Source organism: Thioalkalivibrio sp. AKL19 (genome assembly GCF_000420165.1).
Classification (GTDB): Bacteria; Pseudomonadota; Gammaproteobacteria; order Ectothiorhodospirales; family Ectothiorhodospiraceae; genus Thioalkalivibrio.
The window spans coordinates 281,155-337,159 of record NZ_ATUK01000011.1; the positions used below are offsets into that span (position 1 = coordinate 281,155).

The 56,005-nt window shown below is 67.8% G+C and carries 53 protein-coding genes (2 of these 53 running past the window's edge); 28 read left to right on the forward strand and 25 right to left on the reverse strand.

Going from position 1 to position 56,005, the window contains the following annotated elements; all coding sequences use genetic code 11:
• From F817_RS0106305 to F817_RS13745, 7 genes are all read right to left on the reverse strand, one after another.
• A protein-coding gene (locus tag F817_RS0106305; protein WP_024326852.1) for a metal ABC transporter substrate-binding protein crosses the window boundary here: on the reverse strand, positions 1–319 show its 5' end (the start). The gene continues 608 nt to the left of window position 1, outside the view; 319 of the gene's 927 nt are visible here — the first part of the coding sequence; the start codon lies at positions 317–319; its stop codon lies beyond the left edge, outside the window.
• 86 nt (positions 320–405) lie between these two features.
• Entirely contained in the window at positions 406–1,701 is a 1,296-nt protein-coding gene (locus tag F817_RS0106310; protein WP_024326853.1) for a hypothetical protein, read from the reverse strand.
• Between the two features lie 148 nt (positions 1,702–1,849).
• Entirely contained in the window at positions 1,850–2,362 is a 513-nt protein-coding gene (locus tag F817_RS0106315) for a DNA-deoxyinosine glycosylase (RefSeq protein ID WP_042799102.1), read from the reverse strand.
• 26 nt (positions 2,363–2,388) lie between these two features.
• Positions 2,389–2,871, reverse strand: coding sequence for a Fur family transcriptional regulator (locus F817_RS0106320; RefSeq protein WP_024326855.1), 483 nt, complete (start codon positions 2,869–2,871; stop codon positions 2,389–2,391).
• Between the two features lie 48 nt (positions 2,872–2,919).
• Positions 2,920–3,948 (reverse strand): alpha-L-glutamate ligase-like protein, encoded by a 1,029-nt coding sequence (locus F817_RS0106325; RefSeq protein ID WP_024326856.1) that lies wholly within the window; start codon positions 3,946–3,948, stop codon positions 2,920–2,922.
• The gene (locus tag F817_RS0106330; RefSeq protein WP_024326857.1) at positions 3,948–5,483 is read right to left on the reverse strand and encodes an inactive transglutaminase family protein; all 1,536 of its coding nucleotides are present in this window, start codon (positions 5,481–5,483) and stop codon (positions 3,948–3,950) included. Before F817_RS0106330 ends, F817_RS0106325 begins: the two co-directional genes overlap by 1 nt.
• On the reverse strand, positions 5,480–6,028 hold the full coding sequence (locus tag F817_RS13745) for an ATP-dependent zinc protease (protein ID WP_042799103.1): 549 nt from the start codon (positions 6,026–6,028) through the stop codon (positions 5,480–5,482). The genes F817_RS0106330 and F817_RS13745 overlap by 4 nt, the downstream gene beginning before the upstream one ends.
• A gap of 117 nt (positions 6,029–6,145) precedes the next feature.
• On the opposite strand from F817_RS13745, the gene ppsA reads away from it, so the two are divergent.
• The 4 genes from ppsA to F817_RS0106355 all read left to right on the forward strand — a co-directional run bounded on the left by ppsA (position 6,146) and on the right by F817_RS0106355 (position 10,590).
• On the forward strand, positions 6,146–8,518 hold the full coding sequence (gene ppsA / locus F817_RS0106340; RefSeq protein ID WP_024326859.1) for a phosphoenolpyruvate synthase: 2,373 nt from the start codon (positions 6,146–6,148) through the stop codon (positions 8,516–8,518).
• Complete coding sequence (locus tag F817_RS0106345; RefSeq protein ID WP_024326860.1) at positions 8,511–9,341, forward strand: pyruvate, water dikinase regulatory protein; 831 nt, start codon at positions 8,511–8,513, stop codon at positions 9,339–9,341. Before ppsA ends, F817_RS0106345 begins: the two co-directional genes overlap by 8 nt.
• 94 nt (positions 9,342–9,435) lie before the next feature.
• Positions 9,436–9,999 carry a YggT family protein gene (locus F817_RS0106350; protein ID WP_024326861.1) on the forward strand — a complete coding sequence of 188 codons (564 nt, stop codon included), beginning with the start codon at positions 9,436–9,438 and terminating at the stop codon, positions 9,997–9,999.
• A gap of 138 nt (positions 10,000–10,137) precedes the next feature.
• Positions 10,138–10,590 carry a DUF4426 domain-containing protein gene (locus tag F817_RS0106355; RefSeq protein ID WP_024326862.1) on the forward strand — a complete coding sequence of 151 codons (453 nt, stop codon included), beginning with the start codon at positions 10,138–10,140 and terminating at the stop codon, positions 10,588–10,590.
• 49 nt (positions 10,591–10,639) lie between these two features.
• On the opposite strand, the gene F817_RS0106360 is transcribed toward F817_RS0106355, so the two are convergent.
• Positions 10,640–11,302 (reverse strand): sulfite exporter TauE/SafE family protein, encoded by a 663-nt coding sequence (locus tag F817_RS0106360; RefSeq protein ID WP_024326863.1) that lies wholly within the window; start codon positions 11,300–11,302, stop codon positions 10,640–10,642.
• Between the two features lie 26 nt (positions 11,303–11,328).
• Complete coding sequence (locus F817_RS0106365) at positions 11,329–11,802, reverse strand: TerB family tellurite resistance protein (protein ID WP_024326864.1); 474 nt, start codon at positions 11,800–11,802, stop codon at positions 11,329–11,331.
• Between the two features lie 52 nt (positions 11,803–11,854).
• On the opposite strand from F817_RS0106365, the gene F817_RS0106370 reads away from it, so the two are divergent.
• Together F817_RS0106370 and F817_RS0106375 are read left to right on the forward strand one after the other, a co-directional pair.
• The gene (locus F817_RS0106370) at positions 11,855–12,496 is read left to right on the forward strand and encodes a 7-cyano-7-deazaguanine synthase (protein WP_024326865.1); all 642 of its coding nucleotides are present in this window, start codon (positions 11,855–11,857) and stop codon (positions 12,494–12,496) included.
• Complete coding sequence (locus tag F817_RS0106375; protein WP_024326866.1) at positions 12,493–12,732, forward strand: hypothetical protein; 240 nt, start codon at positions 12,493–12,495, stop codon at positions 12,730–12,732. Before F817_RS0106370 ends, F817_RS0106375 begins: the two co-directional genes overlap by 4 nt.
• Here the strand turns inward: F817_RS0106375 and F817_RS0106380 are convergent.
• On the reverse strand, positions 12,725–13,468 hold the full coding sequence (locus F817_RS0106380) for an HAD family hydrolase (protein WP_051132328.1): 744 nt from the start codon (positions 13,466–13,468) through the stop codon (positions 12,725–12,727). The two genes, F817_RS0106375 and F817_RS0106380, sit on opposite strands and share 8 nt — an antisense overlap.
• A 41-nt stretch (positions 13,469–13,509) precedes the next feature.
• Here F817_RS0106380 and F817_RS0106385 point away from each other — a divergent pair, with 41 nt between their 5' ends.
• The 3 genes from F817_RS0106385 to cysQ are packed head-to-tail and all read left to right on the forward strand — an operon-like array spanning position 13,510 to position 15,661.
• On the forward strand, positions 13,510–14,214 hold the full coding sequence (locus F817_RS0106385) for a hypothetical protein (RefSeq protein ID WP_024326868.1): 705 nt from the start codon (positions 13,510–13,512) through the stop codon (positions 14,212–14,214).
• A gap of 16 nt (positions 14,215–14,230) precedes the next feature.
• Positions 14,231–14,776, forward strand: coding sequence for an ADP compounds hydrolase NudE (nudE, locus tag F817_RS0106390; protein WP_024326869.1), 546 nt, complete (start codon positions 14,231–14,233; stop codon positions 14,774–14,776).
• Positions 14,777–14,827: 51 nt separating this feature from the next.
• A complete protein-coding gene (gene cysQ, locus F817_RS0106395) occupies positions 14,828–15,661 on the forward strand; it encodes a 3'(2'),5'-bisphosphate nucleotidase CysQ (protein ID WP_024326870.1) in 834 nt (277 codons plus the stop codon).
• A 17-nt stretch (positions 15,662–15,678) separates the two neighbouring features.
• On the opposite strand, the gene F817_RS0106400 is transcribed toward cysQ, so the two are convergent.
• From F817_RS0106400 to purH, 3 genes are read right to left on the reverse strand one after another with little or no spacing between them, the layout of a single operon-like run.
• Complete coding sequence (locus F817_RS0106400; RefSeq protein WP_024326871.1) at positions 15,679–18,165, reverse strand: glycogen/starch/alpha-glucan phosphorylase; 2,487 nt, start codon at positions 18,163–18,165, stop codon at positions 15,679–15,681.
• A 43-nt stretch (positions 18,166–18,208) separates the two neighbouring features.
• The gene (gene purD, locus F817_RS0106405; RefSeq protein ID WP_024326872.1) at positions 18,209–19,498 is read right to left on the reverse strand and encodes a phosphoribosylamine--glycine ligase; all 1,290 of its coding nucleotides are present in this window, start codon (positions 19,496–19,498) and stop codon (positions 18,209–18,211) included.
• Between the two features lie 7 nt (positions 19,499–19,505).
• Positions 19,506–21,071, reverse strand: coding sequence for a bifunctional phosphoribosylaminoimidazolecarboxamide formyltransferase/IMP cyclohydrolase (gene purH / locus F817_RS0106410; RefSeq protein ID WP_024326873.1), 1,566 nt, complete (start codon positions 21,069–21,071; stop codon positions 19,506–19,508).
• 493 nt (positions 21,072–21,564) lie between these two features.
• Here purH and F817_RS0106415 point away from each other — a divergent pair, with 493 nt between their 5' ends.
• Complete coding sequence (locus tag F817_RS0106415) at positions 21,565–22,383, forward strand: class I SAM-dependent methyltransferase (protein WP_017940941.1); 819 nt, start codon at positions 21,565–21,567, stop codon at positions 22,381–22,383.
• Positions 22,380–23,228 carry a methyltransferase domain-containing protein gene (locus tag F817_RS0106420; RefSeq protein ID WP_017940942.1) on the forward strand — a complete coding sequence of 283 codons (849 nt, stop codon included), beginning with the start codon at positions 22,380–22,382 and terminating at the stop codon, positions 23,226–23,228. The genes F817_RS0106415 and F817_RS0106420 overlap by 4 nt, the downstream gene beginning before the upstream one ends.
• Positions 23,229–23,258: 30 nt before the next feature.
• Here F817_RS0106420 and F817_RS0106425 read toward each other — a convergent pair whose 3' ends face one another.
• Positions 23,259–23,993, reverse strand: a complete 735-nt coding sequence (locus tag F817_RS0106425; protein WP_024326874.1) for an arginyltransferase — start codon at positions 23,991–23,993, stop codon at positions 23,259–23,261.
• 155 nt (positions 23,994–24,148) lie between these two features.
• On the opposite strand from F817_RS0106425, the gene metH reads away from it, so the two are divergent.
• From metH to F817_RS0106450, 5 genes are all read left to right on the forward strand, one after another.
• Positions 24,149–27,940 carry a methionine synthase gene (gene metH, locus F817_RS0106430; protein WP_024326875.1) on the forward strand — a complete coding sequence of 1,264 codons (3,792 nt, stop codon included), beginning with the start codon at positions 24,149–24,151 and terminating at the stop codon, positions 27,938–27,940.
• Positions 27,941–28,097: 157 nt separating this feature from the next.
• A complete protein-coding gene (locus tag F817_RS0106435; RefSeq protein WP_024326876.1) occupies positions 28,098–28,490 on the forward strand; it encodes a PH domain-containing protein in 393 nt (130 codons plus the stop codon).
• Positions 28,487–28,810: a hypothetical protein gene (locus F817_RS0106440; RefSeq protein ID WP_024326877.1), complete on the forward strand. Its 324-nt coding sequence runs from the start codon at positions 28,487–28,489 to the stop codon at positions 28,808–28,810. The genes F817_RS0106435 and F817_RS0106440 overlap by 4 nt, the downstream gene beginning before the upstream one ends.
• Positions 28,811–28,867: 57 nt before the next feature.
• A complete protein-coding gene (locus tag F817_RS0106445) occupies positions 28,868–30,421 on the forward strand; it encodes a bifunctional GNAT family N-acetyltransferase/carbon-nitrogen hydrolase family protein (RefSeq protein ID WP_024326878.1) in 1,554 nt (517 codons plus the stop codon).
• A gap of 200 nt (positions 30,422–30,621) precedes the next feature.
• Positions 30,622–32,001 (forward strand): response regulator, encoded by a 1,380-nt coding sequence (locus tag F817_RS0106450; RefSeq protein ID WP_024326879.1) that lies wholly within the window; start codon positions 30,622–30,624, stop codon positions 31,999–32,001.
• A 100-nt stretch (positions 32,002–32,101) separates the two neighbouring features.
• Here F817_RS0106450 and F817_RS0106455 read toward each other — a convergent pair whose 3' ends face one another.
• The gene (locus F817_RS0106455; protein WP_024326880.1) at positions 32,102–32,899 is read right to left on the reverse strand and encodes a dienelactone hydrolase family protein; all 798 of its coding nucleotides are present in this window, start codon (positions 32,897–32,899) and stop codon (positions 32,102–32,104) included.
• Positions 32,900–33,063: 164 nt separating this feature from the next.
• Between F817_RS0106455 and F817_RS0106460 the strand changes: the two genes are divergently transcribed.
• The 4 genes from F817_RS0106460 (at position 33,064) to F817_RS0106475 (ending at position 36,145) form a co-directional block, all read left to right on the forward strand.
• Entirely contained in the window at positions 33,064–33,960 is an 897-nt protein-coding gene (locus F817_RS0106460) for an HDOD domain-containing protein (protein WP_024326881.1), read from the forward strand.
• Between the two features lie 44 nt (positions 33,961–34,004).
• Positions 34,005–34,589 (forward strand): Slp family lipoprotein, encoded by a 585-nt coding sequence (locus F817_RS0106465; protein WP_024326882.1) that lies wholly within the window; start codon positions 34,005–34,007, stop codon positions 34,587–34,589.
• 2 nt (positions 34,590–34,591) lie between these two features.
• Positions 34,592–35,083, forward strand: coding sequence for a Slp family lipoprotein (locus tag F817_RS0106470; RefSeq protein WP_024326883.1), 492 nt, complete (start codon positions 34,592–34,594; stop codon positions 35,081–35,083).
• Positions 35,084–35,146: 63 nt separating this feature from the next.
• Entirely contained in the window at positions 35,147–36,145 is a 999-nt protein-coding gene (locus F817_RS0106475; RefSeq protein ID WP_024326884.1) for a zinc-binding dehydrogenase, read from the forward strand.
• Between the two features lie 253 nt (positions 36,146–36,398).
• Here F817_RS0106475 and F817_RS0106480 read toward each other — a convergent pair whose 3' ends face one another.
• The 4 genes from F817_RS0106480 to F817_RS0106495 all read right to left on the reverse strand — a co-directional run bounded on the left by F817_RS0106480 (position 36,399) and on the right by F817_RS0106495 (position 41,055).
• Complete coding sequence (locus tag F817_RS0106480) at positions 36,399–37,613, reverse strand: TraB/GumN family protein (RefSeq protein WP_024326885.1); 1,215 nt, start codon at positions 37,611–37,613, stop codon at positions 36,399–36,401.
• A 93-nt stretch (positions 37,614–37,706) separates the two neighbouring features.
• Complete coding sequence (locus F817_RS0106485) at positions 37,707–38,828, reverse strand: hypothetical protein (protein ID WP_024326886.1); 1,122 nt, start codon at positions 38,826–38,828, stop codon at positions 37,707–37,709.
• Positions 38,825–40,228 (reverse strand): adenylate/guanylate cyclase domain-containing protein, encoded by a 1,404-nt coding sequence (locus F817_RS0106490; protein ID WP_024326887.1) that lies wholly within the window; start codon positions 40,226–40,228, stop codon positions 38,825–38,827. The genes F817_RS0106485 and F817_RS0106490 overlap by 4 nt, the downstream gene beginning before the upstream one ends.
• Complete coding sequence (locus F817_RS0106495; RefSeq protein ID WP_024326888.1) at positions 40,225–41,055, reverse strand: inositol monophosphatase family protein; 831 nt, start codon at positions 41,053–41,055, stop codon at positions 40,225–40,227. The genes F817_RS0106490 and F817_RS0106495 overlap by 4 nt, the downstream gene beginning before the upstream one ends.
• A 96-nt stretch (positions 41,056–41,151) precedes the next feature.
• Between F817_RS0106495 and F817_RS0106500 the strand changes: the two genes are divergently transcribed.
• Together F817_RS0106500 and F817_RS0106505 are read left to right on the forward strand one after the other, a co-directional pair.
• The gene (locus F817_RS0106500) at positions 41,152–41,508 is read left to right on the forward strand and encodes a DUF3301 domain-containing protein (protein WP_024326889.1); all 357 of its coding nucleotides are present in this window, start codon (positions 41,152–41,154) and stop codon (positions 41,506–41,508) included.
• Positions 41,505–42,443, forward strand: a complete 939-nt coding sequence (locus tag F817_RS0106505) for a hydrogen peroxide-inducible genes activator (RefSeq protein ID WP_024326890.1) — start codon at positions 41,505–41,507, stop codon at positions 42,441–42,443. The genes F817_RS0106500 and F817_RS0106505 overlap by 4 nt, the downstream gene beginning before the upstream one ends.
• Positions 42,444–42,464: 21 nt before the next feature.
• Here F817_RS0106505 and F817_RS0106510 read toward each other — a convergent pair whose 3' ends face one another.
• Entirely contained in the window at positions 42,465–43,388 is a 924-nt protein-coding gene (locus F817_RS0106510; protein ID WP_024326891.1) for a GGDEF domain-containing protein, read from the reverse strand.
• A 263-nt stretch (positions 43,389–43,651) separates the two neighbouring features.
• Between F817_RS0106510 and F817_RS0106515 the strand changes: the two genes are divergently transcribed.
• Positions 43,652–45,547: an ABC-F family ATP-binding cassette domain-containing protein gene (locus tag F817_RS0106515; RefSeq protein ID WP_024326892.1), complete on the forward strand. Its 1,896-nt coding sequence runs from the start codon at positions 43,652–43,654 to the stop codon at positions 45,545–45,547.
• A 125-nt stretch (positions 45,548–45,672) separates the two neighbouring features.
• Positions 45,673–45,969 carry a hypothetical protein gene (locus tag F817_RS0106520; RefSeq protein ID WP_018144712.1) on the forward strand — a complete coding sequence of 99 codons (297 nt, stop codon included), beginning with the start codon at positions 45,673–45,675 and terminating at the stop codon, positions 45,967–45,969.
• A gap of 148 nt (positions 45,970–46,117) precedes the next feature.
• Here the strand turns inward: F817_RS0106520 and fliL are convergent, their stop codons facing one another.
• Together fliL and F817_RS0106530 are read right to left on the reverse strand one after the other, a co-directional pair.
• Complete coding sequence (gene fliL, locus F817_RS0106525; protein ID WP_024326893.1) at positions 46,118–46,525, reverse strand: flagellar basal body-associated protein FliL; 408 nt, start codon at positions 46,523–46,525, stop codon at positions 46,118–46,120.
• A complete protein-coding gene (locus F817_RS0106530; protein WP_024326894.1) occupies positions 46,522–47,358 on the reverse strand; it encodes a zinc-dependent peptidase in 837 nt (278 codons plus the stop codon). Before F817_RS0106530 ends, fliL begins: the two co-directional genes overlap by 4 nt.
• 124 nt (positions 47,359–47,482) lie before the next feature.
• Here F817_RS0106530 and F817_RS0106535 point away from each other — a divergent pair, with 124 nt between their 5' ends.
• From F817_RS0106535 to F817_RS0106545, 3 genes are all read left to right on the forward strand, one after another.
• Positions 47,483–48,538 carry a hypothetical protein gene (locus tag F817_RS0106535; RefSeq protein ID WP_024326895.1) on the forward strand — a complete coding sequence of 352 codons (1,056 nt, stop codon included), beginning with the start codon at positions 47,483–47,485 and terminating at the stop codon, positions 48,536–48,538.
• Between the two features lie 160 nt (positions 48,539–48,698).
• The gene (locus tag F817_RS0106540; protein ID WP_024326896.1) at positions 48,699–49,754 is read left to right on the forward strand and encodes an efflux RND transporter periplasmic adaptor subunit; all 1,056 of its coding nucleotides are present in this window, start codon (positions 48,699–48,701) and stop codon (positions 49,752–49,754) included.
• Positions 49,755–49,757: 3 nt separating this feature from the next.
• Entirely contained in the window at positions 49,758–52,937 is a 3,180-nt protein-coding gene (locus F817_RS0106545; protein ID WP_024326897.1) for an efflux RND transporter permease subunit, read from the forward strand.
• Positions 52,938–52,980: 43 nt separating this feature from the next.
• On the opposite strand, the gene F817_RS0106550 is transcribed toward F817_RS0106545, so the two are convergent.
• Positions 52,981–53,628, reverse strand: a complete 648-nt coding sequence (locus tag F817_RS0106550; RefSeq protein ID WP_024326898.1) for an outer membrane protein — start codon at positions 53,626–53,628, stop codon at positions 52,981–52,983.
• Positions 53,629–53,871: 243 nt separating this feature from the next.
• Between F817_RS0106550 and F817_RS0106555 the strand changes: the two genes are divergently transcribed.
• Positions 53,872–54,234, forward strand: coding sequence for a hypothetical protein (locus F817_RS0106555; protein WP_024326899.1), 363 nt, complete (start codon positions 53,872–53,874; stop codon positions 54,232–54,234).
• On the opposite strand, the gene F817_RS0106560 is transcribed toward F817_RS0106555, so the two are convergent.
• Both F817_RS0106560 and F817_RS0106565 read right to left on the reverse strand, forming a co-directional pair.
• Positions 54,235–54,681: a DUF302 domain-containing protein gene (locus tag F817_RS0106560; RefSeq protein ID WP_024326900.1), complete on the reverse strand. Its 447-nt coding sequence runs from the start codon at positions 54,679–54,681 to the stop codon at positions 54,235–54,237.
• Positions 54,682–54,823: 142 nt separating this feature from the next.
• Positions 54,824–56,005, reverse strand: partial view of an alpha/beta-hydrolase family protein gene (locus F817_RS0106565; protein ID WP_024326901.1) — the 3' portion only. It continues 504 nt past the right edge of the window; 1,182 of the gene's 1,686 nt are visible here — the last part of the coding sequence; its start codon lies beyond the right edge, outside the window; its stop codon occupies positions 54,824–54,826.

Sequence of the window (56,005 nt, forward strand, 5' to 3'; positions counted from 1 at the left end):
CGCCGCGCTGGGCGGCCGGCAGCCAGCCTTCCTCGAGCCCGGCGCCGATCTCGAGCAGCATGTCGGCGCGACGCAGGGCCGCCATGAAGCTCGGGCGGGCGTCCAGGTCGTGCGCGTCCCGGTCCGGCGGGGCGAGGACCCGGACCTCGGCCTCGTCACCGCCGATCTCGCGGGCCAGGGCGCCGAGGGTAGAGGTGGTGGCAACGATGTTCAGTCCGGCGGCGGCCTGCGACGGCAGCAGGAGCAAGCCCAGGAGTACCACCGAGGCGAGGGTGGCGAGCGTTCGGGTCATACGGATGCGAGTCTTGCGATAGGACATGCGGGACTCCTTTCAGATCGGGATACGGGCGGAGGCAGGCAGGGACGGGAGCAGCCCCTGCCTGCCTCGCGAGGACAAGAGGCGGCCTAGAAGCGGTGGGCGCCGTGGGCGCCGAGGGCCACGTTCAGTTGCAGCATGAACTCCAGGCCGCGGTCGCGATCGCCGTGGTCATCGACAAAGTCGTTCTGCGACAGTTGGGCACGCAGGAAGACCGGCTCCACCGGGCGGAAGGTCACCTGGGCGGTGTGGCGATAGGAGGTGCCGAAGGTCTCGCCATCGCCGCGGCCGACGTCGTTGCTCAGGCCCAGGGCCTCGGCGCGCAGGCCGGCCTCCCAGCGCGGGGCAAAGCCGTAGACACCCTGGACGTAGATCCCGTCCTGCTGGTTCTTGAACGACTGTTCGTTACGCACGAAGCCCACCGGTCCGTTGCCGTCGGCTTCGAAGTTCACGTCACGCCGGTCGACGTCGATCTCGCGGTAGAAGTATTCGCCCTGCAGGCGCCAGTCACCATGGCCGTAGGCGCGGCCCGAGCTGTACTTGTACACCGCGTCCACTCCGGCGAACCAGGCGCTGCCGTCCCAGTCCTCGAAGCGGGTGGAGTGTTCGTCCGTCACCTGGTAGCTACGCGCATAGCCGCCGGAGACGCCGAACTGCGCCGCGTGGTCCGGCCCGAGATCCGGCCCGAACTTGGCAAAGGCGGTGACCAGGCGCGGCCCGGAGCGGTCGCGCAGGATGCGCTCCTGACCGTTGAGAGCCGACTGGCCGCCCTCGTAATTGGCGATCCCGCTGGTCTCGCCCTGCAGCAGTTCGACACCCAACTGGGTGTAGGTCGCGGTAGGGGCGAGCCAGGTGGCCTGTACGCCGGTTTCCTGCAGGCCGTGGTCGCCGAACAGGTACTCGTTGACCAGCGGGCGGTTCACGAAGTCCCACTCGTGGCCGTGGCGGCTGTTGATATAGCCGATGTCGGACAGAAACTTGCCGGCCTTGATCTGGAAACCGCCGGGCAGGGCGCGGGTGGTCAGGTAGGCCTCTTCAACCTCGATATCGCTGTCGTCGAAGCCAAGGGTCAGGACGCCGTCGAACAGATCGCCCAGTTGCGCGTCCAGCTTGATTTCGGAGTGCCCAAGATTGAAGCCATCGTCGAAGCCGTGGTCATCGCCGTGGCCGTGGCCATGATCGTGGCCGTCATCGAAGCCGGCAGGCGAATCGTTGCCGTGCGAAAGTTCGTTGTAGTAGACGCCTTCGAGAATCAGGGATGCATCCAGGCCCCAGGACGAGTTGTCGCCACCGGCAGTCCATTGCGCCGCGGCGGCTCCGGGCGCGGCGAGAGTCAGGGCGGTCAGGCCGGCGAGGACCGGGCGGGCGTACGGAGTGCGAGGCATTTTGGGCTCCTGGTTGCGCGGCAGTCTGCTGTTCTGGACAGTGCCAATCAACGGAAATGGGCTGTTATAGCGTAACGATCGGCCGATAAACGTTATACAATAACAGTTCGCGATTCAACCCTGATCTTGCGCGCCGGTGCGGTGCCGGTCAGTCGCCTGGAAGGCCGGCGAGGGCGAAGGCGTCGCGCCAGGGTTCCAGCTTCTCGGTCAGGCTGAGGCGGGCGTTGGCGGGACTTGTGGAGGGCAGGCGCAGGGCCTCGACGCCCAGGGCGCGGGTCTCGCGGATGCGCCGCGCGCTCTCGGCGCCGTTATGGACGATCACGCGCAGGCCCGGGGCCTCGCGGGTCAGGCGGGCGAGATCGTTGGGGACCGGGGCGCGGATGGCGCTGTCCAGGCTCCCCTCGCGTGAGCAGGCACCGTACACGTCCCAGAGGCCCACGCCGTGGTCGAGCAGGCGCTGGATACGCTCGGGGTAATCCATTTCCGGGAAGGGCTCGCCCAGAATCTGCCCGACAATCGGCCAGAACTGGTTGCGCGGGTGGGCGTAGTAGGCCTGGGCTTCCAGGGAGGCGACGCCGGGAAAGCTGCCCAGCACGATCAGGCGAGTGTCCGCACGCAGAATGGGCGGGAATGCCTCAAGAGTCGGCGCGGCGGCGGTCATCCGGACGTCGGTGTAGGCCGGAGGCGTCAGGCGCGGTCCTGCTGACCCCGGCGGCAGTCGCCGCACTGACCGTGCAGCTCCACCATGCGCGACTCGATGGCGAAGTCCTGGGCCTCGGCCTCGTCCTCCAGCGCCTGGCTGGCCGGCTCGGGGGTGTGGAATTCGGTGATCTGGCCGCAGCCGTCGCAGATCATCAGCGCCGACTCGTGGCGCTCGCCGGGATGCGAGCAGGCGACGAAGCCGTTCAGGCTCTCGATGCGGTGGATCAGGCCCTGCTCCAGCAGGAAGCCCAGGGTACGGTAGACCGTCGGCGGCTTGATGCTGTGATCATCGGAGGACAGCGCGTGGATCAGGTCGTAGGCCTTGATCACGCCGTCGGTGCGCAGGATCTGTTCGAGGATACGCCGGCGTTGCTCGGTCAGGCGCGCGCCATGGCGGGCACACACCCGCTCGGCATCGGCGAGGGCCTGTTTGATGTCCGGCGTCTGGGTCTCGGCGGCGGCAGTCATGCGCCAAGCATAGCCCAAACGTGCCGGGCGCCCGAAACGCCCTGCTGTTCAGGCGGGGCTAGTGACGGTGGTCGCTTTGACCTCGGCCTCGGTCAGCCGGGTCGCCTCCGGTCGGGCGAAGATCTCGGCGGACCAGCGGGCGCGTTCGGCCGCCGGTTCGGTCTCGCGTGCCACCATGTGGGCGTCCACAGCGGTGATCCGGTGGTCGAGACCCTCGCCGTTGGCGATCTGGATGGCAAGGCCTGGACGGGCATTGAGCTCCAGGATCAGTGGTCCGCGGTCGGCGTCGATGACCACGTCCACCCCCAGGTAGCCGAGCTGACTCAGTTCAAAGCAGCCGGCGGCCAGTTCCATCAGCTCATCCCAGCCGGGAATCTGCAACCCGACGATGCTCTGCTCGCTGTCGGGGTGTTCGCGGCAGGGGTTGTTGTAGCGCACCCCGCCGATGGTGCGGCCGGAACCGAGGTCGATGCCCGTGCCGACCGCGCCCTGGTGCAGGTTGGCCTTGCCATCGGAGTCCTGCGTTGGCAGGCGCATCATCGCCATCACCGGGTAGCCGCGATAGACCACCGTGCGAATGTCCGGCACGCCGCGATGCGCGACGGCATCGAAGACCGAGGAAAAACGGACTCGCTGTTCGATCATCGCGACATCCGGGCGCCCGCCCAGGCTGTACATGCCGGAGAGGACGTTCGAGATGTGGTCGTCCAGCTCGCTCAGCTCCATGGCGCGGCCGCCGGCGCGCCGCGGGCGGTCGCCGCGCCAGCCTTCGATCACCAGGATGCCGTCGCCGGCGGCGCCATGCGCCGGCTTGATCACGAAGCCGTCTTCATACTCCCGCAGCTGGCGCCGCACGTCGCGGATCTGGCGGTGGGTGCGCACGACCCCGTAGAGGTCGGGTACGGACAGGCCGGCGTCCAGCGCCAGTTGCTTGGTCTGCAGCTTGTCGTCCACCCGCGGGTAGAAGCGCCGGGCGTTCCAGGCGGCGATATAACGGGCATTGCGGGCGTTCATACCCACGATGCCCTGCTCCTTCAGCAGCTTGGGGCGTACGAAGCGCGGCAGCCAGGCGGGCATCAGTCGGTCCTCCGCATCGCGTCCTGGATACGTCCGAAGCGGAACAGTTCGGTCAGGCGGTAGCCGGTGTAGCGCCCCAGCAGCAGGGTCACGGCCAGCAGCACCAGCAGCAGTTCCGGGAACACAAACAGGAGATGCTCCAGCTGGCGGTTGGCCATCAGGCCGTAAGCGGCGGCCGCGACCACCAGGCTGCCAATGCCCTGGGTGATGGCATCGGCGGGGCCGTGTTCCTCCCAGACCACCGACATGCGCTCGATGGTCATGGCGAGGATGACCATCGGGAACAGTGACAGCGCCAGGGCGCGCTCGAAGCCGAGCTGGTGCGACAGGATGCTGATCCCGAGCATGAGCATGATCACCACGCTGACCACTGCCGCCAGGCGCGGGACCAGTAGCAGTCTGAGGTGCTCGAGGTAGAAGCGCACCACGAGACCCAGCGACACGATCAGCGTGAACAGGATGATCCCGGCCAGCAGCTGGGTCTCGCGGAAGGACAGTGCGATCAGCACTGGCATGAAGGTGCCGAAGGTCTGTATCCCGATCACGTTGCGCAGGAACACGATGATCATCGCGCCCAACGGCACCATTAGCAGTACCCGGTAGGTGTTCTGTGTGCCCAGCGGCAGGTTCAGGGTGGAGAAGTCGAGGATGCGGGTGTCGAGGGTGTCGCCGAAGCGCTGGATGGTCGCGAGGGCGTCTTGGACTCCGCGCGATACCGCAAACCGCACCTCGGCATTCTCGCCGTTGGTGATCTCCAGCAGCGGGGCGTCGCCATGGGCCCAGACGACCACGTCGGACGGATATTCGATTTCGCCCGTCTCCGGGTCGATGGGCACCCAGCGCCGGGTATTGTGGACCTCCAGCCAGGTCTGCGGCTCGATATCCCGGCGCCCGTCAATCAGTCTCAGGGCGGTCACCTGCCGGGCCGGGATGCGGGCGGTGGCGAGGAGTTCGATCAGGGTCTCGGTGCGGCTTGCGCGGTCGTCGTCGCTCTCGATGAACACCGCGGCGTTCGACGACGGCGCGGCGTTGGCGAGGTCGTTGACCAGCACCGATGCGAAGCTCTGGATATTGGACGAACGGCTCCGAACGTCGTCAATCAGGGCGTCGGCGGCCGAGCGATAGGGCTCGGTCCAGTCGGGTACGGCCACCGGCCCGGGGTAGTCCGACTCCGAGCGGTCATTGCCGTCGCGGTAGAGCGTGGCGCGGTAGTACAGCACCTGTTCGCCCCGCGGTTGGCGCGTGGTCCAGTGTGCCAGGCGGTCTTCCGCCTGGGCGAGGGTGTTCAGCCCGTAGCCGCGCGAGACGAAGCCCTCGTCCAGGATCGAAAAGTTGGGCAGGCGGTGCGGGATGCGCAGTTCCACCGAGGCCGCGCCGCCGGTGGGCTGGTAGCGCACGCGCGCCTCCACCAGCCAGGTTTCGGCGGTGGCGTCCGGCTGCAGGGGCATCCCCAGCGCGCTGACCTTGTAGGCGAAGACCCCGAGCCCGATCGCGCTCAGCAGCACGATGAGGATCGGCAGGTGGAAGCGCCTCACTGGTCATCCGCCGGACAGTCCGGGGCGCGCAGATGTTCCTCCCCGGAGTCCACCAGGATGTGTCCGGCCATGTGGCTGCGCCCGATCAGGGTCTGGTAGGTGAGGGCCGTGCGGTCGATCAGGCTGGTGTCAGCGGTCAGCAGCCGGTCGCCGATGCAGAATTCCATGCGCACCACCGGGCGTTCCTGCGACTCGCCGCTGTGGCGGCGGATGCGCACGATGCGTTCGATCGGGCGTTCCAGGGTGATGCGCGCGTCCTCGTCGTCCGGATCGATGATCTCGAAGCGGATCCAGTCCTCGCCGTCCTTCTCGAAGCGTTCCTTGTTCAGCGCATTCAGGGACGAGGAGGTGGCGCCGGTATCCATGCGTGCCTCCAGCACAACGTCCTCCTCGACGATCTTCACGTTCTCCACCGCGCCCAGAATGGCCATGGAGGGACTCGACTCGTGCGCCATGGCGGATTGCGCGAGGAACACGAATCCAAGCAGCATGGTCGGCAGAAGGGATTGGGTTAAGCTGGGGCGACGGGCGGCTGGGGCAGTCACGCAGTCTCCTGAAGTTTACAAAACACGGAATGTTAGCTGATCACACTTGCCAGCCCCTGTTAAGGGGTTCACAAACTTCGGGAATGTTCAGGATTCCCGTGGAGTCCGGGAGTTGCCATGCGCTGGGTAGTCGATCTCGCCGATCTGACCATGAACGATGTCGCGAAGGTGGGCGGCAAGAATGCCTCCCTGGGCGAGCTGCTGGGGCAGCTGGGCGCGGCGGGGGTGCGTGTGCCGGGCGGGTTCGCCACCACCGCGGATGCCTATCGCGCGTTGCTGGCGAAGGATGGTCTGGACGAACAGATCAAGGCGCGCCTGACGGATCTCGATATCGACGACATCGAGGCCCTGCGGGCGGCCGGTCGCGAGGTGCGCGGCTGGATCGAGCAGGCCGAACTGCCGGGCGAGCTGGAACAGGCGGTACGCGAGCATTACGCGCAGCTGGGCGATGACGTGCCGGTCGCCGTGCGTTCGTCGGCCACCGCCGAGGACCTGCCCGAGGCCTCGTTCGCCGGGCAGCAGGAGACCTTCCTCAACGTGCGCGGCATCGACCCCCTGTTGCAGCGCTTGCGCGAGTGTTTCGCCAGCCTCTACAACGACCGCGCCATTGCCTACCGCGTGCACAACGGCTTTGCGCACGACGAGGTCGCGCTGTCGGCCGGTATCCAGCGCATGGTGCGCTCGGATGTCGGCGCCAGCGGCGTAATCTTTACCCTGGATACCGAGAGCGGCTTCCGCGACGCGGTGTTCATTACCGGGGCCTGGGGCCTCGGCGAGACGGTGGTGCAGGGCGCGGTGAATCCCGATGAATACCAGGTCTACAAGCCCGCGCTGGCAGCCGGCAAGCGCGCCATTATCGGTCGTACGCTGGGCACCAAGGCCGTGCGCATGGTGCTCACCGAGGATGGCACCCACACCGAGGACACCCCCGAGGACCTGCGCCAGCGCTTCTGCCTGTCGGATGCCGATGCCGAGCAGCTCGGGCGCTACGCGGTGGCCATCGAGCAGCACTACGACCGGCCGATGGACATCGAGTGGGCGCAGGATGGCGAGACCGGCGAGTTGTTCATTGTCCAGGCCCGCCCGGAGACCGTAGAGAGCCGGGTCGAGCTGGGCGCGGGCGCGCGCTACGAACTGGCGCCGCACGAAGCCGAGCCGCTGGTCACCGGCCGGGCGATCGGCTCGAAGGTGGGGGCCGGTATCGTGCGCGTGCTGGATTCGCCGGATGCGATGCACACCATGAAGGAAGGCGACATTCTGGTCGCGGACATGACCGACCCCGACTGGGAGCCGGTGATGAAGCGCTCGGCCGCGATCGTGACCAATCGTGGAGGACGCACCTGCCACGCGGCGATCATCGCCCGCGAGATGGGCATCCCGGCGGTGGTGGGTTGCGGCGATGCCACCGAGGTGCTCTCCGATGGCATGGAGGCGACTGTCTCCTGCGCCGAGGGGGATGACGGCCACGTGTACCCCGGCACGCTGGAGTACACGGTCAAAAAGACCGATATCGGCGAATTGCCGGAGCTGCCGGTCAAGCTGATGCTGAATGTGGCCAACCCCGGGCGGGCCTACGCCTTTTCGCAACTGCCACACGCGGGGATCGGTCTGGCCCGGCTGGAGTTCATCATTAACGGCACCATCGGCGTGCACCCGCTGGCGCTGCTGGACTATGCCGAGGACCCGAACCGCCTCGAGCCCGAGGTGCAGGAGCAGATTGCCGAACGCCTGCGCGGCTTTGACGACGGCCCGCGCGAATTCTTCGTGCGCAAGCTGTCCGAGGGCATCGCGACGCTGGCGGCGGCCTTCGCGCCGGAGCCCGTGATCGTGCGCCTGTCGGACTTCAAGTCCAACGAGTACGCCCACCTGCTCGGCGGCGTCGGGTACGAACCGCAGGAAGAGAACCCGATGCTGGGCTTTCGCGGGGCCTCGCGCTATCGCTCGGAGACCTTCCGCCCGGCGTTCGCGATGGAGTGCGAGGCATTGCGCCGGGTGCGCGACGACATGGGGCTGGACAACGTGCAGGTCATGGTCCCGTTCGTGCGCACCCTCGCCGAGGCCGAGGACGTGATCCGGGTGCTGGGCGAGGAAGGCCTGCGGCGCGGCGAGAACGGTCTGAAGGTCGTAATGATGTGCGAGATCCCGTCCAATGCGCTGCTGGCCGCGCGCTTTCTCGAGCACTTCGACGGGTTCTCCATCGGCTCCAACGACCTGACCCAGCTGACCCTGGGGGTCGACCGCGATTCGGGCCTGGTGGCGGATTCCTTCGACGAGCGCAACGATGCCGTCAAGGCGCTGCTGAGCATGGCGATCCGGGCGGCCCGGCGGGCCGGCAAGTACGTCGGGATCTGTGGTCAGGCCCCCTCCGACTATCCGGAGCTGGCGGTCTGGCTGATGAACGAGGGCATCGAGTCGCTTTCACTGAACCCCGATTCGCTGCTGTCCACCTGGGAGCAGCTCGCTCGGGTGCGGGATTCCGGCGATGACTGAGGCCGTCGTCACGTGCCCGCAGGTCTACCTGGTCTCGGACGGGACCGGGATCACCGCGGAGACGCTGGCGCGTTCGCTGTTTACCCAGTTTCCGGGGGTCGACCCCGCGTGGCACCGCCTGCCCTTCGTGCAGACCCCCGGCCGCCTGGCCGGCGTGTTCGCCCGGGCCGCAGCCGGTCCCCAGCCCGCTCTGGTCGTGGCGACCCTGGCCAACGCCGATCTGCGGGCCGATCTGCGGCACAGCCCGGTGCCGGTGATCGATGTGTTCGGCGAGCAGGTGGAACGGCTGGAGAACCTCCTGGGGGTGACGGCGCAGTCGGTGTCCGGGCGCGCCCACGGCATGGGCGACGTCACCCGCTACGACCGGCGCATCGAGGCCCTGAACTACACCCTCGCCCATGACGATGGCCTGGCGATCCAGGATCTGTCGGTGGCCGACGTGGTGTTGCTGGGGGCCTCGCGTTCCGGCAAGACGCCCACCAGCCTCTACCTGGCCATGAACTACGGGTTGTTCGCGGCGAACTACCCGCTGGTACCGGAGGACCTGCGCCAGGGCGACATCCCGCACATGCCCGAGGGGCTGCGCGGCCTGGGCGGGCGCCTGGTGGGACTCACGATCACGCCCCAGCGCCTGGCGCAGATCCGCGAGGGCCGGCGGCCGGACAGCCGCTACGCCAGTCTGGCCCAGTGCCGGGCCGAGTGCGTGGCGATCCAGGAGTTCTTCGACATCTGGCGTATCCCGCATCTGGATGTGACCGAGCTGTCGATCGAGGAGATCGCTACCCGGGTGCGCGACTGCATGGACGCCCGCCCCGGCGCCTGAGGGCACGGGACGCGGCCGGCCGCGTCGCGGCTTGGCATCCCGCCGGGCTTGCCGGAGAATGGGCGGCTGACCCGCCGCACTCCAAGGAGCCCGCATGCCCGCCGCCGGAACCGGACAAGAGATCGCCATCTTTCTCGTCAGCGTTGTCTTCGGGATCTACATCATCCTGCTGATCCTGCGCACGATCTTCGGCCTGGTGCGGGCCGACTACTACAACCCGATCTCGCAGACCATCGTGATGCTCACCGACCCGCCGTTGAGGGTGCTGCGGCCCGTGATCCCGTCGGTCGGGCGCGTCGACCTGGCCGCGATTGTGCTGATGATCGTGCTCAAGTTCATCGAGATCTGGCTGCGCGTGCTCATCGTGGGCGTGGATGTCGGGGTCGGGCTTATCCTCGCCGTGACGATCCGCGAACTACTGACCACGGTGATCTGGGTGTTCATCATCGCGTTGATCGTGGAGGTGGTGATGAGCTGGATCCAGGCTGGGGGTGGCGGCGCCGCCAACAACCCCATCATGCGTCTGGCCGGGGCGGTGAACCGCCCCATCCTTGGCCCGCTGCGCCGGGCCCTGCCCAACACCGGTGCGATCGATTTTTCGCCAATGATCGCCCTGGTCGGGCTTTATATCCTGCTGATTATCGTGCGCTCTTTCTGAGCCCCGTCCGCGCCGCCGGCGCGGCCGGTCGTTTCCCCCGTTTCATCGGACGCAAAAGCGGCTAGACTCGAAGACAGGGGTGCCTGGGTGTGTGCCGCCGCAGGGCCCCGCTTTCCCAACCAGGCAAAGGAGTCATCCATGGCAAGAGTGCATCGGGTCATTTCCGGCTTTCTCGTCGCGTTGGCGGCGGTCGCTCTCGGCAGCTCGATTGCATCCGCCAACGAGGCGGAGTTCGACAATTACGTCGTCCACTACAACGTGATCAATACCACCTTCCTGTCCCCGGAGGTCGCGCGGGCCTACGACGTGCGGCGCAGTTCCAACCGGGCGATGGTCAACGTCAGCGTCATGGAGCGTGGTGACAACGGCCTGCAGGCGGTGTCCGCCGAGGTGACGGGGTCGGCCACCAACCTGAACGACCAGATGCGCAACCTGCGTTTCCGCGAGATCCAGGACGGTGATGCGATCTACTTCCTCTCCGAGGTGACGGTGCGCAGCGGAGAGACCCTCGAATTTGCGATCGATGTCGCCCCGGCGGGCAGTGAACGCGTGCTGCCGGTACGCTTCTCGCGCGACTTTTTCGTGGACTGAGCGCGCTTCGAATCCCTGTAACGGAAGCCCCGTCCGAGCGGGCGGGGCATCACATGAACACGCTCAGCAGCATCCACGCGCCATACATGGCGACCCCGCCGCCGGCGACCCGGCGGACCCAGGGGCGGCGCACGAAGGCCGCCAGCCGCGCGGCGAAGACCCCCATCAGCAGCAGGTTCGGCAGTGTGCCCAGGGCGAAGGCGCCCATCAGGGCGGCGCCTTCCAGCGCTCCGCCGGCGCCGAGGGACCAGGCCAGCACGCTGTAGACCAGTCCGCAGGGCAGCCAGCCCCACAGGCCGCCGACCATCAGCGCCTGGCCCGCGTGACGCACCGGCAGAAAGCGACGCCCCAGTGGCTCGATGCGGCGCCAAAGCACCCCGCCGGCCTGTTCCAGGCGGGCCAGGACCGGCCACCAGCCGGCAAGATAGAACCCCAGCAGGATCAGGAATATCGCGGCAAAGCCCTGAAGGATCGCCTGGCCGGCCGGCAATCCGCCGAGGAGACTCGCCCCCAGCCAGCCGGCCAGCGCCCCGGCGATGACGTAGCTCGCCATGCGCCCGAGGTTGTAGGCCAGCAGCAGATCCAGGCCCGGCCCGCGCCGGTCGTGGCCCATGGAAATCGCACCGACGATGCCGCCACACATCCCCAGGCAGTGAACCCCGCCGAGGATACCCACGGCGAGGGCGGCCAGCAGGGTGCCCGGGTCACCCATCCGTGGTGCCCTTCAGGCCGCCGTGCCTAGCTGGGGTCGGCCGCATCGCCCAGGACCTCGTGCTTGGTTCGGATGAAGGTGGAATGGGGCACGTAGAGCAGATCCGCCAGATGCCGGATCACGGCCTCCTGGCGCTTGTGCAGGTCACGATTGGCCCACGCGGCGCGCCACAGGGCGCGCATGATGTCGGCCTTCTGCGCGGCGTCGAAGGCGGCGTTCACTTCGCGCACCATCGGGTGGATGGAGATCAGTTCGTCGCTTTCCTCCCGGGCGATCTCCAGCATCGCATTGGCGGTGTCGGCATCCAGCCGGAACAGGTCGACCAGGCTGGCGCGTACCGACTCGAGTTCCTCCGCGTGCAGCTGGAAGTCGGCCCGGCAGACCTCCATGATCAGCGCCGCGGCGGCGCGCTGCAGGCGCTCCCCGGGGTCGCCCTCGGCGCGGTCGCTGCGTTCGGCGCCGAGCAGGCGCTGCCAGTGGCTGCGTAGTTGTTCGATCACGTCTTGGTCTCCGTGGTGTTGCGCTGCGCGGGGCATTGCGTATGGTGCCCGAATGGAACCTGTCCGGCCCGAATCCCCCGATCTGCTCCTGCTCTCCGGCGGCATCGAAAGCAGCGCCTTGCTGGCGCAGCGGCATGCCGCCGGCCAGTCCATGCGCGCCGTCTGGGTCGACTACGGGCAGCGCAATGCCGCGCGCGAATGGACCGCGGTGGAGCACCTGTCGGCGGTCTACGGTTGTGCCCCCATCGCGCTGGATCTCCAGTCCCTGCGCACGGCCTTCACCCGCCGCAACGACTGGGTCGGGCACGTGCCGCTGCCCCAGCGCAATCTGCTGGTGCTGGCGCTGGCGGTCAACCTGGCCGCGCATCACCGGGCCGGACGCATCCTGCTGGCCTTGAATCGCGAGGACCAGGGGCACGGTCCGGGCTCGCAGCCCGGGTTCGTGCAGCAGGTCTCGACGCTGGCGACGACCCTGGTGCCGGGGCTGCGGGTCGAGGCGCCGCTGATCGGGCAGTCCAAGGCGGAGATCATCGCGGCGACGGATCCGCTGGGGATCGACTGGGGCCGCACCTGGAGCTGCCTTCTGGCACAATCCCGCCAGTGCGGGCGCTGTCCGCAGTGCAAGGCCCGGCGGGCCGCGTTCGCCGCGGCCGGCATCCCCGACCCGACCGACTACCGCGAAGCGCCCCGATGACCGATTCCGCCATTCCCCGTCATGTGTCCGAACGCCTGGAGATCGCCATCCTCACTGGCGAGACCCTGCAACTCAATTGGGCCGAGCCGGCTTCCAGCCAGGCATGGTGGGGCAAGGTGACCCCGCGCGAGCTGCGCGAGGCGGACGGGTATCACTGGCTAGACGGCGAGTGCGAGGGGCGGCCGGTGCAGATCCGTCTGGATCTGATCCGCAACCTGCCGACCCCGGTCAAGTAGCCGCCGGACCCCCTCCCGCCGTGCCGCTCGTCGCGGGCAGGCCGGGCAGCAGGTTCGCGAGCGACTCCAGCAGCAGGAATTCCTCGGAACGCACGGGTTCGCCGCGCTCGTCCGGGTAGCGCATACCGCGCAACTCGGTGATCCCCGCCGTGGCGGCGCTGGCCAGCGCCAGCAGGTTGTCGTCCACCAGCAGGGTCCGCGCGGGATCGTACGGCGCGACCCGCTGCAAACGTTCCCAGAACGCGGCATCTTCCTTGGCGCAGTCGAGGTCGTGGGCGGAGACGATGGTGTCCAGGCGGTCACCGATACGGGTGAGCTGGTGCTTGAAGGCGTAGACCTGCGGGTGGGCGTTGGTGACCAGCACCCGCCGCCGGCCCGCCATTTGCAAGGCATCGAGGACCTGATCGGCATGCGGTTTCAGAGCGATGTGATGGGCCAGTTCGCGCTTCAGTCCGAGGATGTCGAGGCCGGTGAAGCGGGTCCAGTGGTCCACGCAGTACCATTCCAGCTTGCCGCGTACCCGCTGCATCTCGTCCTCCAGCCGGCGGCGCGCGCATTCCGGGTCGTCCGGGTGGCAGCGGATGTACTCCTGCGGGATCAGCTCGCGCCAGAAGCGGTTGTCGAAGTGCAGGTCCAGCAGCGTACCGTCCATGTCGAACAGAACGGTGTCGATTCGGGCCCAGTCCACCGCGAGTGCGGGGGTGTGCGGATTTTTTTCGGGATCTTGCAGGTCCACAGCTGACGGCAACATGAAAGAGGGTGATGACGATGACCCCCATGGTACCCCAATCGCGGTTTCTGCCCGCGCCCTTGTTCCTCGCGCTCCTGACCCTGCCACTGGCGGCGCAGGGGATGGACCCTGGCGACCCGGACTACGATCCGCTGGAGGATGATTCCCTGTGGGGCGAGACGGTCTCCCCGGACCAGACCCAGACCACCAGTCCGGAGCTGACCTTCCTGCTGGAGGAACCGGACCGGACCCCGCATCACCACCAGAACCAGATCCGCATCACGCAGTCCTCGCTGGAGGATGGCTGGGCCGATCTGCGCCAGTGCCACAACGACGTGGCGGCCATTCGGCGCATGGTCATTGTGTACAATGAAGCCGTCATCGACGAGCTTCAGGTCGAGTCCACCCGCAACATCGAATCCGCGCGCGCCGAAGGCGATCGCGTGGACCTGCGCGGGGTGCAAGAGGACGCCGAGGTCTGCGTGACGGCGCGCATGAAGATCGTCGAAGACGAAGGGGATGGCGTCTACCGCCTGGAGAACGGGCCGTTCGTGCGCCGCTTCCTGGATGGCTACTTCCCGATGCGCGTCACCATGGCCGTGAGCTGGGGCGATCTTGACCTGCGTCTGGCGGAGACCGATCCGGCCGACCAGGAGGGGTTCGAGGTGGTCACCTCCGATCATGGCTTCATGTTCGACACCCTGTTCGAGGGCGAACTGCGTACTCTGGTGCGGCTACGCAACAGCCACTGACCGCCCGGGAGGGCGCATGAGCCGAGACAAACCGGATGTCCAGGGGCGGCGCACGGTCGCCACCAGCCGCCTGTTCGAGGTGGAGGAACTGGACCTCGAATTCAGCAACGGCGCGCGCACCTGCTTCGAGCGCCTGGTCAGTCGCGGCCACGGGGCGGTGATCATCGCTCCGGTGCAGACCGACCGGACCGTCCTGTTGATCCGTGAATACGCCGCCGGCACCCACCGCTACGAGCTGGGCCTGCCCAAGGGACGCATGGAGGCGGGCGAGGACATCCTCGCCGCCGCCAATCGCGAGATCATGGAGGAGGTCGGCCACGCCGGGCATCGCCTGACCCATCTGGGCGCGCTGACCGTCGCACCCGGCTACATGGCTCACCAGACCCACCTGGTGCTGGCCGAGGACCTGTATCCGCGGACCGCGGAAGGTGACGAGCCGGAGGCGCTCGAGGTGGTACCCTGGTCGCTGGATCGCCTCACCGAGCTGGTCGCCCGCGAGGACCTGACCGAGGCGCGCTCCATCGCCGCGCTGTACATGGTGCGCGATTACCTCGACGCTTGAGCGCAACCCTGCCAAGCTAGACGGAACGTTCCGGGAAAACGGGAGTTCCCCATGCATGCTCCGCCGAAGGATTCGGCTCTTACTGCCCTGATGCACGAGGTGGCTGCGCTGGCCGACCTGGCCGGCCATGCGATCCTCGAGCTCTACGAGACGCGCTTTGCGGTCACCGAAAAGGCCGATCATTCGCCGCTCACCGAGGCCGACCTGGCTGCCCACCGAATCCTTGCCAATGGGCTGGCCGACATCGACCCCGATTGGCCCGTGTTGTCGGAGGAGGGGCAGGACGTGCCCTTCGAGCGCCGTCGCCAGTGGCAGACCTACTGGTTGATCGATCCCCTCGACGGCACCCGCGAGTTCGTCAAACGCAGCGGCGAATTTACCGTGAACGTGGCCTTGATCCACAACCACGAGCCGGTGCTGGGCGTCGTCTGGTGCCCGGTGCTCAAGCGCCTGTACGCCGGTCATCGCGACGGCGTGGCGATCCGGCGTGACGAGGATCAGCCCCCGCGGGATATCGCGGTGGCGCGCGAGCGCATCGGGACGGAGCACCCGCTGGTGGCCGGCAGTCGTTCGCACGGCGCGGAGCGGCTCAAGGTCGTGCTGGAGCGGCTGGGGCCCCACGACCTGGTCAGCATGGGCAGCTCCATGAAGCTGTGCCTGGTGGCCGAGGGGGCGGCCGACATCTATCCGCGTCTGGGCCCCACCAGCGAATGGGACACCGCCGCGGCCCATGCCGTGGTAAAGGCCGCGGGCGGACGGGTGGTCGACCTCAACGGCGAGGATCTGCGCTACAACACGCGCGAGAGCCTGCTGAACCCGGAGTTCCTGGTGTGCGCGGGCAACCCCGACGCCTGGCTCCGGCGCCTGGGGCTTCCGGACACCTGAAGCCCGGCCCGCGCGCGTCAGGCGGCGCCGTTGGTGCGCGAGGGTGCCACCGGTTCCGGGATGATGTCCCAGATCTGGTTGGCGTAATCGCGCACCGTGCGGTCGATGGAGAAGTACCCCATGCGCGCGACGTTCAGGATAGCCGCCTCGGCCCACGCGGTGCGGTCGGCGTACAGGGTGTCCGCGCGTTCGCAGGCCTCGGTGTAGGCCGCATAGTCGGCGATCACGAAGAAGGGATCCTCGTGGCGCAGGTACCGGCCGAGGTCGCCATGGGTTCCCGGGTCGTCGCAGGTAAAGAACCCCGATTCGATCATCTCCACGGCGGCGGCCAGGTTGGGCTGCTGCGCCAGAATCGCCTCGGGGTTCGGGCCGTTACGGCGATGTTCGACCACCTCGTCGGCGGTCATGCCGAAGATGAAGATGGACTCCTCGCCGACCGCATCGCGGATCTCGATGTTGGCGCCGTCCAGGGTGCCGATGGTCAGCGCGCCGTTCAGCGCGAGCTTCATGTTGCCGGTGCCGGAGGCCTCGAACCCGGCGGTCGAGATCTGTTCGGAGACATCCGCGGCCGGGATGATGATGCTGGCCGAGCTGACCTCGTAGTTGGGGAAGAACACGCACTTCAGGCGGTCGCCCACGGCCGGGTCGTGGTTCACGATGTCGGCCACCTCGTTGATCACCTGGATGATGCCCTTCGCCCGGGCATACCCCGGCGCCGCCTTGCCGCCGAACAGGACCACGCGCGGCGCGACGTCCTCGCCGGCGCGGATGCGGCGGTAGAGATCCACCACGTGCAGGAGCTTCAGCAGCTGGCGCTTGTACTCGTGGATGCGCTTGATCTGCACGTCGAACATCACGTCCGGGTTCAGTTCCACGCCGGTGCGTTCGCGCACCAGGTTCGCCAGGCGCACCTTGTTGGCGCGCTTCACGTCCAGGAAGGCCTTCTGCAGGTCGGCGTCATGGGCATAGGGCTCAAGGGCGCGCAGGCGGTCGAGGTCGTACTGCCAGTCGTTGCCGATGCGCTGGCCCAGGAGCTCGGTGAGTGCCGGGTTGGCCTGGATCATCCACAGGCGCGGGGTCACGCCGTTGGTGACGTTGACGAAGCGTTCCGGCCACAGGTTGTAGAAGTCCTCGAACAGGGTCTCCTGCAGCAACTGGGTGTGCAGCGCCGCCACGCCGTTGACGCGGTGTGACCCGACCACCGCCAGATGGGCCATGCGCACGCGCCGGCCGTTTTGCTCGTCGATAATGGACAGCCGCGCCAGACGGTCGTTGTCGCCCGGATAGCGGTGGCGTACCTGTTCCAGGAAGTCGTGGTTGATCTGATAGATGATGCCCATATGGCGGGGCAGCACGCGCTCCATCAGCTCCACCGGCCAGGTCTCCAGGGCCTCGGGCATCAGGGTGTGGTTGGTGTAGGCAAAGGTGCGCCGGGCGAGGTCCCAGGCGCGGTCCCAGGACAGTTCGTGGCAGTCCACCAGCAGGCGCATCAGTTCCGCCACCGCGATGGCCGGGTGGGTGTCGTTCAGCTGGATCGCGACCTTGTCGGGCAGGGCATCCAGGTTGTAATCCAGCGCCAGGTGGCGATCCAGGATGTCCTGCAGCGAGGCGGAGACGAAGAAGTACTCCTGTTTCAGCCGCAGTTCCTTGCCGATCGCGGTGGCGTCGTTCGGGTACAGGACCATCGAGATGGTCTCCGACTCGGCCTTGTCCGCCACCGCGCGGATGTAGTCACCCTCGTTGAAGTAACGCAGGTCGAAGTCGCGGGTGGCCTTGGCCGCCCACAGGCGCAGATTGTTCACGTTGCGCCGGCCGTAGCCCGCCGTCGGGTAGTCGTAGGCCATGGCCAGGACTTCTTCGCCATTTTCCCAGGTGTAGCGGGTCTCGCCTCTGGGATGGTGGTGCTCGACCACGTGGCCGTAGAAATGGATCGGGTACTTGCGGTCCGAGCGCGGGAACTCCCACGGGTTGCCGTAGCGCAGCCAGTTGTCCGGGTGCTCGACCTGGTGGTAGGGCTCGAATTCCTGCCGGAACATGCCGAATTCGTAGCGGATGCCGTAGCCGTAGCCGGGGTAGCCCTGGGTCGCCAGCGATTCCAGGATGCAGGCGGCCAGGCGTCCCAGGCCGCCGTTGCCCAGGGCCGCGTCGTCCTCGAGATCGAGGATGGTGTCCAGGTTGACGCCGAGATCGGCCATCGCCTGGCGGGCCGGCTCGAGGATGCCCATGTTGCGCAGGTTCGCCTCGAGCATGCGCCCGATCAGGTATTCCATCGACAGGTAGTAGACGCGCTTGACGTCCTCGTCGGCGAACTGCCGGCGGGTCAGGAGACGACGCTCCACCATGCGCTCGCGGATGGCAAAGGCCAGCGCCTCCATCCAGTCGCGTTCGGTGGCCTGGCGCGGGTCCTCGCCGACCACGCGGACCACGGCATCGCGGATGGATTGCCGCAGGCCCTCCACGTCGTTGGGGAGATTGGGCAGGTGAGTCACTTCGGGGGCGGCCATCAAGGCGTCTCCAGAAAAGAGGTGAGGGGCCGCCGCTTCGGGTTTATCCCTCGCGAGCGACGGCGCGATAGCCGATATCTGTCCGGCAGTATATATCGTTGAAGTGGATTCGTTGCACGGCCGCGTAGGCCTTTGCCTGCGCGCTCCTGACGTCCGCCCCGAGACCGACTACGCAGAGCACGCGGCCGCCGGCGGTCACGACCCGGCCCTCGCTGTCGATGGCGGTTCCGGCGTGGAACACATGGGCGTCGGGGTCGGCCTCGACGGCTTCCAGGCCGTTGATCACGTCGCCCTTGCGGTACTCGCCGGGGTAGCCACCGGCGGCCAGGACCACGCCCAGGGCGACCCGAGGGTCCCACTCTGCCCGGGCTTTGTCGAGGCGGCCGTCGAGCGCGGCCTCCACCAGTTCGGTGAGGTCGGAGTCCAGGCGGCTCAGGATCGGCTGGGTCTCCGGGTCGCCGAAGCGGCAGTTGAACTCCAGTACCTTCGGATGGCCCGCGGCGTCGATCATCACGCCGGCATAGAGAAAGCCGGTATAGCGCTCGCCGTCCAAGGCCATGCCCCGCACGGTCGGCTCGATGACCTCGCGCAGGATGCGCTCGTGGAGGTGGTCGGTCACCACCGGGGCCGGGGAGTAGGCGCCCATGCCGCCGGTGTTGGGGCCCTGATCACCGTTGTCACGCGCCTTGTGGTCCTGCGAGGAGGCCAGGGGCAGTACGTGCTCGCCGTCCACCATGCAGATGAAGCTGGCCTCTTCCCCGGTCAGGAATTCCTCGATCACGACCCGGTTACCGGCCGCGCCAAACGCGTTACCGGCCAGCATGTCGTGCACCGCGGCGCGTGCCTCGTCCTCCGTCTGCGCGAGGATCACGCCCTTGCCGGCGGCAAGACCGTCGGCCTTGACCACGATGGGCGCGCCGTGGGCGGCGATGAACTCCAGCGCCGCCGTTTCGTCCTCGAAGCTGCCGTAGGCGGCGGTCGGGATGCCGTGGCGCTGCATGAAGTCCTTGGCGAAGGACTTCGAGCCCTCCAGTTGTGCGGCCCGGGCAGAGGGGCCGAAGCAGCGCCGGCCCGCGGCGCGGAACGCATCCACCACGCCGGCCACCAGCGGGGCCTCGGGCCCGACCACGGTAAAGTCGACGGCCTCGCGCTCCGCCAGCGCCAGCAGCGCGTCGATGTCGGTCACGCCGACCTCGACGTTCTCGCACTTGGCCTCGCGCGCGGTGCCTGCGTTGCCGGGGGCTACCAGGACGCGTTCGATGCGCGGCGACTGCGCCAGCTTCCAGGCCAGCGCGTGCTCGCGGCCGCCGTTGCCGATTACCAGTACGTTCATCAGGACCTCAGTGGCGGAAGTGGCGCATGCCGGTGAACAGCATGGCGATGTCGTGCTCGTTAGCCGCGTCGATGACTTCCTGGTCGCGCATCGAGCCGCCCGGCTGGATCACCGCGGTGATGCCGGCCTCGGCGGCGGCATCGATGCCGTCACGGAACGGGAAGAAGGCATCCGAGGCCATCACCGAGCCGGCCACCTGCAGGCCCTCGTCGGCGGCCTTGATGCCGGCGATGCGGGCGGAGTACACGCGGCTCATCTGCCCGGCCCCGACCCCGATGGTCTGCTCGTCGCGGGCATAGACGATGGCGTTGGACTTCACGTACTTGCCCACCTGCCAGGCGAAGCAGAGGTCCTTCATCTCCTGTTCCGAGGGCGCGCGCGCGGTCACGGTCTTCAGCTCCACATCGGCCAGGCTGCCGCGATCGGCATCCTGTACCAGGAGCCCGCCGCCGATGCGCTTGTAGTCGAGGCCGGGACCGACACCCGCCGGCGGGATCTCCAGCACGCGAACATTCTTCTTGGTGGCCAGCGCGCGCAGGGCGCCCGGCGTGATCTCGGGGGCGATGACCACCTCGACGAACTGGCGGCTGACGATCGCGTGCGCGGTGTCGCCGTCCAGCGGGCGGTTGAAGGCAATGATGCCGCCGAAGGCGGAGGTCGGGTCGGTCTGGAAGGCGCGTTCGTAGGCCATCAGCTGGGTCGGGGCAACGGCCACGCCGCAGGGGTTGGCGTGCTTGACGATCACGCAGGCCCCGGCCTCGAACTGGCGCACGCACTCCCAGGCGGCATCGGCATCCGCCAGGTTGTTGTAGGACAGCGACTTGCCCTGATGCTGGTGGTAGCTGGCCAGGGTGCCGGGGGTGGGCTGCGGGTCGCGGTAGAACGCGGCGCGCTGGTGCGGGTTCTCGCCGTAGCGCAGGGTCTCCACCCGCTCGAAGGTGGCGTTCATCTGCCCGGGGAAGGGCGCGATCTCGCCATCCTCGTCCAGGCCCGACAGGTAGTTGCTGATCGCGGCATCGTAGCGCGCCACGTGATCGAAGGCCGCCACCGCCAGACGGAAGCGCAGCGACGGCGGGAGCTCGCCCTGGTCGCCGATGGCCGCTGCGATCTCGCTGTACTGGTCGGGGCTGGTGGCCACGGCCACGTCACGATAGTTCTTCGCCGCCGCGCGCAGCATGGCCGGGCCGCCGATGTCGATGTTCTCGATGGCGTCTTCCAGGCTGCAGCCGGGACGGGCCACCGTCGCCTCGAACGGGTAGAGGTTCACCACCAGCAGGTCGATCGGCGGGATGTCCTGCTCGGCCATCACCGCGGAGTCGATGTCGCGCCGGCCCAGCAGCCCGCCGTGGATGCGCGGGTGCAGGGTCTTGACCCGGCCGTCCATGATCTCGGGGAAGCCCGTGTGCGCGGAAACCTCGATGACCGGAAGGTTGTTTTCGGCCAGCAGGCGGGCGGTTCCGCCGGTGGACAGAAGCTCGACGCCGCGCTCGTGCAAGGCGCGGGCGAGTTCCACGACGCCGGTCTTCTCGGAGACCGACAAAAGGGCGCGCTGGATGGGACGGCTGGGGGTCATGCGGGGCCTCGGAATCGGGTCAAAACCGCCATTATATCGAACGCGCGGCACAGATGGACGGGCAGCGAAAGGTGCCGGGCCGGGGCCGGCGGGGCGGGCCTCAACTTGTAATTTTTGCGCAAAACCTTCAGGGTATAAAAACGATTTCGGACACAACGCCCGCGTTCAGACGCAGCGCGCGGCGCCGCAAGCGATCCCCGAGCCAGGCGGGATGGGCCCGCCAGACCACGGCTCGGCATCCGGGTAATGAAGAGCCCTCCGGATGTGCAGGATGAACCGGCCAGGCCGGTGCCGGGTGCTGCGAACAACGCACCTGGCGCATTGATACCCGAACACCAGGTGACCATCGCCTGGCGCGATCGGGCTGCTGGCGAGACCGCCGAGGAATGCGGGGGTCGCGGTTCACTGCGTTTGCGGGGTGTTGTGCCGACGGATCGGCCCCGGGCCCGTCCGTTCACGCTTACAACAGCAGCAAAAGCCAAGAGGAACCAGCATGGCAGCGAACATCAAGAATGATCAGGACTTCGGTGACAAGCCGACCGAACGCCGCGATACCGAGAACTACCTCAACGAGTACACCACCGGCTTCGTCGACAAGTGGGATGACCTGATCGACTGGGACAACCGCGCCAAGAGCGAAGGCACCTTCTTCATCGAGGAACTGAAGAAGCGTGGCGCCAAGCGCGTGCTGGACGTGGCTGCCGGTACCGGTTTCCATTCCGTGCAGCTCCTCGAGGCCGGTTTCGACGTGGTGACCGCCGACGGTGCGCCGGAGATGCTCGTCAAGGCCTTCGAGAACGGTCGCAAGCGCGGGCACATCCTGCGCACCGTGCAGGCCGACTGGCGCATGCTGAACCGCGATATCTACGGCCGCTACGACGCCGTGGTCTGTCTCGGCAACTCGTTTACCCACCTGTTCAATGAACACGACCGCCGCAAGGCACTGGCCGAGTTCTACTCCGCCCTGAACCACGATGGCGTGCTGATCCTTGACCAGCGCAACTACGACACCATCATGGACCACGGCTACTCGTCCAAGCACACCTACTACTACTGCGGCGACGACGTCCAGGTGCAGCCGGCCCACGTTGACGAAGGCCTGGCGCGCTTCCAGTACAAGTTCCCGGATGGCTCCGAGTACTTCCTGAACATGTTCCCGCTGCGCAAGGCCTATGTCCGCCGCCTGATGCGCGAGGTCGGTTTCCAGAAGATCGAGACCTACGGGGACTTCCAGGAGACCTACCGCGAGACCGATCCCGACTTCTTCATCCACGTGGCCGACAAGCGTTATATCGAGGGCGAGGAACGATGAGCGAGAACTACTCCGACGTAGTCGAGACCGCTCGCGACTACTACAACAGCGAGGACGCCGACACCTTCTACAAGATGGTGTGGGGTGGTGAAGACCTCCATATCGGTTTGTACGAATACAAGGACGAGCCGATCGGCGACGCCAGCCGCCGTACCGTCGCGCACATGTCCGATCTCCTGGGCGAGCCGCAGCCAGAATGGCGCGTGCTCGACATGGGCGCCGGTTACGGCGGTGTCGCGCGCTACCTGGTGGAAAACTACGGTTGTGATGTCACCGCGCTGAACCTGTCCGAGAAGGAAAACGAGCGCGATCGCGAGATCAACAAGGCGCGTCACCTCGACGACAAGATCACCGTGGTCGACGGCTCCTTCGAGAAGGTCGACGAGCCGGACGAATCCTACGATGTCGTCTGGTCCGAGGACTCCTTCCTGCACAGCCAGAACGAAGACAAGAAGAAGGTGATCCAGGAGGCCGCGCGCGTCCTGAAGCCGGGTGGCTGGCTGATCTTCACCGATCCGATGCAGACCGACGACTGCCCGGATGGCGTGCTGGACCCGATCCTGGCCCGCATCCATCTGGATTCGCTGGCGAGCCCGTCGCTGTACCGCGAGGCGGCCAAGGCGGCCGGCCTGGAAGAGGTCAGCTTCGAGGAGCACTCCGGTCAGATCTCGACCCATTACGGTCGCGTGAAGCAGGAGCTCGAGTCCCGCGAGGACGAGCTGAAGAACTACATCTCGCAGGACTACATCGACCGCATGAAGCAGGGCCTGCAGCACTGGGTCGATGGCGGCAACTCGGGTTACCTGACCTGGGGCATCTTCCGCTTCCGCAAGCCGGCCCGCTAATCGCGCGCAGGACCGAGGGGCTGGCCGCCGTCAGGCGGGCAGCCGCCTCCAGACCCCGTCCACGCGGCCTTCGAGCGGCTGGAAGCGGGTCTTGTATTCCATCTTCGGCGCCTGGTCGATCCAGTAGCCGAGGTAGACATGGGGCAGACCCAGGCGGTGCGCATGTGCCACCTGGGTCAGGATTGCGAGGGTGCCCAGGCCGCGACGCGGCTGGTCCGGATCGAAGAAGCTGTACATCGCCGACAGCCCCTGCGGGGTGCGGTCGGTGACGGCCACCGCCACCAGCGTACCGGCCTGGCGGAATTCGATCAGATCCACCGGGCCGTTGCGGTGCGCAAGCATCCCCGCGTATTCCTCGTGCCCCATCTGCTCCATGCCGCCGCCCGCGTGGCGGCTGGCCTGGTAGCGCGAAAACAACGGCATGTGCTCGTCGAGATCGGCGGCGGGCCCTGTCCCGGGCTGCTCCGGCGGGCGCCGGATGGCAACCGCGAGATCGTGGTTGCGGTTCAGGCAGCGGCGCTGGCTCCGGTTCGGGCGGAAATTCGCCACCGGGATACGCACCGGCACGCAGGCGGCGCACTCGGGGCAATGATGCCGATAGACAAACTGGCCGCTGCGGCGAAAGCCCTCGGCGAGTAGCTGGCCAAAGCGCGCCCCGCCCAGACTGACCGCGGGGTCGACCAGCAGACTCTGCATCTCGCGGTCGTCCAGATAGGGGCAGGCCTGCGGGGCAGTGATGAACCAGCGGATCGGATGTTCCTGCATGGCGCTATCGTGACAGTTCTGCTCACGGGCGCAACCAGGCCGCATCCGGGGCCGCCACGAGACACGAAAGGGCCTGCCACCAGGGTGGGCTCCACGCACGGGATGGAACCCCGGCGTGTACACTTATCCCATTCGAAACCAATGGTGTACGGCACATGACGGCAACACGCAAAGACATCGAGAACGCGCTGAAAGAGCGCATCCTGATCCTGGACGGCGGTATGGGTACCACCATCCAGCTGTACAAGCTGGAGGAGGCCGACTACCGCGGCGAGCGCTTCAAGGACTGGAAGTCCGACCTGAAAGGCAACAACGACCTGTTGTCCCTCACGCGTCCGGACATCATCGAGCAGATCCACAACGACTACCTCGAAGCCGGTGCCGACATCATCGAGGCCAACACCTTCAACGGTACCCGCATCGCGATGGCGGACTACCACATGGAGGACCTCGTCCCCGAGCTGAACCGCGAATCCGCGAAGCTCGCGCGCAAGGCGGCCGACGCGTGGACCGAGAAGACCCCGGACAAGCCGCGCTACGTCGCCGGCATCCTCGGCCCGACCAACCGCACCGCGTCGATCTCCCCGGACGTGAACGATCCCGGCGCGCGCAACGTCGATTTCGACACCCTGGTCGACTCCTACAAGGAAGCGGCCGAGGCCCTGGTCGAGGGCGGCGTGGACCTGCTGCTGATCGAGACCGTGTTCGACACCCTGAACGCCAAGGCCGCGATCTTCGCGGTGAAGACGCTGGAAGACGAGCTCGGGAAGGAACTCCCGATCATGATCTCCGGCACCATTACCGACGCCTCCGGCCGTACCCTCTCCGGCCAGACCACCGAGGCGTTCTGGAACTCCGTGCGTCACGCCAACCCGGTCTCGATCGGGCTGAACTGTGCGCTGGGTGCCAAGGAAATGCGCCAGTACGTGGCCGACCTGTCGCGCATCGCCGATACCTTTGTCTCCGCGCACCCGAATGCCGGTCTGCCGAACGAGTTTGGTGATTACGACGAGAGCCCGGAACAGATGGCCGAGGACGTCGGACCCTGGGCCGAATCGGGTCTTCTGAACATCATCGGCGGCTGCTGCGGCACGCTGCCCGAGCACATCCGGGCCATGCGCGAGGCGGTCGAGAAGCATCCCCCGCGCAAGGTGCCGGAGGTCGAGCCGGCCTGCCGCCTGTCCGGTCTGGAACCGTGCAACATCACCGACGATTCGCTGTTCGTGAACGTCGGCGAGCGCACCAACGTGACCGGGTCGCGCAAGTTCCTGCGCCTGATCCAGAACGAGGAATTCGACGTCGCGCTGGAAGTCGCGCTGAATCAGGTCGAGGGTGGCGCCCAGATCATCGACATCAACATGGACGAGGGCATGCTGGAGTCGCAGGAGGCAATGGTCCGCTTCCTCAACCTCCTGGCCGGCGAGCCCGATATCGCCCGCGTCCCGGTGATGATCGACTCCTCCAAGTTCGAGATCATCGAAGCGGGCCTGAAGTGCGTGCAGGGCAAGCCGGTGGTCAACTCGATCTCCATGAAGGAAGGCGAGGAAAACTTCATCAAGCAGGCCCAGCTGTGCCGCCGCTATGGCGCCGCGATCGTGGTCATGGCCTTCGACGAGGACGGCCAGGCGGATGACGAACAGCGTCGTGTCGAGATCTGTACCCGGGCCTACAAGCTGCTGACCGAGAAGGTCGGCTTCCCGGCCGAGGACATCATCTTCGACCCGAACATCTTCGCGGTCGCGACCGGCATCGAGGAGCACAACAACTATGGCGTGGACTTCATCGAGGCCACCCGTCGCATCAAGAACGACCTGCCGCACGCACTGGTCTCCGGCGGCGTGTCCAACGTGTCGTTCTCGTTCCGTGGCAACGAGCCGGTGCGCGAGGCGATCCACGCCGTATTCCTGTACCACGCCATCAAGGCAGGCATGGACATGGGTATCGTCAACGCCGGTCAGCTGGCGGTGTACGACGACATCGATCCGAAGCTGAAGGAAGCGGTCGAGGACGTCGTCTTGAACCGCCGCGACGACGCGACCGACCGGCTGCTCGAGCTGTCCGAGGAATACAAGGGCCAGGGCGGCGGCAAGAAGGAAGAGAATCTCGAGTGGCGCGAATGGGAGGTCTCCAAGCGCCTCGAGCACTCCCTGGTCAAGGGCATCGACACCTACGTGGTCGACGACACCGAAGAGGCGCGCCAGGCCTATGACCGCCCGATCCAGGTGATCGAGGGGCCGCTGATGGACGGCATGAACGTGGTCGGCGACCTGTTCGGCGAGGGCAAGATGTTCCTGCCGCAGGTGGTCAAGTCCGCGCGCGTGATGAAGAAGGCCGTGGCCCACCTGATCCCGTACATCGAGGCCGAGAAGACCGGCACCGAGAACAACGGCAAGATCCTGATGGCCACGGTGAAGGGCGACGTCCACGATATCGGCAAGAACATCGTCGGCGTGGTCCTGCAGTGCAACAACTTCGAGGTGATCGACATCGGCGTGATGCAGCCGGGGGCCGATATCCTGAAGGCGGCCAAGGAGCATGACGTCGACGTCATTGGCCTGTCCGGCCTGATCACGCCCTCGCTGGAGGAGATGGCGAACTTCGCCGCCGACCTCGAACGTGAAGGCATGAAGACCCCGCTGATGATCGGCGGCGCGACCACCTCGCGCGCCCACACCGCGGTGAAGATCGAACCGAACTACTCCGGCCCGGTGGTCTGGGTGAAGGACGCCTCGCGCGCCGTGGGCGTGGCCCAGAGCCTGATCAGCCCGGAACTGCGCGAGAACTACGCCGCCGAGATCCGCGAGGAATACGAGAAGCTGCGCGTGCAGAACGCCGGCCGCAAGAAGAAGACCCAGTGGGTCACCCTCGAGAAGGCGCGCGCCAACAAGCCGCCGATCGACTGGTCCGAGTACACGCCGCCGAAGCCGAAGGCGCTGGAGACCGACGACCTGCCGGGCCAGCCGAAGGTGCTGCACCCGCACGGCGATGGCTCCGTGCTGCTGCGCTTCGACGACTACGATCTGAACGAGGTCGCCGAGTACATCGACTGGACGCCGTTCTTCCACTCCTGGCAGCTGCACGCCGCCTACCCGCGCATCCTGGATGACGAGAAGGTCGGCGAAGAGGCGCGCAAGTTGTTCAAGGACGGCCAGGAGATGCTGAAGCGGATGATCGACGAGAAGTGGGTGACCCTGCGTGGCGTGGTTGGCTTCTTCCCGGCGAACACCGTCGATGACGACGACATCGAGGTCTACACGGACGACAGCCGCTCCAAGGTGCTGAAGAAGCTGCACCACCTGCGCCAGCAGACCGAGAAGCGTCGCGGGCAGCCGAGCCATTCGCTGGCCGATTTCGTGATGCCCAAGGAAGCCGGTGGTCCGGACTACATCGGGGCCTTCGCGGTCAGCGCGGGTGGCGATGTCGACGCCAAGGCCAAGGAATACGAGAAGGCCAACGACGACTATCACGCTATCCTCGTGAAGGGGCTGGCCGACCGCCTGGCCGAGGCCTTCGCCGAGTGCATGCACCAGCACGTCCGCCGCGAATACTGGGGCTATGTCCCGGACGAGTCGCTGGCCAACGAGGACCTGATCGAGGAGAAGTACCAGGGCATCCGCCCGGCGCCGGGCTACCCGGCCTGCCCGGAGCACACCGAGAAGGCGACCCTGTGGGAGCTCCTGCAGCCGGAAGAGAACGCCGACATGACGCTCACCGAGAGCTACGCCATGTTGCCGGTCTCGGCCGTCTCCGGCTGGTATTTCGCGCATCCAGAGTCGCGCTACTTCGGTCTCGGCAAGGTCAACCGCGACCAGGTAGAGGACTACGCCAAGCGCAAGGGCATGTCGTTCGAGGAGGCCGAGCGCTGGCTCGCGCCGAACATCGGCTACGACGACAGCGACGAGGCCAAGGCGGAAGCCAAGGCCGAGCGCGAGGCCCGGACCGCGTAAGTCCGCGATCCTGCCTCCGGGCGGGCCGGGTGACCGGCACCGACCCGGCAAACTGCGAGCCCCGCCCCGTGCGGGGCTCGCTTTGTTTGGGGTACCGCGCCACACTGGACGGGTCCGTCCCCTTTCGGATGGGCTTGGCCCCAACCGGAGTCCGCGCATGTCCGCTCGTGAACCCGCGATCGACGCTCGACCGGCGATGCTCCGCAATCATCCGTTCGGCTTCATTCTGAGCCTGGTGCTGATCCCGGCCTTCGGCCTGGGCCTGCTGATCCTGCTGTGGTGGTATCTGCAGACCCGTTCGGTGCGCCTGCGCATCGACGCCGACCAGGTGCATCTCGAACGCGGCCTGTTGTCGAAGTCGCACGTGGACCTCGATATCGGCCAGATCCGCACGGTGAAGGTGGACCAGAGCTTCTTCGACCGGATCTTCCGTGTCGGCCAGATCGCGGTGTACACGACCGGCGACAACCCGGAATTCCGGGTTAGCGGCATCCCGGACCCCAACCGGGTGCGCGAGTACGTTCGGGAGCGCCGCGAGGCCGTGGCATGAGCCGCTCCGACCGCCGCGACAGCCGCCTGGCGCTGCGTATCCTGCTCGGCACCTCGGCGCTCGTGGCCCTGTTCGTCGCCCTGCTGGTGCTGGCGGCGGCCGTGTCCCTCCCGGGGCTGTCGGACTGGGTCGCGCTGACGTTCGATGACGGCATGGGTCTGAAGAACGCGGCCCTGGTCGCGGCCATCGTCTCGGTGCTGGTGTCGATCGTCTTTGCCCTGGCCGCCGGCGAGGGACTGATCGGGGAGCTGCAGTTCATGATCCCCGGTTTCTTCCTGTTCTTTGTGTTCTTCTGGCTGATGCTGGCCTGGATCTTTTGATCCGGGCCCGCTACCCGTGCATCCTTCCCGTCCCCGACAAGCCCCGGAGCCCCCAGCGTGACCACCGACGCGGACAACGAAGCGAACCCCCAGCATCACCTGACCCTGCGCCCGACACGGATCGAGGACTACGAGGACATCCGCGAGATCATGGAGCGGGTCTACCACGACCTCGACGGTGCCTGGAGCGAGGCGCAGTTCCGTTCCCAGGTGATGCGCTTCCCCGAGGGGCAGATCTGCATCGAGGACAACGGCAAGGTAGTCGCCGCCGCCATCAGCCTGATCGTCGAGTACAAGCGCTTCGGCGATCACCACAACTACTGGCAGATCACCGGCAACGGCTTCCTGACGACCCACGACCCGGACGGCGACACGCTCTATGGCGTGGACATCTTCGTGCACCCGGACTACCGGGGGCTGCGCCTGGGGCGGCGCCTGTACGACGCGCGCAAGGAGCTGTGCGAGAAGCTGAACCTGCGGGCGATCGTCGCCGGTGGGCGTATCCCCGGCTACGAGCAGTACCGCGACGAGCTGACGCCGCAGCAGTACGTCCGCCGGGTGAAGAACCACGAGATCATCGACCCGATCCTGACCTTCCAGCTGGCGAACGACTTTCACGTCCGCAAGATCATCACCAACTACCTGCCGGATGATGAGAAGTCCGGGGCCTACGCGACCCTGATCGAGTGGCTGAACATCTACTACGAGGAGAAGGAAAAGCTGATCGGCGGCAGCCGCTCGGACGTGCGCATCGGCGTGGTCCAGTGGCAGATGCGCCCGACGGTCGACCTGGATGCCCTGTTCCAGCAGGTGGAGTACTTCGTGGACGCCGTCTCCGGCTACCGCTCCGATTGCGTGCTGTTCCCGGAGTTCTTCAACGGACCGCTGATGGGCGCGTTCAACCAGGACTACCCGGCCGAGGCCGTGCGCCGCCTGGCCGAATACACCGAGGCGGTCCGCGAGGAGATGGTGCGCCTGGCGCTCGCCTACAACATCAACATCGTGGCCGGCTCGATGCCCGAGTACACCGACGACGTGCTGCGCAATGTCTCCTATCTGTGCCGTCGCGATGGCACCTGGGACCGCCAGTACAAGATCCACGTGACCCCGGACGAGGTGTCCTACTGGGGACTGCAGGGCGGCGACGAGGTGCATGTCTTCGACACCGACTTTGGCAAGATCGGCATCCTGATCTGCTACGACGTGGAGTTCCCCGAACTGCCGCGGGTGATGGCCGATCACGGCCTGCAGATACTGTTCGTCCCCTACTGGACCGACACCAAGAATGCCTATCTCCGGGTACGGCGTTGCGCCCAGGCCCGCGCGATCGAGAACGAGTGCTACGTGGTCATGTCCGGCTCGGTCGGTAACCTGCCCAAGGTCGAGAACATGGACATGCAGTACTCCCAGGCCGCGGTGTTCACGCCGTCGGACTTTGCCTTCCCGCATGACGCGGTGGCGGCGGAGGCGACCCCGAATACCGAGATGACCCTGATCGTGGACCTTGACCTCGACAACCTGAAGGAACTGCGCAACCACGGGTCGGTGCGCAACCTGCGCGACCGCCGCCGCGACCTCTACTCGGTCAAGTGGAAGTCCAAACCGGTGTAGGGGGCCCCGGGCGATGACCCATGCGTGGGCGGCGTGTGTCCGGAAAACGTGAACGGGTTCCGGTTGCCCGGAGGACGCCACTGGCATCCGGCCGTCCGGGCCCTTAGTCTTGCCGGTACAGGGAACATCGGTCGCGGCATGTCCGCCGTGGCCGGGGCCGCACCGTCGCCAGGCGGGCGTCTGCCAGTCAGGGGGAAACAATGAGCGACCAGATGCCGGACCCGCAACGCGCCGCGATCCTCGTGGTGGATGACTCCAAGGTCATCCGGGTCGCGTTACAGCGCATCCTGCAGGGGCAGAACACGGTCTACGAGGCCGCCGATGGCGAGCAGGCCCTGGAACTGCTGCAGCAGTATCCGGATATCGGACTGGTCCTGACCGACCTGTCCATGCCGGGCATTGATGGCCAGGACCTTTTGCTGCGCATTCGGGACGGTATCGACGACGTCCCCACCGATCTGCCGGTCGTGATCGTGACCGGCCAGGAGAGCGACGAGGCCGCCAGTGACGAGTGGCGTTCGCTGGGTGCCAATGCCGTCCTGATGAAGCCCTTCGTGCCCACCCGCGTGCGCGAGGTGGTGGCCGAGCTCCTGCCGCCGCCCCCGGAGCCCGAGGTCGCCGAGCCCGAGCCGGCAGGGGCCGCGGATTCCGCCGAGACCCAGGCGCTGCGCGACGAGGTCGAGCGTCTGCGCCGCGAGCTGATGCTGCGCCAGCAATCATCCAACGAACGCGAAGCGCAGAAGGAGCTGGAGCGGCTGCGCAATGCCCTGGGCGAGGCCCGCGACGAATCCACAGCCGCGTTCCAGCGAGCGGAGGAGCGTGAGCGCGAGATCGAGAGCCTGCAGGCCCGCCTGGAAGAGACCGAGACGGCCCTGGCCGCGGCGCGGGCCCGCGACGAAGAGGCCGCGGCGGCAAGCGAGAAGACCGAGGACCGCGAGGCGAAGCTTGCGACCCTGCGGGCACGAGTGGAGGAGCTGGAGAGCGAGGACGGCGAGGCGCCGGGCGCGTCCAGCGAGGAGATGGACCAGCTGCGCAGCCGGGTGCGCGAGCTGGAGGGCGAGACCGTCCGCCTGGACCACGAACTGGTCGAGCTCGAGCGCCAGCGCGAAGCGGTGCAGAAGGATCTGAAGGAAGCCAGGGACGAAGCCCAGCGTCTGCGCCGCGAGCGCAATCAGCAGTGCGAGCGCGCGGCGGCCGCCGAGAAGGCCCGGGCCGAGGCGGAACAACGCTGTGCCGAGAGTGGCGAGTCGGCCGCGGAACTGGGCGAGCGCTTGGTGGCGCGCGAGAAGGAACTGGCCGAGGCCCAGCGGCGTAACCAGGACCTGCGTGGCCGCATTCGCGATCTCGAGCATGCCCTCACCGGCCACAGCACCACGGCCGCCGCGGAACCCGCGAGCGAGACCGCACTAGCGGAGTCCATGAAGGCGGAGCCGGAGGACCGCCCGCGGGCCCCGTACCAGGAGGGCCGGCACGATCGTCCCGCGCGTCTGGGGCGCCGGCGCTGGTTCCGGGTGGCGTTTGTCGGGGTGCTGGCGGTGGTCGTGGCCCTGGGGGTCGCGATCTACTTGCGGGGTTACTGAGGACGCCGGCCGCGCGGCAGGTAGCGCGGGTCAGGAAGGGCGGGCACCCGGTGCCGGGTGCCCGCGGCGGGACGGATCCAGCGTCGTCCCGGGAAGATGGCTACTCGTGCCGGTCGCGCAGCACGCCCAGCAGGTGGTTCCAGGAATCATGGTCGGCGCGTGCGTCATAGCCGACCGGCATGTCGAATTCCTCGGCGATGGCATCGGCCCCCGGATTGGTGAAGCTGTGCTTCACGCCGGAGAATTCCACTATGGTGTAGCGGGCCTCGGCGTTCTGCATCTCCTCGTGGAACCCGGCGATCTGTTCCGGCGGGATCATGGGGTCCGCGGTGCCGGTGAACGACAGCAGTTCGGCCGTCACCCTGCCCGCCTCGGCCGGGTGCTCGGTGCCCAGGCCGCCGTGAAAGCTGGCGGCCACGTTCAGGTCCATCCCGGCGCGCGCGGCCTCCAGGGCCACCGTGCCGCCGAAGCAGTATCCAACCGCCGAGGGGGCACTGTCGGCGGCGGCGTCATGCGCCCGCAGCCAGTCGTAGGCGGCCTGGAAACGGCCCAGCATCAGGTCGCGGTTTTCGCGGATCTCCCCGGCGAACTCGCCGGCGGTGGAGGGGTGGTCGGCCAGCTTGCCGCTGCCGTACATGTCCAGGGCGAAGGCCGTGTAGCCCTCGCGGGCCAGCTGTTCGGCGCGGTCGCGGGCGTAGTCGTTGTGGCCCCACCATTCGTGGATGACGAGGACCGCCGGGTGCGGACCGTCGCCTTCGGGATGTGCCAGGTAGCCGGTCATCTCGTCACCCTCGTGGTCGTAGGTAACTTCCGCGGTCTGGATGCCGGCGAGGGCCAGGCCGGGCAGCAGGCCGGCGAGCAGGACGGCCAGCGGGGAAAATGCGGGTTTGGCGAACATCGAACACCTCCTTGATCGTCGAATCGACTCTCTATCGACCCGGATCCCCGAGTATGGTTCGCGGGCGCCCGGGTTACAACGAACGGGACAGGGGCTACAGTAGAGACGTCGGGGTACCCGCGCGAGCGTGTCCATTGATCATTGATTCCCCAGAGGACCCACCCATGTCCGAACGTTCCGCCAACGACTCCCTGGAGGCCCGCGTCGAGTCGGCCGACAAGCTGCTGGCCATGCCGCAGGTGGTATTCGAGGTCGCACGTTTGCTGGAGGACGATGACGCCACGGCGACGCAGATCGCCAGCAGCCTGAGCCGAGACCCCGGCCTGGTGGCGCTGGTCCTGCGCATTGCCAACAGCCCCGCCTATGCCCCGGCGCGTACCATCGATTCGGTCGACCGGGCGATCGCCATGCTGGGTCGCGATGCCCTGCAGCGCCTGGTGGTGGCGAGCGCGATCACCCGCGCCACGGCCAGCATTCCCGACCAGGAGCGGCTGCCGCTGGAGGTGTTCTGGCGCCATTCCGCCTATTGCGCGGTGATCGCGCGGCAACTGGCGATGCGCGTGCTGCCGCGCCAGGCGAGCGGGATTTTCCTCGCCGGTCTGCTGCATGACCTCGGGAAGCTGCTTCTGTTCTCGCAGTCGCCGGAGTCGGCCCACCGGGCGTTCCTTTCCAGCCTGGATGTGGGCGACGGCCTCAGCCCGCAGGGCGCGGAACGGAGCCAGCTGGGCTTCGATCACGCGGAGCTGGGCGGCGCCCTGGCGGCGCACTGGGGTCTGCCGGAGCTCCTGGTCGACTGCCTGTCCGGCCACCACCAGCCGATGCAGGCGCCGGAGCGCCACCGTACCGCGGTGATGCTGGTACACCTGGCGAATACCGGTGCCCATCTGGCCGAGATCGATTCGCGCGACTGGGCGGATGCCCCGCCCGTGGACCCGACTGTGTGGGAGGCCCTGCACCTGGCACCGGAGGTCCTGCTGTCCGCCGTGGAAGAGGCCCAGCACGAGGTGCTGGCGGTACAGGGCATCTGCGACCCGGCACATGAAGGGGAGCCGCGGGCATGAGGCGGCACCGTGAACCCGCGGCCGGCCCCCGGGGCCGAAGGGGCATGCACATGAAGGGTTCCTCGATCTCGCGTGGGCGCGTACTGGTCGCCGCCGGCCTGATGTTCCTGCTGGTCGGCTGCGCCGGGGTGCCAGCATCCCTGGCCCCGTTGCCCGCAGCCGCCCCCGATCGCGAGCAGGTGCTGGCCGACCCCGCGGCGGCCAAGGGCGAGACCGTAGTCTGGGGCGGGGTGATCGCGGCCGTCGAGAATACCTCCGGCGGCACCCGGCTGGAGGTGGTCGGCCGCGACCTGGATCGCCAGGGCCGTCCACAGGAGGCCGACCGCTCGCCAGGGCGCTTCCGCGCGGTCAGCAGTGGCTTTCTCGACCCGCAGATCTACGCCGAGGGGCGCGAGGTGACCGTGCGGGGCGTCATCCAGGGGACCGAGGAGGGCACCATCGGTGACTATGCCTACGCGTTTGTCACCCTGCAGGCGGATGCCGTTTACCTGTGGCCCCGCCGTCCGCCGCCGTCCGAGCGACACCACCGCGACCCGTTCTACGATCCCTTGTACGACCCGTTTTACAGCCCGTGGGGCCCACGCTACGGGGCCTATGGGCGTTATCACCCGCATCCCTGGTACTGGTGACCATGACCCGATTCCTCCTGCCCCTGGCGGCCCTGCTGCTGCCCCTGTTTCTGGCCGCTTGTGCCACCGGCCCACTGGAGGCCCCCGATGACCCGGCCGTGCAGGTCGAACCGCGCGCCGTCACGGCGGACAACCTGCCGCCCGACGAGCAGGTCTGGGGCGGCGTGATCGCGCGCGTGGACAATCGCGCGGAGGCGACCTTTATCGAGGTGGTTGGTTATCCCCTGAGTCGGCAGGAGCCGCAGACCCGGCAGTCCACTATTGGCCGTTTCCGCCTGCGCGTGGAGGGCTTTGCCGACCCGGTGGATTACCGCGCCGGGCGCCGGATTACCGGTGTCGGCACCGTGACCGGGGTCGAGGACGGCCGGATCGGCGAGCTGGACTACGTCTTCCCGGTGCTCGAGGCCCACTCGGTGCACCTGTGGCCGGAACCCGAACCGCCGCGTTCGTCCGGCGGGGTGCGCTTCGGCATCGGGATCGGCATCGGCCTGTAGGTTCGCGGTCGGTCTGGCGGGCCGCGATGGCATATCGAATCGTGATTCTTTCTGGGAGGCCTCATGCGAGCAGTGGTGTTTGACGAACCCGGCGCCGCCGATGTCCTGCGCCTGGACGAGGTGGCGGAACCGGCGATCACGGCGCCCGACCAGGTCCGGATCCGGATGCTGGCCGCCGGCGTCAACCCGGTGGATACCAAGGTGCGCGCGGGCGGCATGATTGTCCCCGGCGCACCGCGCAACACGCCCGGCTGTGACGGGGTGGGCATCGTCGAGGAGTGTGGAAGCGCGGTGCATCATGCACGGCCGGGGCAGCGCGTCGCCTTCTGTTTCGGCGGCGTTGGTGCCGACCCGGGCACCTACGCCGAGCAGGTGGTGGTACCCGAAGCCGCGGTGGTTCCGGTGCCGGCCGCTGTGTCCGATATCCAGGCCGCGGCGTTGCCGTTGACCTGGCTGACCGCTTGGGAGGCCCTGTTCGAGCGTGCCGACCTGCAGCGCGGTCAAACCGTGCTGGTGCATGCGGCGGCCGGCGGCGTGGGCCAGATGGCCGTGCAGATCGCACGCGCCGCCGGCGGCCGGGTCCTCGGGCTGGTACGGCGCGACGAGGCCGCCGCCATTGTGACCGCCCTCGGCGGTGATGTCGCCAACCTGGCCAAGCCGGACGCGGAACAGGCCATCCACCAGTACACCGACGGGCGCGGCTTCGACATCGTGCTCGATACGGTCGGCGGCGAGGTCTTTCGCGAGGGGCTGGGGCAGGTGGCTTACGGTGGTGATCTGGTCACCCTGCTGGCGCCCCCGGCCGATGTCGACTGGAACCCGGCGCGCCTGCGCAACCCGAGCATCAGTCTGGAGTTGATGCTGACGCCCATGCTGGAAAACGATCGTCGGCGCCTGAAGCACCAGGGCACCCTGGTGGCGGAGGGGCTGGCCCGGGTGGCCAGCGGACGGTTGCAGGTCAACGTCGAGGACACCCTCCCCTTGGCCGAGGCCGTCGAGGCCCATCGCCGCATCGAGGCCGGCGGCCGCCGCGGCAAGCTCGTCCTCCGCATCCCCGAATAGCATCCCCGAATAAGCGGGTCTTGCAACCATCAAGAAGGGCAAGGGCGGTCTACAGGAAGACGCGAAGATTGGAAGAGGGATTGGGGTGAAACGCAGGAAGCATGGCGGGCGGTTTGGGAATCGCGGTCTCCAGCCAATCCCCCACCCCAAAAACCCTTCCGGTCTTCCCTTCTTCCTGTAAATCGCTCTTGACGTTGACCTTGCCCTGTTTCGTGCGCTTTGAGGTGGGGCGGAAAGCGCGCGCGATCGGGAGCTAGCCGCCGAAGAGGTGGCTGAAGACGCGGGCGCCGCCGATGTAGGTGCCGGCGGCCGAGCCCAGGGTGGTCAGCAGGAACACGAGCAATACCCGCGATACCCGGTTGCGCCACCAGCCGCGCGGCGTGGTGGTGTCCTGGCGCAGGCTGGCGAAGTCGGAGACCCGCGGCTTGCGCAGGAACAGCTCGGCGGCCGCGGCGACAAAGCCGACCCCGATGGTGGGGTTCAGCGAGGTCAGCGGGGCTGCCAGGGCCGCCGTGAGCACGGTCAGCGGATGCGCCAGCGCCACGATGGCGCCAATGGCCGCCAGGCCGCCGTTGATCAGGACCCAGTCGGTCACCATCTGGAGGCCGATATCCGGGTTGCGCGAGAAGCCGATGGCAAAGCCGGCGAGGATGACCCCGATCACCACCCACGGGACGACCTTGGGCCAGCGGGCCTTGGGCGGGGCCTGGTCCAGCGCATCGAGGATGGCATCCGGCGGGGTCAGGGTGTCCTGGGCCTGCTCGGCGATGCCCGGCAGGTGCCCGGCCCCGACCACCGCCAGGATGCACCGGGTGTCCGGATGGGCCGCGAGCCGGCGCAGGTGGGCGGCCATGTAGTGGTCGCGCTCCTCGATCAGCGTGCGGTAGAGGTCCTCGGACTGCTCGGCGAACTCGCTGAAGGTGGACTCCAGCATGTCGCCTTCCTTCAGGCGCTCGATCTCGGATTCGTCGATCTTCTCGCGCGACAGGACCGAGCTGAACAGGCCGCCGATCAGCCCCATCCGCTCCCACCAGCGGACCGCGCGGTAGGTGCGGCGCAGTGTCAGGCCGATGTCGCGGTCGATCAGGGCGAGCGGCAGGCCGCGGTCCAGGGCGCCGTCCATGGCCGCGCGCATCTCGGCGCCGGGTTCGATGCCGTACTGGTCGGCCAGGCGCTGCTGGTAGGCCCCCAGCGCCAGGCTGGCGGCGATCATCGGGGCCTGCCCCTTGCGCATTACGCTGAACAGGTCCATGCGCCCGATGGCGTCGGGGTCCAGCATCGCGCGCTGGCGGCTCTCGCACAGCTCGATCGCGACGCTGTCGAAGGCGCCGGTGTCCATCAGGGCGCGTACCTTGTCGGCGCTGGCGCGCGATACATGGGCGGTACCCAGCACGACGACCTCGGTGTCGCCCAGCTGCAGGATGCGGTGGGGTTCGTCGGCGATCAGTTCCTGGACGGCGGGATTCATGCGTGGCGGGACCTTGCTCCGGTGGGCGGGGCGTATTCTACGGCGAATGCGTGCGGCCCGCAGCGCGGGTCGCCGGGCCGTCGCCAGGGATGGTCAGGGCATGCCGGGTTCGGCCTGTGGTACGTCGTCCGGCGGGGCGTCCTCGTCCGGCTCGGGGAGGGGCTCCGGCACGCGCAGGCTCTCCAGGCGTTCGACGACCCGCAGAGCCCGCTCGTGGGCCGTGATCAGCCCGGCATGGTCGGGGGCCAGGTCGAGCCCCTGTTTCCAGTGCTCCAGGGCCTCCTCAATGCGCCCGGCGGAGTAATGCCCGCGGCCTTCCTCCAGCAGCTCTTCCGCCCGCGTGTCGCGGCGTTCGCGCCATTCCTCGCAGAGAACGCGGTGGGCCCGCTGCGCGGCCTGGTCCGGCCCGGAGGCATCGGCGTCGGGGGGCATATCGTTGCGGCACCAGCGTGCCGCCGTGGCCAGGTCGTCGGCCTCCAGGGCCTGGCGCAGGCGCGCGTTGATGGTGGAACGCGGCACCTCGTCCTCGACGGCCGGGGCCTCGGCCTCGCGCAGTTCCCGCTCCAGGCCCGCGATGCGCGCCGCCCGCTCGGCGGCGGGCGCGAGATTCTGGGCCAGGCGCAGCAGCTCCAGGCGCTCCTCGCCCTCGGTGTCCGCGGCGTAGGCATCCAGGGATCGCGCCAGGGGGTCGCGGCGCTGGGCCAGGCGGTCGGGGTCGTCCGGAAGCTGCTCGCTGCGTCGCACCAGGGGACGCATCACCTCCAGCAGGCGCAGTTGCTGGACCAGGGCCCGTGCCTCGAGGATGTCGTGGCGTTGCTCCAGGGTCTTCAGGCCGACCTGTCGCTGGCGCTCGAGTTGCTCGATGTACTGGCGCCGTTCGGTGTCGGGCGGCAGCTGCTGCTCGGCCTGTTCGAGGATTGCCAGGGCCCGGGCCACGGCACCTTCGGCCGAGGCGGCGCGCGCCTCGTCCATCGCCTCGTCTGCGGCGGCCCCGGCCTCGGCCTCGATGGATGTTCGGCGTTCGGCCCACTCCGCCCGGGGTTCGGGCTCGTGCTCGTCGATCAGTTCGAGGGCGCGCTGGTAGTCGCCGGCCTCCAGTGCCCGTTCGATGCGCTGCTCGGGCGGCGCGAAGGGATCCAGGGCGGCACAGCCCTGGACCAGCAGGACGGCGAGCAGGATGCCCGCGAGCGGGAGCCGGGCGCGCGTCAGGGTCATGCGCGATCCACGGCGCTCAGGACCCGGCTGACCGCCACGGCCTCACTGACCCCGTGCAGTTCGTGGGTGCCCCAGTCCTCGGTATGGAAGTGTCCCTTCACCTGCTCGTGCTCCATGAATGCGGTGGTCGTGACGAGCCCGCCGGGGGGCGCGACCGTGACCAGGCGGGCGGCGAGGTTGACGGTGTCGCCCACTACGGTGAACTGCATGCGGTCCTCCGCACCCATGTTGCCGGCCAGCATCTCGCCGGCGTTCAGGCCGATGCGGAACTCCACCCGGGTCTCGCCGCGGCGCTCGCGCTCGGCGTTGATCGAGGCGACCGTCTCCAGCAGCGCCAGGCCGGTCTGCACGGCGGTCAGGCGATGGTTGCCAGGCTCCGTCCCGAGGCCAAAGACGGCCATGGTACAGTCCCCCATGTACTTGTCCACCGTGCCGCCGTGACGGGCGATACATTCCGACATCGGGCCGAAGAATTCGTTGAGCATGCGCCCCAGGGCCGCCGGGCTGCAGCGCTCCGACAGTGCGGTGTAGCCCTGGATGTCGGCGAACAGGACGGACCCCTCCACCGCGCGCCCGCCCAGCTCGACCCGGTCCAGGTTCTCCAGGATGTCCTGGGCGATCGCATCCGAGACATAGCGGCGCAGCGCAGCCTCGACCTGGTCCTTGCGCAGCAGGTCGCGTGCCATGTCGTTGAAGGCGTCGGTCAGCTGGGCGATCTCGTCCTGGCGCACCATGGGCAGCGGGTTGCCCTGGTCGTCCATGGGCCGGATGCGCGAGCGCATGCTCTCGGCCAGGCGTTCCAGCGGTCGCACCAGGCGCTTGCTGATGTCGATCGCGAGCAGCAGGCTCAGCAGGAAGACCCCGATGGCCGTGGCGATCCCGGCGTTCAGGGTGTTGCGGATCAGTTCCTGCATGGGCGAGGTGTCGATATAGGCCTCGATGTAGCCCACCTGCACGTCCTGGAACAGGACCTCGCGGCGGTAGGGCTCCACCGTGGGCGCCAATGGCCACACGCCCTCGGTCAGGGACTGCTCCGGGGGTGTCCCGGCGCTGGCCACCTGGCCGCGGTCGATCGCATAGGCGGCGATGGATTCGACGCGCCCCTCCTCCACCAGCGAATTCAGCAGGGTCTCCAGGGTCAGGTAGTCCTCGGCCAGCATCAGCTCCGCCGAGGTGCGTGCGACCGGGGCCACGGTGATTTCCGCCTGCGCGCGGATCTGGTTGTCGAGCACGTTGCTGACCTGGTTCAGGACCACGGCCGACAGGGTCACGATCCCGGCCAGTGTGAGCCCCGCGATCGCCGCGACGATCTTCCATGCGATCGGCAGGTAGCGCGGGGCGAAGTCGGTGCCGCCGACGCCCAGGCGCACGCTCCTGCTCCGCTTGCGACGCCCGATCACGAGGTGCCCTCGCGCGGCGCGAGCCAGGGCGCCAGCCAGGTACGCCACTCCGCTAGCAGGGGTTCCGAGCGGGCCGCGACCGCGGAGCGCTTGGCCAGGGATCGCCCGAACACGGGGCCGCCCGCCAGGCTGCACATGGCCCCGCCCGCACGCGCGAGCATCAGACCCCCGGCCGCGCTGTCCCAGGGTGCCTGCCCGCCATGCAGGTAGAGGTCGGCACGCCCGGCCGCCAGCCAGGCCCACTCCAGCGCGCAGGCCCCGAAGTTGCGCTGCGACCGGAACGGGGCATGGCTGGCCAGTTCCCGGGCCACTGGGGCCTCCAGACGCTTGTAGTCGACCAGGGCGATGGCGCGGCCGAGTTCCGCGACCGGCGGGCGGGCGGCCGCCGGCGGGGTGGCCCCGTTGAGTTCCAGTGCGGTGTCCTCGGTCGCCGCGAACAGCTCGTCGCGTACCGGGTCGTAGGTGGCCCCATGGGTCACCCGGTGGCCTTCGATCCGTGCGATGGAGATCGCGAAGAAGGGCATGCCGCCGGCGAAATTGGAGGTGCCGTCCAGTGGATCCACCAGCCAGAAGGCGGGGGCTGCCTCGAGGACCTGCGCCTGTTCCGCGCGCGCCTGCTCCTCGCTCAGCACCGGTTCGTGCTGCCCGTGCTCGTGCAGCAGGGTGCGCACGCGCGCGTCCACCGCATGGTCGGCTTCGGTGATCACGCTGCCGTCGGCCTTGTAGTCCACGGCGATGCCGGCCTCGAAGCGCGGGAGCAGCTCCTGCTGCCCGATCATGCGCAGACCCCGGACGAGCTCGGAAAAGGGGATGGAGGTGGCAGTCATGCAGCCCTGGCAACGCCGATTGCGAAGTGAGTGAGCCGGATGCGGCCGGGACGACCCGGGCGAACTCGGTCTCGAATGCGCTTATCATACCGGTCCATGACCGGCTTGATCATAATCCTCGCCCTTGCCTTGGTCGCGTTCTACGTGAATGACACCTGGCGGGCCAACGAGCGTGCCCGGCGGGTGGGGCGCCAGGCCTGCGAGCGGGCGGGGGTGCAGTTGCTGGATGCCACCGTCGTACGCACCGGGCAGCGCCTGCTTTGGGGGGAGCGCGGGCTGGCCCTGCAGCGACATTATCGCTTCGAGTTCTCCGCCGACGGGGCCGGGCGCCACCCCGGCGAGATCTCGCTGGAGGGCCGGCAACTCAAGCGCGTGACCCTGAACTGGCCCGACGGCGGGCGCGAGTTCCAGGGGCCGGACCGCGACGACCCGAACGGAGGCGCATCCCGGTGACCTTGAGCGAGTTGCGTTACGTGGTGGCCGTGGCCGATGCCCGCCACTTCGGCCGTGCGGCCGAGGCCTGTCATGTCAGCCAGCCGTCGCTGTCGGTGGCGGTGCGCAAGTTCGAGGACGAGCTGGGCGTGACCCTGTTCGAGCGCGGCCGCGGCGAGGTCTCCGTGACGCCGGCGGGCGAGCAGGTCATCGCGCAGGCGCGGCGCGTGCTCGCCGAGGTCGAACAGCTGCGTTCGGTGGCCGTGCAGAGTCAGGATCAGCTCTCCGGGCCGCTGCGCCTGGGCGCGATCTACACCATCGGCCCCTACCTGCTGCCGGAGTTGATCCCGGCGCTGCGCGAGCGCGCACCGGACATGCCGCTGGTGATCGAGGAGAACTACACCGGTCGGTTGCGCGAGCGGCTCAAGCAGGGCGAGCTGGACGCCATCATCATTTCGCTGCCATTCGAGGAGCCGGGGGTGGTCACGCTGCCCCTGTACGACGAGCCGTTCATGGCCGTGCTGCCGGCAGCGCACCCGCTAAAGGACAAGGACCCGCTGCGCCTGGAGGATATGGCCGACGCGACGCTCCTGATGCTGGGGGCGGGGCATTGCTTCCGCGACCAGGTGCTGGAGCGGTGTCCCGATTGCCAGCGCACGGTGACCGCGGATGGCAGTACCCCGCGTAACCTGGAGGGTTCGTCGCTGGAGACGATTCGCCACATGGTGGCCTCGGGCATGGGCGTGACCATCCTGCCGTGCACGGCGGTGGGGGCGGATCGCTATGCCCAGCGACTGCTGGCCGTGCGCCGCTTTCAGGACCCGGCGCCCAGCCGCCGCGTGGCCCTGGCCTGGCGTACCAGCTTCCCGCGGCCGGAGGCGATCGAGGCCCTGCGTCAGGCGGTATTGGCGACCCCGCTGACCTGCGTGGACTTCATTCAGCCGGGTGCCGGGTAGCGGCGGCGGGTGCCGGGGGGCTCAGTTCCCGGCGAGCACGCGGTTGCGCCCGGCCTGCTTGGCCGCATAGAGGGCCTCGTCGGCCGCCTGGTAGGCGGACTGCAGCGTGGTCTTCTGGCCGATGCCGGCCACGCCGATACTCGCGGTTACCTTGACCGAGCCATCGCTCTCCAGGGGCGACGCGTCGCCGGCGGTGGCGCTGGAGCGCAGGGAGGCAATGGCCAGGCGAATGCGTTCGGCGCATTCCATTGCACGGCTCAGGTCCGCGCCGGGCAGCAACGCGAGGAATTCCTCGCCACCCATGCGCACGCACAGGTCGGATTCGCGAGTGGTGTTGCGCAGGGTCTTCGCCACCAGGCGCAGGATGTCGTCGCCCACGCTGTGGCCGAAGTCGTCGTTGATCTGCTTGAAGTGGTCGAGGTCGATGGCCAGGACCGACATGGGCCGGTTCTGGCGACGGCAATCGGCGAGCCAGCGAGCGCCCTGCTTCTCGAACGCGCGCCGGTTGCCGAGGCCGGTCAGCTCGTCCATCTCCAGGCTCTCATTCAGGCGCTGGAACCGCAGGGCGTTGGCCAGGGCCGGCGCCGCGAGCCCCAGCAGGGCCTCGGTCAGTTGCTGTTCGTCATCGGTAAAGCGACGTCCGCGCATCAGGATCAGCGAACCCAGGGTCTCGCCGTTGAGGCTCATCCCGTACTCGATGCGGTGGCGATCCTCGTCGCCCCCCGACCAGGTCTCGTCGCTCTCCTGGAGGATGAAGAACCAGCCGCTGTGGTGGATCTGGGCGTGCAGGTGTTCCTGCAGCCGGGCCAGGACCGTCCCGAGCTCGAGACTGGCCGACAGGGACTGTACGAACGCCAGGGCGTCAAAGGGGGTACCGGCATCGCCGGTGGTCCGTCCCTTGGTGGATACCAGTCGCAGGTTGTGGGCGTTCCCGTCGCGGTTCATGGCCGTCTCGCTCGCATCGATCGTTGGGTCGGGGGTCAAGCGAGATCCGTGCCAATAAATAAAACGTACATAAAAACCGGGACTTGAGATTCCATTGGGTTCGAACTAGACGAAAATCCGACGCGTTCTTGCCGCCTCTGGCAGGTTGTGGCCGCCCAGGGTGGCAAGGGTGGCAAGATTCTGACGGGGCGGTTCGGCGGTCGCACCCCGGGCGGTGACCGGCGTACATGAGTCCGGTGCGCACTTCCCCTACACTGCGCGGCATGATTCGACTTCAAGATATCGAGCTGCGCCGTGGCCGCCATGTGCTGTTGCAGCACGCCAGCCTGACCGTACACGCCGGTTGGCGGGTGGGTCTGACCGGCGCCAACGGCTCGGGCAAGTCCAGCCTTCTGGCGGCGCTGCAGGGCGAACTGAGCCTGGACGCCGGCGAGATCGAACGGCCCGCGGAGTGGGTGGTGGCGCACCTGCCGCAGGAGGTCCCGGGGAGCGAACGTTCGGCGGTGGACTACGTACTGGACGGCGATGCCGAGCTGCGCGACCTGCAACAACGCCTGGAGCAGGTGTCCGATGGCGCCGAACAGGCCCGGCTGTACGCGGCCCTGGACGCGATCGACGGCTGGACGGCCGATGCCCGCGCGCGGCGCCTGCTGGCAGGGCTGGGGTTTGCCGCGGAGGATGCGGACCGGCCGATGAGCGCCTTTTCCGGTGGCTGGCGCATGCGCCTGGGCCTGGCGCGCACGCTGATGACGCGCTCCGACCTTTTGCTGCTGGACGAGCCCACGAACCATCTCGATGTCGAGACCATCCTCTGGCTGGAGGACTGGCTGGCGCGTTATCCCGGCACGGTCATCGTGATTGCGCATGACCGGCGGTTTCTCGATTCCGTCTGCACCCACATCGCGCATATCGAGCGCGGTGGTATCGCCCTGTATGCCGGCAGCTATACCCATGCCGAGGCCAAGCGCGCCGAGGCGATCGTCCAGAGCGAGGCGGCGGCGGCGAAGGTGGCGGCCGAGCGCGCCCACCTGGAGGACTTCGTCCGCCGCTTCCGGGCCAAGGCGACCAAGGCGCGCCAGGCCCAGAGCCGGCTGAAGCGCCTGGAGAAGCTCGACGAGGTGGCCGTGATCCGTGCGGCGCGGCCCATCCATCTGGAGATTCCGACCCCCGAGCGCCTGCCGGATCCACTCCTGGCGCTGGATCATGCCGAGGTACGAACCGAGGACCGCGTCCGCCTGCATGCGACGAGTTTACGTCTGCGGCCGGAGGACCGGATCGGTGTCCTGGGGCCGAACGGTGCCGGGAAATCGACACTTCTGACGTTGCTGGCCGGGGAGTTGGCGCCGACGGCCGGGGAGCGCCGGGTCGAGCCGAACCTCCGGGTAGGGTATTTCGCCCAGCATCAAAGCGAGCAGCTCGACCTGGGCACCTCGCCCCTGGTCCATTTGCAGCGTCAGGACCCGCGTGCCGAGGAACAGCGCCTGCGCAATTTCCTGGGGGGCATGGGATTCCCCGGCGAGAAGGCGGATGCACCGGTGGGCCAGTGTTCTGGCGGGGAACGCGTGCGCCTGGTACTGGCCCTGCTGATCTGGCAGGCCCCGTCGTTGCTGTTGCTGGACGAGCCCACCAACCACCTGGATCTGGACATGCGCGAGGCGCTGGCCGAGGCGCTGGAGAACTACGCCGGCGGGCTGGTGGTGGTGGCGCATGACCGCGAACTGCTGGCCCGCGTCTGCGACCGTTTCTGGCGCGTCGAGGACGGCCGCCTGAGCGACTTCGACGGGGACCTGGACGACTACGCCCGCGAGCTGCAGGCGCGTGAACGGGAGGCGGTCGCGGCGCGCGACCCCGGGAGCGCAGAAACCACGGCCGGCAATGCCCCGGCCCTGTCGCAGAAGGAGCGCCGCCAGCAGGCGGCCCAGGCGCGTGCTGCGCTCAAACCTCTGAAGCAGCGCGCGGACCGTGCCGAGCAAGAATGCACGCGCGTGCAGGAACGACTCGACGCGCTGGAGACCGAACTCGCCGATCCGGCCCTTTACGAGGACGAGGCGGCGGATCGCCTGGCGCAGCTGACCCGCGAGCAGGGCGAGCTGCGCAGCCGCCTGGAGGCGCTGGAGGCCGAGTGGATGGAGGCGCTGGAGGCGCTGGAGAAGCACTGATTCATCCGCAGGCCCGCGCAGGCCGGGACGGCGGATTGCGTACCGCGCCAAAGCCCGACCCTTGCACTCGGGTATTGCAGGGTCTATACATGGGAGTGAATGCACCGGAACGAGGAGTGATCCCCATGAACGCACAGGAACTGAATCGTCGCTGTGTCGAGCTCTTTCACAACCCGGATGCGAAACTGCATTGCTGGCACCCGCGCATGTTCTGGAAAACCAACATGCTGGAGAACCCGAAGCCGGAAGACCTGCAGGAACCCAAGGTCGACCTGCGCGAGCTGGAGGTCATGCTATCGGAGGCCGCGCACGAGCCTTCGCAGTGCGCCGACGAGCTGGAGCAGGAAGAGCCCGGTCGGGCTGCATTGATCCGGCACATGATGGAGCGTGGCGAGATGCCGCTGCTGCATCGGCCGCACTGATCGTTCCATCTAGGAGCGATGATCGATTATGGAGTGAGCCCCCAGCGGGGCTCGATCCCGTCATGTACTGGCGGGAGCATCGGCCCCCGGTAGCCTGTGCTGCCGGGGGCTTTTCCTTGCCGGTGAGCGGTTCGCTGGAGAGCGAGCGTTACTGGCGGATGAAATCCGAGAAGTAGAGGGCTGCGATCCGGGGCGAGCCGGTAATCTCCTCGAGCAACTCGTTCAGCTCCTCCGCGGCCTCGTTGCGCAGGTCCTCGCGCGCGCCGCCGCCGGTCAGGCTGTCGGGACTGCGCCCGCCAAGGATGTGGATCAGTCGGTCGCGCACTGCGGGAATGTGCTCGCGGATCGCGCGGGCGTCTTCCAGGTCGTTGCCTTCCAGCTGGATGGAGGCCTGCAGGTAGCGTCCGCGGTCGGAGGACGCCATGTTCACCACCACCGGCTCCAGGGTTACGTAGTGGCTGTCGAGGTCGTCCACGGCGTGGGCCAGGGGTGTAACCAGCAGCAGGACGAGGCCCATCAGGACCATATGCAGAGGGTGAAGGCGGCTTCGGGTCATGGTGCGTGCTCCGGGGCGGTTTGCGTGCTCGAGGCGATCCAGTCGCCGCGTCGGTGCGGCTCCTGACCGAAGTATGCCACCAGGTGGTCATAGATTTCGGGCATGGCCTCGCGCAGCCGCGCCGGGTCGAAGAAGAAGGATTCCACCGCGACCGCCAGGAATTCCTCCGGGGCGGTGGCCGCATACGGATCCAGTGGCAGGGCCGCCGCGTCGACCGCACCTGCCTCCACTGTCTCCACGAAGGCATTAAAGGCGCGCGAGAAGTCCTCGGTCCACGCGCGCGCCGATTGCCCGCGGGGCAGCGGCGGGAAGCCGTTGACCTCGCCGTTGCCGGCGTCCAGCACGTGGGTCATCTCGTGCACGACTACGGCGCCATCGCGTTCGACGTCATTCCACGAAAGGATGACCGGGCCGCGTTCCCAGGCCTCGCCGGACTGGGGCATGGCGCCCTGGTGGACGATGCCGGCCTCGTCCACCCATTCGTGTTCGGGTACGAAGGTGTCCGGGTACAGGATCAGCGTGCGCCAGTCCCGGTAGGGTTCCAGCCCGCGCTCCAGGATCGGCAGGGCGGCATAGGCCGCGATCACCTGGCACTGCCAGGGTTCCGGTTCCGCGGCGATGCCGATGAATTCCTTCTGCGCCAGGATCTGGCCGACCAGTTCGCGGAGCCGGGAACGTTCCTCCGGCGTCAGGCGGGCGATGAACGGGACCCGTCGACGCAGGGCCTCCCATTCATCGTTGTCCAACTGCACGGCCTCGGGCTCCAGGCCGGCAAAGGGCCCGAGGATGCGCCGGAACAGGCCGCGCAAGGGAAAATTCGGCGTCGAATCCATCCGTCAATCGTCGCACGTTTGGCTGGCACGTGTCCGTCTGCGGCAGGTGGTTGCCGCAGCGCGGCTAATGATTGCCGCCCTGCGGCCGTTATGCCCTGCAACCGGAAAAATTGACGGGGGCATCATGCAGATTACCAATTATTCCATGCAGTTATCGAGCCAGCGTTTCGCGCTGGAGACGACGCGGCGCGAGGCTCGCCTGAGCGTGGTCGAGGGGAGTGCGGTGCGTCCCCGACAGGTGCCGGAGCCACCCGCGAATCCGGCCCCGGCAGCGCGTGCCTTGCAGAATTCCTCTCCTGCCGCGGCCGCACGGCCCTCCTTCGTGGGCGTAGCCCCGGCGGACAGCGAGTTGACCTCGGTGGACCAGCTGCGTACCGAGCTCCTGCGACTGATCCTGGAGCGCTTTACCGGGCGCGAGATCCGGGTGATCGATCCCGCCGACCTCAAGCCGGCCGACACCCCGCCGGAACCCCTCGAGCGACCCGTTGCGCGCCCCCCTCGTCCGGCGGCAGGGCTCAGTGTCGCCTGGTCCGTGGAGCAGACCCGGGTCGAGGTCGAGAGGACATCGTTCCAGGCTCAGGGGCGCGTGCACACGGCCGACGGCAAGACCATCGACCTGGATATTGCGCTGACCATGAGCCGCGAGTTCATCGAGCATAGCCGTCTGCAGGGTGGCATGGATGCGGAGCTGCACGATCCGCTGGTGATCAATTTCGACGCCCCGGCGGCCGCTCTTACGGACACCCGCTTCGAATTCGACCTGGACGCCGACGGTTCGCCGCAACAGGTGGCCTTTCTGCAACCCGGCAGTGGTTTTCTCGCGATCGACCGGTCTGGCAGCGGGCAGGTCGATGACGGCTCCGAGCTCTTTGGCCCGCTGACCGGTGATGGCTTCGCCGAACTGCGACGGTTCGATCATGACGGCAATGGCTGGATTGATGCGGCGGATCCGGTTTACGACCGCCTGCGCGTGTGGACCCGCGACGCCCAGGGCCGCGATCAGTTGCTGGCGCTGGGCGAGGTGGGCGTCGGGGCGATCTACCTCGGGCATGTCAGCACGCCTTTTGATCTCCGTCGCGGCGGCGACAACAGCCTTCTGGGACAGGTGCAGTCGACCGGCGTCTGGGTGGGCGAGGATGGCCGCAGCGGCAGTGTGCAGCAGATCGACCTGAGCGCCTGACGGAACCCGCAGGGCCATTCCTGCGTCGAGGGGTACATAGCGGCTACCCTGTGCTTTCGTCCACTCCCCACGAGCAATCCGGCGCATGCGACTCGATACCCTGTTCCTTCGGCGGCGGTCGGCCCGGCCTTTTCTGCCGCGCTCCCCGCGAGCTGTGCCATTGCCGCGCTGGCTGGGTGGTCTGTTGCTGGTGGTGCTTGCCCTGGGGCTGGGAGGCTGCGGGGGCGAGCCCTCGCAGGCGGGTGATGAGCCGGCCGCCGAGGCCGCGACGCCGATCGCGGCGGTGGAGCTTCAGCCGCGGGATCTGTCGCGCGAGCTGATGGTGTCCGCGCGGGTCGAGCCGCGGGCGTGGGTGCGCCTGGCGGCGCGCACCGATGGTGTGGTCGAGGCGGTGCATGTCGAGGAAGGCGATTGCGTGGAGCAGGGCGAGACCCTGGTCGAGCTGGACGTGGCCGAGGAGCGCGCGGAGCTGGCGCGGGCCGAGGCGCATGTCGAGGAGGCCCGGCTGGAATACGCGCGCAGTGCCGAGTTGCGTGACGAGGGGATTGCCAGCCGAGCCAGCTACGAACGGGCACGTGCCGCGTTGCGCTCGGCCGAGAGCGAACAGGCGTTGTGGCAGGCACGGGTAGACTACGGCACGCTCGCCGCCAGCCGTGACGGCGTGATCACCGAGCGCATGGTCGAGCCCGGCGAGGCGGTCGCCGCGCGCGATACATTGCTGGAACTGGTCGATACGACCACGCTGGTCCTGCGTCCCGGGGTGTCCGAGCTGGACGTGCGCGATCTGGTGGTGGGCCAGGATGTACCCATTCGGCTGGACGCGTTTCCGGATGCCGATTACGTCGCGAAGATCCGCCGCATCTTTCCGGCGGCCTCGCCGGACTCCCAGCAGGTGACGGTGGAGATTGCCCTGCCGGCCGGGGCGGCCGACAATGGCGTGCGTCCGGGTAATCTCGGGCGCATCCGCATGACGGTCGACGAACGCCCGGATGTGCTGGCGGTCCCGGCCGCCGCCATCGGCGAGGACGGCGACCAACGCTATGTCTACGTGGTGGTGGACGAGCAGCTGGAGCGCCGCACGGTCGAGACCGGCGTGACCCGAGGCCCATGGACCGAGATCACGGACGGCCTGGAGGAAGGCGAGATTGTGCTGGCCACCAACCCGATCGACATGCGCGAGGGCCAGCGCGTGCGCATCGTCGGCTGGCGGGGCTAGAAGATGGCCGCCGAGCCGGAGGACCGTCCGCGCGGGCGGGTGACCAGCTTCTCCATCCGCCGACCGGTGGCGATCATGGCGCTGGCCTCGGTGGTGATCGTGCTCGGCATGTTCTTTGTTGATCGCCTGCCGGTGGACCTGCTGCCGCACGTCGAGTATCCGCATATCCGCGTGACCGTGAACCATCCCGGCACCTCGCCGGAGGTGATGGAGGAACAGGTGACCCGCGTGCTGGAACGCAACCTCGCGGCCACCGAGAACCTCACCCGCATCTACAGCCGCGCCTCCGAGGGCCGCACCAACGTCAATCTGCTATTCGAGTACGGCACCAACCTGGACCTGGCGTTGCAGGACGCGGCGCGCCACCTGGAGCTCGCGCGCACCCAGCTGCCGGACGATTTCGAATCCCTGCGCCTGTACAAGTACGATCCCTCGCAGGACCCGATCTGGGAGGCGGGGTTTTCCTCCACCGTGCGCTCGGAGACCGCGGTGCGCGACTGGGTGGAACACCAGCTGGCGCCGCAGCTGATCGCGATCCATGGCATCTCCTCGGTGGAGGCCTCCGGTGGGCAGGAGCGCGAGCTGGAGGTGATCCTCGACCAGGAGCGGGTGCGCGGCTATGGCCTTTCGCTGGCGGCGATCAGCGCGACGCTGGAGGACGAGAACCGCGAGGTGGCCGGGGGCTGGGTGACCTCCGATACCTTTGACGTGATGGCCAAGACCGAGGGGTTGTTTACCTCCGAGGCGGACGTGCGCAATGTGCTGATCCCGCTGCCGGGGCCGCAGTCCGCGCATGTGCGCCTCGGCGAGCTGGCCGAGGTGCGCGATGGCCACCGCGAGCAGCGCCTGTTTATCCGCCTGGACGGCACGCCGGCCGCCCGCGTGTCGGTGTTCAAGCTGCCGGACGCCAATACCGTCGAATCGGTGGACTCGGTACGCGCCACGCTCGAACGACTCGAGCGCTCGGGGTTTATTCCCGAGGACATCCAGTGGGAGGTCGTCAGCGACTCTGCCCCGTTCATCCGTGGCGCGGTCAGTTCGGTGGGTACCGCCGCGATCCTGGGCGGCGTGCTGGCGATGCTGGCGGTGTTTCTGTTTCTCGGCAGCCTGCGCAAGAGCTTCATTATCGGGTTGTCGATCCCGATCGCGTTGATGGCGACCTTCGCCATGATGGGCCTTGGCGGGCTCACCCTGAACATCATCAGCCTCGGCGGGCTTGCACTGGGGGTGGGGCTGTTGCTCGACAACGCCATCGTGATGCTGGAGAACATTTACCGCCATCGCGACAAGCTCGGAAAGTCGCCGGAGCAGGCGGCCCATGACGGGGCCGGCGAGGTGGTCTCGGCGGTGATTGCCGGCACCCTGACCAATCTGGCCGCCGTGCTCCCGTTCCTGCTGATCACCGGGATCGGGGCGCTGATCTTCCGCGAGCTGATCCTGACGCTTTCGTTTGCGATCATCGCGACCCTGGCCGCGGCCATCACCCTGGTGCCGATGCTCGCGGCCCTGCTGACACGTATCCGCTGGGAGAGCGGGCTGGACCGGACCTGGCTGCTGCGCGGGTTCGATCGTGGTGTCCAGGGGTTGCGCCGGCGCTATCGGCGCCTGTTGCCGAAGGTCTTGCGCCTGCGCTGGGCGGTGCTGGGGGCGGCCGTCGTGTTGCTGATCGGCGCGGTGCAGGTGGGCGGTGAACTGGGCACGGAGTTCCTGCCGCAGGTGGACGATGGTCAGGTCAGCGTGCGCATGGTCCTGCCGCCGGGAACCCCGCCGCACGAGACCGATGCCGCCGCACGCGATATCGAGGCCGCGCTGGAAGATCTGCCGCATGTGGAGAGCGTGTTCGCGATGGTCGGCGGGCACCTAGGTGGCGGCGTGGTCAACGAGCGCCCGGGCACCTCCAATATCACCGTCCAGTTGACCCCGGCCGGACAGCGCGAGATGAGCGCGGGACAATGGGTGGCCGAGGCGCAGGAGGCAATGGATGCGCTGGAACTCCCCGGGGCACGGATTACCGTGCGCCCGCCGAGTATCCAGGGGCTGCAGTTCAGTATCACCGGGGATGACCTCTCGATTGCGGTGGTCGGGGCGGATCTGACCGAGATGCGCGGCATTGCCCGCGAGATCGCCGGGCGCCTCGAAGGCATCCGGGGCCTGGAGGGCGTTGAGGTTGGGCGCGAGGACCAGAGCCCGATCCTGCGCGTGCATGTGGATCGCGAGCGGGCGGCCGCGCTGGGGTTGCAGGTGGGCCAGGTCGGGCAGGCGATCCGCGACGCGGTGGAGGGATCAGTGCCGACGCAGTACGTCCGCGACGATCGCGAGTACGACCTGCGCGTGCGCCTGCCGCGCGAGGATGTGCAGGATACGGCCACCCTGGGGCGGATGATCCTGTTCCGCGACAACGGGGATCCCGTGCGCCTGGCGGACGTGGCCGAGTTCGAGATCGGCGAGGGGCCCGCGCATATCGAGCGCGAGAACCAGAGCCGGGTGGTGCGCGTGAACGGCGACATCAACACCGAGGTGAACGATGTCGGCTCGGTGATGACCGAGGTCGAGCAGCGCCTGGCCGAGGTGGATGTGCCCGAGCACTACAGTCTGCTGATCGGTGGCGAGTGGGAGACCATCCAGGAGACCCAGCGCGAGATGGCCACAGTGGTGGCGCTCGCGATCTTCCTGGTGCTGGTGGTGCTGGCCGTTCAGTACGAGCGCCTGGCGAATCCGCTGGTGATCGTGGCGGCCGCGCCGCTGTCTCTGACCGGGGTGGTCGCGATCCTGTGGGCGACCGGCACACCGGTCTCCGCCCCGGTGATGATTGGCGCGATCCTGCTGATCGGGGTGGTGGTGAACAATGCGATCCTGCTGGTGGAGTACATCGAGCAGGGCCGTCGACTCCGTGGCCTGAGCCCGGCGCGGGCGGTCGTGGAGGCCGGGGCATTGCGGCTGCGCCCGATCCTGATGACCACGCTGACGACGGTGCTGGGCATGTTGCCGCTGGCCATCGGCCTCGGCGAAGGGGCAGAGATCATGCGCCCGCTGGCGCTGACGGTGGTGGGTGGCCTGATCGCCGGGATGATTCTGACGCTACTGGTGGTGCCCTGCCTGTACCTGGTGGTGAACCGGGCCGCGGAGGGGGCGAAGCGGCGCCTGACCGGAGGCATGCGGGACACCGCTGCCCGCATAGCCTGAAAAAAGGCCCGCTACCGAGTGGCGCGCGGGCCTTGGCTGGATGCTAGAAGCGGTAGCCGAGACCGACCATGAAACGCGAGGCGTCGGGATCGAAGCTCAGGGTTTCGCCCTCGATGCGATAGCGCTCGCTTTCGAAGAGCGTGTACGAGTACTCGGCACGCATGAACAGGCGGTTGTCCATCTGGTATTCGACGCCTACACCGAGCCGGGCACCGTTGATACTGTCCTTGAAGCGAATGGATATGTCCTCTTCTGTATCGGTAAGGCGGTAGTCCAGGCGCGAGCGCTGGTAGCCGGCCAGGCCGTAGAACAGGACGTTGTCGTTTACCGTGGTGCCGAGCCGGCCGGTGATGCCGTAGCTGTACTTGCTATCCACCCCCAGTTCGCTCTCATCAAGGGTGACCGTCAGGTCGGCGTCCTCGTTCTGCGCATCCAGTTCCAAGCCCAGGTACAGGCCGTTGTCCAGGACGGTACCCCAGCCGGTCATGACACCCCCGGTGAAGCCGGAGGCGCTGAGCCCGGAGATGCGACCATCGCTGGTGGGGTCGCGGTAGTCGATGTCATAACCGACCCAGCCGAGCTGGCCGCCGATGTAGGAGCCGTGAAAGGGGCTCGCCTGAACCGAGCCGGCCGAGGCCAGGAGGACACAGGCGCCGGTCAGGGCGGTGGCGAAGCGATAAGGGCTGGACATCATTGTTTTTCCTTTGCGGTGGTGAACGGGAGCCCCGTTCGGGCGCATAGTGGCACAGGTGGCCCGACGGGGTGCCGGTCCTTGTGTGCCAGAATGGGACGGATCGAGCCGCCGGGCGCATGTGTCCCCCACGCATCCATTTATGGCATGGGTTCCTGCGATCCCGGGGCGGTTCACCCAGGGAGGCGCTGATGAGCGCCTCCCGTACGCACACAAGAAAGTAAAAAGAACAGGAGTCGAGCAATGCGCGGACAAGCGGGAATTCTGGCCGGACTGCTGGCGGGGCTACTTTGGTGGGGCGTGGCTGCTGCCGAACCGATGCATACCGTGGAACAGCTGAATCAGGCCCCGTCCGAGCTGGATGGGGAAGAGGTTCGGCTCGACGGCATTGTGGCCCGGGTGAACGACGACATCATGGGGCGCAACTTCATCCACTTCGTCGACGGTACCGGCAGCGAGGGCGATTACATCACCATCACCTCCACCGAGTTGCCCGAGGTGGGCGACCGCGTCTCGGTGACTGGAACGCTGATCCTGGATCGCGACTTCGGGGCGGGTTACAGCTACCCGGTGATTGTCGAGAACGCGGAGTTCACCGCGCGGTGACTACTCCAGCACCGTGTCCAGGAGCGCCTCGAACGCCGGCGTTGCCTTTTCGACTGCGCGTTCCATCTCCGGGCCCGGGCTCAGGGTGGTCATGAATCGAGGGTGCAGCATGGACAGGTGCATGCGGCCGTCTTCCTCGTACAGCGAGAGATGGCCGCAGGGCAGCAGGGCGGAGACGTGGCGGCCCGCGGCGAAGATGTCCCCGGCGGCCGGGATGTAACAGATTTTCACCAGGGTGAAGGCGCCCCGCCTCAGGGGTATGTCGGTCAGGTAAAACCAGTCGGACGAGGCATCGGTGTAGTCACGGATGGCCTCCAGCAGGGCCTCGCGTGACTGTTCCGTGCTGTGCACTATGAAATGTTTGCGCTCGGGTGGCTCCGCGCTGGCTCCGGCAAGGGGCCATCCAAGCAGCAGAATGAGGGGCAGTCTCAACAGGACGTGACGCATTCCGAACTCCTCGGGAAGATCCCCTCGGCCTGGGCGCGCATACCCCGCTTGCCGGGATCTTCCCCTGTGACGGGGTCGAGGTCGATTGCTTCCAGCATGGATCATAGGACACCCACGCGGATACGCGAGTGGGGCAGTGGTGTCACTCGCCGAGGTGGCGTTTCAGCCACTCGAGTTCTTCAGAGGAACGACCGGCGTCGGTGACCGCATTCCAGGCATCGATGTAGTGCTCGGTGGCGTAGACATGGCCGTAGCCACGGGGCGCGGCATCGCCGATGGCCACGTCCACCGCCAGCTGCAGCATGGTGACCACCGGATACCAGGTCAGGTCTGGCGAGACATCCGGTCCGCGCGGTGGCTGCATCCATTCGGGCTTGCGGTACAGCGCCTGGGGCTCGAAGAAGGTCACCGGGTCGCTGGCGTACTGCAGGTAGACGATGCGCATCGGGCCCCATTCGGCGCCCGGGATGTCCAGGTGGTTCTCCTGATTGGTGAAGCGCACCACCGAGCTGTCGCGAAACCGTGGTAGCCAGGCCGGCGAGTCCGGCTGGCGCTGGCGTTTGATGTCGCGCCAGGTCTCGCTGCGAAACGGCGGGCCGGCCCACAGCGCCCCGGAGAACGGGTCACCGATCACGTCGTACAGGTCCGCCGCCCGCTCGGAGTTCAGCGCCCCGAGACTCAGGCCGTAGAGGTACAGGTCCGGGCGGGCGTCGGGTGGCAGCTGTTTCCAGTACCCATAGATCTCCGCGAACACCGCCTGGGCCGTCTCGTGGCCGTACTGCGACTCGGCCATCAGCGACAGCCAGCTCGGCAGGTAGGAGTACTGCACGGCCACGGTGGCCACGTCGCCGTCGTGCAGGTATTCGACCGGCTGGATCGCGCGGTTGTCCACCCAGCCGCGCCCGGTCGGGGTCGCCAGTACCAGCACCGAACGGTCGAAGGCATTGACCCGCAGCATCTCCTGGAGCGCGAGCCGCGCACGTTCCTCGATGGTCTCGGCGGCGTTCAGGCCTACGTACACGCGGATCGGGTCCAGTGCCGCGTTCCCGGTGAAATCGCGGATCGCCGCGGCGTCGGGTGCCTGGCCGACGAAGCGCTGACCCTGGCGGCCCAGCCCCTCTTCCCAGGTGATCAGGGAGGCCGGGCTGCCGGTGCGGAAGGTCGCCACCGGCTGTTCCACCCCGGGATACTCGCGTACATCGAACTGCTGGAAGCTGCGATCGGCGGCGCGCAGACCGTATTCCAGGATCACCCCGTCGATCACTGCCCAGAACACCCCGGCCGCCACCAATACGCCGATTACGTTCGACAGCCGGCGCGGGAT

Excerpts from the sequence above, each read along its gene's own strand:
- F817_RS0106310 (WP_024326853.1), bottom strand. The coding sequence starts at position 1,701 with ATGCCTCGCACTCCGTACGCCCGCCCGGTCCTCGCCGGCCTGACCGCC.
- F817_RS0106315 (WP_042799102.1), bottom strand. The coding sequence starts at position 2,362 with ATGACCGCCGCCGCGCCGACTCTTGAGGCATTCCCGCCCATTCTGCGT.
- F817_RS0106320 (WP_024326855.1), bottom strand. The coding sequence starts at position 2,871 with ATGACTGCCGCCGCCGAGACCCAGACGCCGGACATCAAACAGGCCCTC.
- F817_RS0106325 (WP_024326856.1), bottom strand. The coding sequence starts at position 3,948 with ATGCCCGCCTGGCTGCCGCGCTTCGTACGCCCCAAGCTGCTGAAGGAG.
- ppsA (WP_024326859.1), top strand. The coding sequence starts at position 6,146 with ATGCGCTGGGTAGTCGATCTCGCCGATCTGACCATGAACGATGTCGCG.
- F817_RS0106345 (WP_024326860.1), top strand. The coding sequence starts at position 8,511 with ATGACTGAGGCCGTCGTCACGTGCCCGCAGGTCTACCTGGTCTCGGAC.
- F817_RS0106350 (WP_024326861.1), top strand. The coding sequence starts at position 9,436 with ATGCCCGCCGCCGGAACCGGACAAGAGATCGCCATCTTTCTCGTCAGC.
- F817_RS0106355 (WP_024326862.1), top strand. The coding sequence starts at position 10,138 with ATGGCAAGAGTGCATCGGGTCATTTCCGGCTTTCTCGTCGCGTTGGCG.
- F817_RS0106360 (WP_024326863.1), bottom strand. The coding sequence starts at position 11,302 with ATGGGTGACCCGGGCACCCTGCTGGCCGCCCTCGCCGTGGGTATCCTC.
- F817_RS0106370 (WP_024326865.1), top strand. The coding sequence starts at position 11,855 with ATGGAACCTGTCCGGCCCGAATCCCCCGATCTGCTCCTGCTCTCCGGC.
- F817_RS0106375 (WP_024326866.1), top strand. The coding sequence starts at position 12,493 with ATGACCGATTCCGCCATTCCCCGTCATGTGTCCGAACGCCTGGAGATC.
- F817_RS0106385 (WP_024326868.1), top strand. The coding sequence starts at position 13,510 with ATGGTACCCCAATCGCGGTTTCTGCCCGCGCCCTTGTTCCTCGCGCTC.
- nudE (WP_024326869.1), top strand. The coding sequence starts at position 14,231 with ATGAGCCGAGACAAACCGGATGTCCAGGGGCGGCGCACGGTCGCCACC.
- cysQ (WP_024326870.1), top strand. The coding sequence starts at position 14,828 with ATGCATGCTCCGCCGAAGGATTCGGCTCTTACTGCCCTGATGCACGAG.
- F817_RS0106400 (WP_024326871.1), bottom strand. The coding sequence starts at position 18,165 with ATGGCCGCCCCCGAAGTGACTCACCTGCCCAATCTCCCCAACGACGTG.
- purD (WP_024326872.1), bottom strand. The coding sequence starts at position 19,498 with ATGAACGTACTGGTAATCGGCAACGGCGGCCGCGAGCACGCGCTGGCC.
- purH (WP_024326873.1), bottom strand. The coding sequence starts at position 21,071 with ATGACCCCCAGCCGTCCCATCCAGCGCGCCCTTTTGTCGGTCTCCGAG.
- F817_RS0106415 (WP_017940941.1), top strand. The coding sequence starts at position 21,565 with ATGGCAGCGAACATCAAGAATGATCAGGACTTCGGTGACAAGCCGACC.
- F817_RS0106420 (WP_017940942.1), top strand. The coding sequence starts at position 22,380 with ATGAGCGAGAACTACTCCGACGTAGTCGAGACCGCTCGCGACTACTAC.
- F817_RS0106425 (WP_024326874.1), bottom strand. The coding sequence starts at position 23,993 with ATGCAGGAACATCCGATCCGCTGGTTCATCACTGCCCCGCAGGCCTGC.
- metH (WP_024326875.1), top strand. The coding sequence starts at position 24,149 with ATGACGGCAACACGCAAAGACATCGAGAACGCGCTGAAAGAGCGCATC.
- F817_RS0106435 (WP_024326876.1), top strand. The coding sequence starts at position 28,098 with ATGTCCGCTCGTGAACCCGCGATCGACGCTCGACCGGCGATGCTCCGC.
- F817_RS0106440 (WP_024326877.1), top strand. The coding sequence starts at position 28,487 with ATGAGCCGCTCCGACCGCCGCGACAGCCGCCTGGCGCTGCGTATCCTG.
- F817_RS0106450 (WP_024326879.1), top strand. The coding sequence starts at position 30,622 with ATGAGCGACCAGATGCCGGACCCGCAACGCGCCGCGATCCTCGTGGTG.
- F817_RS0106455 (WP_024326880.1), bottom strand. The coding sequence starts at position 32,899 with ATGTTCGCCAAACCCGCATTTTCCCCGCTGGCCGTCCTGCTCGCCGGC.
- F817_RS0106460 (WP_024326881.1), top strand. The coding sequence starts at position 33,064 with ATGTCCGAACGTTCCGCCAACGACTCCCTGGAGGCCCGCGTCGAGTCG.
- F817_RS0106465 (WP_024326882.1), top strand. The coding sequence starts at position 34,005 with ATGCACATGAAGGGTTCCTCGATCTCGCGTGGGCGCGTACTGGTCGCC.
- F817_RS0106470 (WP_024326883.1), top strand. The coding sequence starts at position 34,592 with ATGACCCGATTCCTCCTGCCCCTGGCGGCCCTGCTGCTGCCCCTGTTT.
- F817_RS0106475 (WP_024326884.1), top strand. The coding sequence starts at position 35,147 with ATGCGAGCAGTGGTGTTTGACGAACCCGGCGCCGCCGATGTCCTGCGC.
- F817_RS0106480 (WP_024326885.1), bottom strand. The coding sequence starts at position 37,613 with ATGAATCCCGCCGTCCAGGAACTGATCGCCGACGAACCCCACCGCATC.
- F817_RS0106485 (WP_024326886.1), bottom strand. The coding sequence starts at position 38,828 with ATGACCCTGACGCGCGCCCGGCTCCCGCTCGCGGGCATCCTGCTCGCC.
- F817_RS0106495 (WP_024326888.1), bottom strand. The coding sequence starts at position 41,055 with ATGACTGCCACCTCCATCCCCTTTTCCGAGCTCGTCCGGGGTCTGCGC.
- F817_RS0106500 (WP_024326889.1), top strand. The coding sequence starts at position 41,152 with ATGACCGGCTTGATCATAATCCTCGCCCTTGCCTTGGTCGCGTTCTAC.
- F817_RS0106510 (WP_024326891.1), bottom strand. The coding sequence starts at position 43,388 with ATGAACCGCGACGGGAACGCCCACAACCTGCGACTGGTATCCACCAAG.
- F817_RS0106515 (WP_024326892.1), top strand. The coding sequence starts at position 43,652 with ATGATTCGACTTCAAGATATCGAGCTGCGCCGTGGCCGCCATGTGCTG.
- F817_RS0106520 (WP_018144712.1), top strand. The coding sequence starts at position 45,673 with ATGAACGCACAGGAACTGAATCGTCGCTGTGTCGAGCTCTTTCACAAC.
- fliL (WP_024326893.1), bottom strand. The coding sequence starts at position 46,525 with ATGACCCGAAGCCGCCTTCACCCTCTGCATATGGTCCTGATGGGCCTC.
- F817_RS0106530 (WP_024326894.1), bottom strand. The coding sequence starts at position 47,358 with ATGGATTCGACGCCGAATTTTCCCTTGCGCGGCCTGTTCCGGCGCATC.
- F817_RS0106535 (WP_024326895.1), top strand. The coding sequence starts at position 47,483 with ATGCAGATTACCAATTATTCCATGCAGTTATCGAGCCAGCGTTTCGCG.
- F817_RS0106545 (WP_024326897.1), top strand. The coding sequence starts at position 49,758 with ATGGCCGCCGAGCCGGAGGACCGTCCGCGCGGGCGGGTGACCAGCTTC.
- F817_RS0106550 (WP_024326898.1), bottom strand. The coding sequence starts at position 53,628 with ATGTCCAGCCCTTATCGCTTCGCCACCGCCCTGACCGGCGCCTGTGTC.
- F817_RS0106555 (WP_024326899.1), top strand. The coding sequence starts at position 53,872 with ATGCGCGGACAAGCGGGAATTCTGGCCGGACTGCTGGCGGGGCTACTT.
- F817_RS0106560 (WP_024326900.1), bottom strand. The coding sequence starts at position 54,681 with ATGCGTCACGTCCTGTTGAGACTGCCCCTCATTCTGCTGCTTGGATGG.